Source organism: Roseovarius tibetensis (assembly GCF_050896375.1).
GTDB lineage: Bacteria > Pseudomonadota > Alphaproteobacteria > Rhodobacterales > Rhodobacteraceae > Roseovarius > Roseovarius tibetensis.
The window spans coordinates 1-56,131 of the sequence record NZ_JBPBBB010000016.1; the positions used below are offsets into that span (position 1 = coordinate 1).

55 protein-coding genes (1 of these 55 cut by a window edge) are annotated in these 56,131 nt (G+C 65.3%); 37 read left to right on the forward strand and 18 right to left on the reverse strand.

Going from position 1 to position 56,131, the window contains the following annotated elements; all coding sequences use genetic code 11:
- The coding region (gene egtD, locus ACROSR_RS11635) for an L-histidine N(alpha)-methyltransferase (RefSeq protein WP_432685203.1) at positions 1–864 on the reverse strand (864 nt) is incomplete at its 3' end.
- 135 nt (positions 865–999) lie between these two features.
- Between egtD and ACROSR_RS11640 the strand changes: the two genes are divergently transcribed.
- The 4 genes from ACROSR_RS11640 to ACROSR_RS11655 are packed head-to-tail and all read left to right on the forward strand — an operon-like array spanning position 1,000 to position 4,213.
- On the forward strand, positions 1,000–1,980 hold the full coding sequence (locus ACROSR_RS11640; RefSeq protein WP_432685205.1) for a phytanoyl-CoA dioxygenase family protein: 981 nt from the start codon (positions 1,000–1,002) through the stop codon (positions 1,978–1,980).
- Complete coding sequence (locus tag ACROSR_RS11645; protein WP_432685207.1) at positions 1,977–2,819, forward strand: class I SAM-dependent methyltransferase; 843 nt, start codon at positions 1,977–1,979, stop codon at positions 2,817–2,819. The genes ACROSR_RS11640 and ACROSR_RS11645 overlap by 4 nt, the downstream gene beginning before the upstream one ends.
- A 36-nt stretch (positions 2,820–2,855) precedes the next feature.
- Positions 2,856–3,743 (forward strand): class I SAM-dependent methyltransferase, encoded by an 888-nt coding sequence (locus ACROSR_RS11650; protein WP_432685209.1) that lies wholly within the window; start codon positions 2,856–2,858, stop codon positions 3,741–3,743.
- Positions 3,740–4,213, forward strand: a complete 474-nt coding sequence (locus ACROSR_RS11655; protein ID WP_432685211.1) for a DUF427 domain-containing protein — start codon at positions 3,740–3,742, stop codon at positions 4,211–4,213. The genes ACROSR_RS11650 and ACROSR_RS11655 overlap by 4 nt, the downstream gene beginning before the upstream one ends.
- Positions 4,214–4,252: 39 nt before the next feature.
- On the opposite strand, the gene ACROSR_RS11660 is transcribed toward ACROSR_RS11655, so the two are convergent.
- The 4 genes from ACROSR_RS11660 to ACROSR_RS11675 form a co-directional block, all read right to left on the reverse strand.
- Positions 4,253–5,371 carry a lytic murein transglycosylase gene (locus ACROSR_RS11660; protein ID WP_432685213.1) on the reverse strand — a complete coding sequence of 373 codons (1,119 nt, stop codon included), beginning with the start codon at positions 5,369–5,371 and terminating at the stop codon, positions 4,253–4,255.
- 114 nt (positions 5,372–5,485) lie between these two features.
- Positions 5,486–5,971 (reverse strand): flavodoxin family protein, encoded by a 486-nt coding sequence (locus ACROSR_RS11665; protein ID WP_432685215.1) that lies wholly within the window; start codon positions 5,969–5,971, stop codon positions 5,486–5,488.
- 97 nt (positions 5,972–6,068) lie between these two features.
- Positions 6,069–6,989: a LysR family transcriptional regulator gene (locus ACROSR_RS11670; RefSeq protein ID WP_432685217.1), complete on the reverse strand. Its 921-nt coding sequence runs from the start codon at positions 6,987–6,989 to the stop codon at positions 6,069–6,071.
- A 104-nt stretch (positions 6,990–7,093) separates the two neighbouring features.
- Positions 7,094–8,218, reverse strand: a complete 1,125-nt coding sequence (locus tag ACROSR_RS11675; protein ID WP_432685219.1) for a zinc-dependent alcohol dehydrogenase family protein — start codon at positions 8,216–8,218, stop codon at positions 7,094–7,096.
- Positions 8,219–8,421: 203 nt separating this feature from the next.
- Between ACROSR_RS11675 and ACROSR_RS11680 the strand changes: the two genes are divergently transcribed.
- From ACROSR_RS11680 to ACROSR_RS11720, 9 genes are all read left to right on the forward strand, one after another.
- The gene (locus ACROSR_RS11680; protein ID WP_432685221.1) at positions 8,422–9,384 is read left to right on the forward strand and encodes a cyclase family protein; all 963 of its coding nucleotides are present in this window, start codon (positions 8,422–8,424) and stop codon (positions 9,382–9,384) included.
- 70 nt (positions 9,385–9,454) lie between these two features.
- A complete protein-coding gene (locus ACROSR_RS11685) occupies positions 9,455–10,741 on the forward strand; it encodes an ABC transporter substrate-binding protein (protein ID WP_432685223.1) in 1,287 nt (428 codons plus the stop codon).
- A 164-nt stretch (positions 10,742–10,905) separates the two neighbouring features.
- Positions 10,906–11,811: a branched-chain amino acid ABC transporter permease gene (locus ACROSR_RS11690; protein ID WP_432685225.1), complete on the forward strand. Its 906-nt coding sequence runs from the start codon at positions 10,906–10,908 to the stop codon at positions 11,809–11,811.
- A 12-nt stretch (positions 11,812–11,823) separates the two neighbouring features.
- Positions 11,824–12,780, forward strand: coding sequence for a branched-chain amino acid ABC transporter permease (locus tag ACROSR_RS11695; RefSeq protein WP_432685227.1), 957 nt, complete (start codon positions 11,824–11,826; stop codon positions 12,778–12,780).
- Entirely contained in the window at positions 12,777–13,523 is a 747-nt protein-coding gene (locus ACROSR_RS11700; protein WP_432685229.1) for an ABC transporter ATP-binding protein, read from the forward strand. The genes ACROSR_RS11695 and ACROSR_RS11700 overlap by 4 nt, the downstream gene beginning before the upstream one ends.
- Positions 13,523–14,203 (forward strand): ABC transporter ATP-binding protein, encoded by a 681-nt coding sequence (locus ACROSR_RS11705; RefSeq protein ID WP_432685231.1) that lies wholly within the window; start codon positions 13,523–13,525, stop codon positions 14,201–14,203. Before ACROSR_RS11700 ends, ACROSR_RS11705 begins: the two co-directional genes overlap by 1 nt.
- Positions 14,203–15,657: an aldehyde dehydrogenase family protein gene (locus ACROSR_RS11710; RefSeq protein ID WP_432685233.1), complete on the forward strand. Its 1,455-nt coding sequence runs from the start codon at positions 14,203–14,205 to the stop codon at positions 15,655–15,657. The genes ACROSR_RS11705 and ACROSR_RS11710 overlap by 1 nt, the downstream gene beginning before the upstream one ends.
- Before the next feature lie 10 nt (positions 15,658–15,667).
- Complete coding sequence (locus tag ACROSR_RS11715; RefSeq protein ID WP_432685235.1) at positions 15,668–16,417, forward strand: SDR family oxidoreductase; 750 nt, start codon at positions 15,668–15,670, stop codon at positions 16,415–16,417.
- A gap of 55 nt (positions 16,418–16,472) precedes the next feature.
- Positions 16,473–17,597 carry a CaiB/BaiF CoA transferase family protein gene (locus tag ACROSR_RS11720; protein WP_432685237.1) on the forward strand — a complete coding sequence of 375 codons (1,125 nt, stop codon included), beginning with the start codon at positions 16,473–16,475 and terminating at the stop codon, positions 17,595–17,597.
- 110 nt (positions 17,598–17,707) lie between these two features.
- On the opposite strand, the gene ACROSR_RS11725 is transcribed toward ACROSR_RS11720, so the two are convergent.
- Genes ACROSR_RS11725 through ACROSR_RS11735 form a run of 3 tightly spaced genes read right to left on the reverse strand, consistent with a single transcriptional unit; the run spans position 17,708 to position 19,839 of the window.
- Positions 17,708–18,403, reverse strand: coding sequence for a fumarylacetoacetate hydrolase family protein (locus tag ACROSR_RS11725; protein ID WP_432685239.1), 696 nt, complete (start codon positions 18,401–18,403; stop codon positions 17,708–17,710).
- A 36-nt stretch (positions 18,404–18,439) separates the two neighbouring features.
- Positions 18,440–19,111 carry an RraA family protein gene (locus tag ACROSR_RS11730; protein ID WP_432685241.1) on the reverse strand — a complete coding sequence of 224 codons (672 nt, stop codon included), beginning with the start codon at positions 19,109–19,111 and terminating at the stop codon, positions 18,440–18,442.
- A 14-nt stretch (positions 19,112–19,125) separates the two neighbouring features.
- Entirely contained in the window at positions 19,126–19,839 is a 714-nt protein-coding gene (locus ACROSR_RS11735; protein WP_432685243.1) for a FadR/GntR family transcriptional regulator, read from the reverse strand.
- 170 nt (positions 19,840–20,009) lie between these two features.
- On the opposite strand from ACROSR_RS11735, the gene ACROSR_RS11740 reads away from it, so the two are divergent.
- From ACROSR_RS11740 to ACROSR_RS11760, 5 genes are all read left to right on the forward strand, one after another.
- The gene (locus ACROSR_RS11740; protein WP_432685245.1) at positions 20,010–20,972 is read left to right on the forward strand and encodes a Bug family tripartite tricarboxylate transporter substrate binding protein; all 963 of its coding nucleotides are present in this window, start codon (positions 20,010–20,012) and stop codon (positions 20,970–20,972) included.
- A gap of 71 nt (positions 20,973–21,043) precedes the next feature.
- Entirely contained in the window at positions 21,044–21,493 is a 450-nt protein-coding gene (locus ACROSR_RS11745) for a tripartite tricarboxylate transporter TctB family protein (RefSeq protein ID WP_432685247.1), read from the forward strand.
- The gene (locus tag ACROSR_RS11750) at positions 21,493–23,010 is read left to right on the forward strand and encodes a tripartite tricarboxylate transporter permease (protein WP_432685249.1); all 1,518 of its coding nucleotides are present in this window, start codon (positions 21,493–21,495) and stop codon (positions 23,008–23,010) included. Before ACROSR_RS11745 ends, ACROSR_RS11750 begins: the two co-directional genes overlap by 1 nt.
- 18 nt (positions 23,011–23,028) lie before the next feature.
- Positions 23,029–23,739: a 4-carboxy-4-hydroxy-2-oxoadipate aldolase/oxaloacetate decarboxylase gene (locus tag ACROSR_RS11755; protein WP_432685251.1), complete on the forward strand. Its 711-nt coding sequence runs from the start codon at positions 23,029–23,031 to the stop codon at positions 23,737–23,739.
- Positions 23,736–24,713, forward strand: a complete 978-nt coding sequence (locus tag ACROSR_RS11760) for a D-2-hydroxyacid dehydrogenase family protein (RefSeq protein WP_432685253.1) — start codon at positions 23,736–23,738, stop codon at positions 24,711–24,713. Before ACROSR_RS11755 ends, ACROSR_RS11760 begins: the two co-directional genes overlap by 4 nt.
- A gap of 135 nt (positions 24,714–24,848) precedes the next feature.
- Here ACROSR_RS11760 and ACROSR_RS11765 read toward each other — a convergent pair whose 3' ends face one another.
- From ACROSR_RS11765 to ACROSR_RS11775, 3 genes are all read right to left on the reverse strand, one after another.
- The gene (locus tag ACROSR_RS11765; protein ID WP_432685255.1) at positions 24,849–25,619 is read right to left on the reverse strand and encodes a MipA/OmpV family protein; all 771 of its coding nucleotides are present in this window, start codon (positions 25,617–25,619) and stop codon (positions 24,849–24,851) included.
- Positions 25,620–26,034: 415 nt separating this feature from the next.
- Positions 26,035–27,054, reverse strand: a complete 1,020-nt coding sequence (locus ACROSR_RS11770; RefSeq protein WP_432685257.1) for a uroporphyrinogen decarboxylase family protein — start codon at positions 27,052–27,054, stop codon at positions 26,035–26,037.
- A gap of 141 nt (positions 27,055–27,195) precedes the next feature.
- Positions 27,196–27,912: a GntR family transcriptional regulator gene (locus tag ACROSR_RS11775; RefSeq protein WP_432685259.1), complete on the reverse strand. Its 717-nt coding sequence runs from the start codon at positions 27,910–27,912 to the stop codon at positions 27,196–27,198.
- A 111-nt stretch (positions 27,913–28,023) separates the two neighbouring features.
- On the opposite strand from ACROSR_RS11775, the gene ACROSR_RS11780 reads away from it, so the two are divergent.
- From ACROSR_RS11780 to ACROSR_RS11800, 5 genes are all read left to right on the forward strand, one after another.
- Complete coding sequence (locus tag ACROSR_RS11780) at positions 28,024–28,806, forward strand: citryl-CoA lyase (protein ID WP_432685261.1); 783 nt, start codon at positions 28,024–28,026, stop codon at positions 28,804–28,806.
- Complete coding sequence (locus ACROSR_RS11785) at positions 28,806–30,125, forward strand: phenylacetate--CoA ligase family protein (protein ID WP_432685263.1); 1,320 nt, start codon at positions 28,806–28,808, stop codon at positions 30,123–30,125. The genes ACROSR_RS11780 and ACROSR_RS11785 overlap by 1 nt, the downstream gene beginning before the upstream one ends.
- A gap of 56 nt (positions 30,126–30,181) precedes the next feature.
- Positions 30,182–31,177: a TRAP transporter substrate-binding protein gene (locus tag ACROSR_RS11790; protein ID WP_432685265.1), complete on the forward strand. Its 996-nt coding sequence runs from the start codon at positions 30,182–30,184 to the stop codon at positions 31,175–31,177.
- Positions 31,178–31,253: 76 nt separating this feature from the next.
- Complete coding sequence (locus ACROSR_RS11795; protein ID WP_432685267.1) at positions 31,254–31,730, forward strand: TRAP transporter small permease; 477 nt, start codon at positions 31,254–31,256, stop codon at positions 31,728–31,730.
- The gene (locus ACROSR_RS11800) at positions 31,727–33,028 is read left to right on the forward strand and encodes a TRAP transporter large permease (protein WP_432685269.1); all 1,302 of its coding nucleotides are present in this window, start codon (positions 31,727–31,729) and stop codon (positions 33,026–33,028) included. Before ACROSR_RS11795 ends, ACROSR_RS11800 begins: the two co-directional genes overlap by 4 nt.
- A gap of 342 nt (positions 33,029–33,370) precedes the next feature.
- Here the strand turns inward: ACROSR_RS11800 and ACROSR_RS11805 are convergent, their stop codons facing one another.
- A complete protein-coding gene (locus ACROSR_RS11805) occupies positions 33,371–34,243 on the reverse strand; it encodes a MurR/RpiR family transcriptional regulator (protein WP_432685271.1) in 873 nt (290 codons plus the stop codon).
- A 118-nt stretch (positions 34,244–34,361) separates the two neighbouring features.
- Here ACROSR_RS11805 and ACROSR_RS11810 point away from each other — a divergent pair, with 118 nt between their 5' ends.
- The 7 genes from ACROSR_RS11810 to ACROSR_RS11840 all read left to right on the forward strand — a co-directional run bounded on the left by ACROSR_RS11810 (position 34,362) and on the right by ACROSR_RS11840 (position 42,047).
- Positions 34,362–35,138, forward strand: coding sequence for an N-formylglutamate amidohydrolase (locus ACROSR_RS11810; RefSeq protein ID WP_432685273.1), 777 nt, complete (start codon positions 34,362–34,364; stop codon positions 35,136–35,138).
- Complete coding sequence (locus ACROSR_RS11815) at positions 35,135–35,677, forward strand: TRAP transporter small permease subunit (protein ID WP_432685275.1); 543 nt, start codon at positions 35,135–35,137, stop codon at positions 35,675–35,677. Before ACROSR_RS11810 ends, ACROSR_RS11815 begins: the two co-directional genes overlap by 4 nt.
- On the forward strand, positions 35,667–36,995 hold the full coding sequence (locus ACROSR_RS11820) for a TRAP transporter large permease (RefSeq protein ID WP_432685277.1): 1,329 nt from the start codon (positions 35,667–35,669) through the stop codon (positions 36,993–36,995). Before ACROSR_RS11815 ends, ACROSR_RS11820 begins: the two co-directional genes overlap by 11 nt.
- Positions 36,996–37,053: 58 nt before the next feature.
- Positions 37,054–38,091: a TRAP transporter substrate-binding protein gene (locus tag ACROSR_RS11825; RefSeq protein WP_432685279.1), complete on the forward strand. Its 1,038-nt coding sequence runs from the start codon at positions 37,054–37,056 to the stop codon at positions 38,089–38,091.
- A gap of 64 nt (positions 38,092–38,155) precedes the next feature.
- Positions 38,156–39,520 carry a glutamine synthetase family protein gene (locus ACROSR_RS11830; RefSeq protein ID WP_432685281.1) on the forward strand — a complete coding sequence of 455 codons (1,365 nt, stop codon included), beginning with the start codon at positions 38,156–38,158 and terminating at the stop codon, positions 39,518–39,520.
- 2 nt (positions 39,521–39,522) lie between these two features.
- Positions 39,523–40,905, forward strand: coding sequence for an aldehyde dehydrogenase family protein (locus tag ACROSR_RS11835; RefSeq protein WP_432685283.1), 1,383 nt, complete (start codon positions 39,523–39,525; stop codon positions 40,903–40,905).
- Positions 40,902–42,047 (forward strand): iron-containing alcohol dehydrogenase, encoded by a 1,146-nt coding sequence (locus ACROSR_RS11840; RefSeq protein ID WP_432685285.1) that lies wholly within the window; start codon positions 40,902–40,904, stop codon positions 42,045–42,047. Before ACROSR_RS11835 ends, ACROSR_RS11840 begins: the two co-directional genes overlap by 4 nt.
- A gap of 145 nt (positions 42,048–42,192) precedes the next feature.
- Here the strand turns inward: ACROSR_RS11840 and hutC are convergent, their stop codons facing one another.
- Positions 42,193–42,894, reverse strand: coding sequence for a histidine utilization transcriptional repressor HutC (gene hutC, locus ACROSR_RS11845; protein ID WP_432685287.1), 702 nt, complete (start codon positions 42,892–42,894; stop codon positions 42,193–42,195).
- A complete protein-coding gene (locus ACROSR_RS11850) occupies positions 42,891–44,258 on the reverse strand; it encodes a formimidoylglutamate deiminase (protein ID WP_432685289.1) in 1,368 nt (455 codons plus the stop codon). The genes hutC and ACROSR_RS11850 overlap by 4 nt, the downstream gene beginning before the upstream one ends.
- Before the next feature lie 72 nt (positions 44,259–44,330).
- Here ACROSR_RS11850 and hutI point away from each other — a divergent pair, with 72 nt between their 5' ends.
- From hutI to ACROSR_RS11885, 7 genes are all read left to right on the forward strand, one after another.
- Positions 44,331–45,536 (forward strand): imidazolonepropionase, encoded by a 1,206-nt coding sequence (gene hutI, locus ACROSR_RS11855; protein WP_432685291.1) that lies wholly within the window; start codon positions 44,331–44,333, stop codon positions 45,534–45,536.
- On the forward strand, positions 45,533–47,059 hold the full coding sequence (hutH, locus tag ACROSR_RS11860) for a histidine ammonia-lyase (RefSeq protein ID WP_432685293.1): 1,527 nt from the start codon (positions 45,533–45,535) through the stop codon (positions 47,057–47,059). Before hutI ends, hutH begins: the two co-directional genes overlap by 4 nt.
- 2 nt (positions 47,060–47,061) lie before the next feature.
- Positions 47,062–47,844: an N-formylglutamate deformylase gene (gene hutG, locus ACROSR_RS11865; RefSeq protein WP_432685337.1), complete on the forward strand. Its 783-nt coding sequence runs from the start codon at positions 47,062–47,064 to the stop codon at positions 47,842–47,844.
- Positions 47,841–49,511 (forward strand): urocanate hydratase, encoded by a 1,671-nt coding sequence (hutU, locus tag ACROSR_RS11870; RefSeq protein WP_432685295.1) that lies wholly within the window; start codon positions 47,841–47,843, stop codon positions 49,509–49,511. Before hutG ends, hutU begins: the two co-directional genes overlap by 4 nt.
- A gap of 77 nt (positions 49,512–49,588) precedes the next feature.
- Positions 49,589–50,674: a TRAP transporter substrate-binding protein gene (locus ACROSR_RS11875; protein WP_432685297.1), complete on the forward strand. Its 1,086-nt coding sequence runs from the start codon at positions 49,589–49,591 to the stop codon at positions 50,672–50,674.
- Between the two features lie 54 nt (positions 50,675–50,728).
- Entirely contained in the window at positions 50,729–51,226 is a 498-nt protein-coding gene (locus tag ACROSR_RS11880) for a TRAP transporter small permease subunit (RefSeq protein ID WP_432685299.1), read from the forward strand.
- A complete protein-coding gene (locus ACROSR_RS11885; RefSeq protein ID WP_432685301.1) occupies positions 51,223–52,773 on the forward strand; it encodes a TRAP transporter large permease in 1,551 nt (516 codons plus the stop codon). Before ACROSR_RS11880 ends, ACROSR_RS11885 begins: the two co-directional genes overlap by 4 nt.
- 72 nt (positions 52,774–52,845) lie before the next feature.
- On the opposite strand, the gene ACROSR_RS11890 is transcribed toward ACROSR_RS11885, so the two are convergent.
- The 4 genes from ACROSR_RS11890 to cls form a co-directional block, all read right to left on the reverse strand.
- On the reverse strand, positions 52,846–53,208 hold the full coding sequence (locus ACROSR_RS11890; RefSeq protein WP_432685303.1) for a chaperone modulator CbpM: 363 nt from the start codon (positions 53,206–53,208) through the stop codon (positions 52,846–52,848).
- Positions 53,205–54,140, reverse strand: coding sequence for a DnaJ C-terminal domain-containing protein (locus tag ACROSR_RS11895; protein WP_432685305.1), 936 nt, complete (start codon positions 54,138–54,140; stop codon positions 53,205–53,207). Before ACROSR_RS11895 ends, ACROSR_RS11890 begins: the two co-directional genes overlap by 4 nt.
- A 179-nt stretch (positions 54,141–54,319) precedes the next feature.
- Positions 54,320–55,009, reverse strand: coding sequence for an endonuclease/exonuclease/phosphatase family protein (locus ACROSR_RS11900; RefSeq protein WP_432685307.1), 690 nt, complete (start codon positions 55,007–55,009; stop codon positions 54,320–54,322).
- Positions 55,009–56,131 carry the 3' portion of a cardiolipin synthase gene (gene cls, locus ACROSR_RS11905; RefSeq protein ID WP_432685309.1) on the reverse strand. The gene runs 281 nt beyond the window's last position, so the window shows 1,123 of its 1,404 coding nt (coding positions 282–1,404); the start codon falls outside the window, past its right edge; its stop codon occupies positions 55,009–55,011. Before cls ends, ACROSR_RS11900 begins: the two co-directional genes overlap by 1 nt.

Below are 56,131 nucleotides of genomic sequence, written 5' to 3' on the forward strand. Positions count from 1 at the left end.
CGCGGCAAGCGCCGACAGCCCATCGACCGTGTACTTGTGGCTGTTCTCGGTGTGAATCGTCTCGCCAACCGAAAACGCAACCTCCCGCTCGCCAAGGCGCACCACCTGATCCTGCAGGCTTTCAAGGTGCATCTCCACGCGGGACTCCACCGCGTTCCAGACTGCAAGATGACGGAATGTGTCGAGGTCAAACGACGCACCAGCCTCGCGGTTCAGCCGCGTCAAAAGGTTTAGGTTGAAACGCGCCGTCACACCGTCCGAATCGTCATAAGCCGCCACCAACGTACCAGCCGCCTTCACAAGATCTACTCCCAGAATCAGAACCTCGTGATCGCGCCAGTCTGCCAGCCGTGCCAGCAGAGCCCGGGCCGCACCCGGATCGAGGTTGCCGATCGTCGAGCCGGGAAAGAACCCCGCAACCGGAGCACCCCCGAGGTCCGGCAAGCGCACGGGCGTCATGAAATCCGCCACCACCGGCGTGATCCCGAGCGACGGGTAATCTTCCGCCAACTCCGCGGCCGTCGCGTGCAGGAAGTCTTCCGAAATATCGACAGGGACATAGCCCGATAGCTGCGGCAACCCGTCAAGCAGCAGCCGCGTCTTGACGCTGGCCCCGCTGCCCAGTTCGACCAGCGCCGCGCCGTCAGGCACATGCGCCGCAATCCGGGGTAACTGTGACTCGAGAATCGCACGCTCGGTACGGCCGGGATAGTATTCGGCAAGCTGCGTAATCTCTTCAAAAATTTCGCTGCCGACGGCGTCGTAGAACCATTTGGGTGACAGGCCCTTGGGCGTTTGCGACAACCCGTCGATGGCGTCAGCATAAAGTGCTCGATTGGTGATCGCCGAGGTGTTTGCGTCCATGATGTCCCTGTAACGTTGCCAAAGTTCTGAAAGAGGTAATCCGCCAGCCCAGAACATCCAGCCGGTGGCCGGTATTGCGGTTGCCGCAGTGCGCATAAGCCTTACGTACCTCGTCACCCAATGAAAGGACCCGCCATGTCAGAGACCGCGACGACCGATGCCACCGATGTCAGCCAACCTTGGGATCAGGATAATCAGGCGTGGTGGGACTGGTATGTCAGCCTCGCCGAGAACGAGGAGGCGGACGCGCCCGTCATCGCGGCGCCGCCGCTGCCGGATGTCGCGATCCCGACCGATGACGAGGTGATCGCGGAACTTGCCGCGCCCTATGTGCTGAGCGCGGATCAGATCGCGTTTTTCCGCGAGAACGGCTTCATCAAGCTGAAAGAGGTGTTCTCGCCCGGCGCGGTTCTGAAATTGCGCGCCGAGTTGGTCCGCCTGCTGAAGGCAGAGTTCGAGGTCGATCCCGACACTGGCGCGCGTGACCGGTTCCTCAGCCTCGAGATGATCTGGCCTGACAACCCGCTGTTGCGGGCCTATGTGCTGTCGCCCCGGCTGGGACAGATCTCGGCCGATCTTCTCGAGGTGGCCTCTGTTCGGCTGTACCATGACAACGTGCTGGCCAAGCAGGCCGGGTGCGGGCGCACGCCGTGGCATTTCGACGATCATCATTTCCCGCTGGACACGCATGACGTTGTGACCGCCTGGGCCCCGGCGCAGCCGATCCCGATGGAGATGGGGCCGCTGGCCTTTGCCTATCCGCTGGATGTGCACAAGCTGGTCGATGCCGTGACATTTGAGAAGACCGGCACCGGGTACGATCGCGGCGTGGCCGAGGTGTTTGCGCGGGGTGGGGTGGCCGTGGACGAGACCGAGTTCGAAATCGGCGAGGTCAGCTTTCATCACAACCTGAGCTTCCACACCGCCGCGCGCAACCGCACCGATCGCAGCCGGATCGTGCTGGCCAACACCTATTACGCCGATGGCGCGCGGATCGTGGACGCGCCGACGATGGTATCGGGCGACTGGCAGAAATTCATGCCGGGCGTCGGGCCGGGCGATGTGGCGGCCAGCGCGCTCAACCCGGTGTGCTGGCCGGTGGAGAACGACACATGAGCGGCGATATCCTGACACGCAGCACCGCCCACTGGTCCGAGGCCGGGCGCGCCGGCATGGATGCGTTCTATACGCTGGCGACCGACGATTACCGGCATCTGGCCGAGGCGCGGGATTGGGCCGGCTGGCTGGCCGGCATCCAAGGCAGGGCCGGAGACCGGTCCTCGCGCCTGCTCGACGTGGCGTGCGGCTCGGGCAAGTTTCCCAATGCGCTGGTGCGTCACGCGGGCGTGGCCGAGGCCAGGCTGCGCCCCGTGGCCACTGATCTTCTGGATCCGTCCGCGTTTTCCATCGCCGAGGCGCGCGCGGCGCTGCCCGCGCCCTTCATGCCCGCCGCCGAGCATGAGACCACCTTGCAGGATTTCGCGCCGCCCCCCGACGGCTATGACATCGTCTGGGCGACGCACGCGCTCTACGCCGTACCCGCAAAAGATCTGCCGAAAGCCGCGGCACAATTCTGCGCCGCCATCGGCCCCGGTGGGCGCGGTGTCATCGCGCACAGCGCTGCCGCCGGTCATTACGTCGAGTTTCACCGCCGCTATCTCGAAGCGTTCGGAGAGGCGGACGCGGCGCCCTATATCTCGGCCGAGGATCTTGCAGCGGCGCTGCGCGCAGCCGGTGCGACGGTGGCGAGTACCGAGGTGCGCTATGACAGCGTCGCCGGGCCGGACGCCACAGACGCGGTAGAGGGATATCTGCAACGCTGCGTCTTTGACGAAAGCGTACCCCTTGCCAAGATGCAGGCTACGGCCCCCGTTGCAGAATGGCTAGCAGGCTGCCACGGTGACTCGGGCTGGCGCTTTCCGCAAATCGTGCACCTGATGGATATCACCGTCTGAGCGGTCCGGTTCTTTCCCAAAAAAAGGAGTTTTGGCGTGAATGATCACAGCCCCCTGCGATCTGCATGGATCGACAGTCTAGAACGCGGAGAAAACCCCGATGCCGCCGCGCTGCGCGATCATTTGAGGGCGGTGCACCGCGATCATGCAGGTTTTACCGAGACCTGCGCGCGGGCCTGTCGTGATGCGGCGGGTCGCACCAGCTACGAGTGGCTGGCCGAGGTCGTTCCCGCGGGGGCTGGCGCGCATGTGCTGGATCTGGCGTGCGGATCGGGTCCGCTGCTCGATATCCTGCGGGCGCATGGCTCCGGGCTGCGGCTGACCGGCGTCGACATGTGCCCCGAGGAGCTTGACCTGGCCCGCATGCGCCTGCCGCAAGACGCCGCGACCCTCATGCTTGCCGAGGCGCAGGACATGGCGGCCCTCCCTGACGGATCGGTCGATGTGGTGCTTTGCCACTGGGCGCTGACACTGATGGACCCGGTGACGCCGGTTCTGGACGAGGTGCGCCGCGTGCTGGCGCCAGAGGGACGTTTCGCCGCCCTTGTCGACGGACCGATGGAGGCCGCTCCGGGCTACGAGGACGTGCATGACCTGATCTACGGTCATGTACAGGCGGAACTGCCCGGGTACGGCGAGGTTGATCTGGGCGATCCGCGCGTGCGCGGTGCCGATAGCCTGAGCGATCTGGTTCGCAGCGCATTCCCGGATGCGACCGTGACGGTCGAGACCGGCGTCGTCACGATGGAGGGCCCCGCGATGGAGGTTGCCGAGGCCGCCGCCGGGTTCTTCTACGCGGCGTTCATCCTGTCGCCCGCACGTCGCGTACGGATGCTGGCAGAGCTGGCCGCGCTGCTGGCCGGAGCAGGGGGCGCGCAAGGCCGCTTTGCCATGCCGATCAACCGCCTGCTGGTCACGCCATGACGGACCTGCCGCGCGAGACCGTGCAGGACTATCCCCGCCCCCCGGCGCTGGAACCCGTCGCTCAGACGCTGACCGTCCGCCTTGGCGGGGTGCTGGTCGCACAAACCGCGCGCGGGCTGAGGGTGCTCGAGACGCATCACGCGCCGACCTACTACCTGCCGCCCGAGGATGTCGCGGCAAGCCTGCGCCGCGTACGCGGTGGCAGCTTTTGCGAATGGAAGGGCGCGGCCACCTATTACGACGTGACCGCGGGCGGGATCACCGCACCGCGCGCGGCGTGGAGTTACGATGCCCCCACGGGTCGCTTCGCGGCGCTGGCGGGGTATCTGGCCTTCTATGCCGGGGCCATGGACGAGGCCTGGGTGGGTGACACCCGCGTGGTCCCGCAGCCCGGTGATTTTTACGGTGGCTGGGTGACGCCCAACCTGGATGGTCGCATCAAGGGCGCGCCGGGCACCCGGCACTGGTAGGCGATAGCGGTTTACGTGCCTGACACAAGATGCCCGGTTCTATAGCGCCTGCAAAAGGGCCGGCGACGGGGTGCCTGTCACGGCCAGACCCCGGTCGCTCTGGAAGGCTTCGATCGCGGCGGTGGTCCGGCTGCCGATCACCCCGTCCGCGCCCCCGGTGTCGAAGCCCCGGCGCATAAGGCCGCGCTGCAGTGCGATCCGGTCGTCTTTTGTCAGGCCATACCGATCCGGCGGAAACCGCGCCTGCAACGGACCGGCGCCCGCGATCCGGTCGGCGAGATGCCCTACACCGATCGCGTAGGCGTCGGAGTTGTTATAGCGCTTGATGGTCCGGAAATTGCCGGTCACCGTGAAACGCGGACCACCCGGCTGCGGCTGTAACGCGCCTGCCGGGTCCTCACGCCCCCACCGCACGCCGGTCTGCCAGCCATTGCGGGCCAGGTAATTGGCCGCACTTGCCAGCGCATCCGACGGATCGGATGACCAGATATCGCGCCGCCCGTCGCTGGTGAAATCCACGGCAAAGCCGGTGAATGTCGTCGGAATGAACTGTGTGTGTCCCATCGCGCCCGCCCAGCTACCGGTCATCCGTTCGGGGGTGATGTCGCCCGCCTGCAGGATGCGCAGCGCGTCGAGCGTCTGCGCCTCGAAAAACGCGCCGCGCCGCCCGTCAAAGGCCAGCGTCGAGGTGGCCGAGATCACCGGGATGTTGCCCTGGCGCTCGCCATACATGCTTTCAAGCCCCCAGATCGCGGTGAGTATGTGGCGATCCACGCCAAAGCGGGCCTCTATCGCGGCAAGTATCGGGCGGTGACGCGCAAGGGCGGCGCGCCCCTTGGCGATGCGCGCGTCCGAGGCGGCGATCGACAGGTAATCCTCCAGGCTGCGCGTGAACTCTGTCTGGCTGCGGTCGCGGGTGACAACGCCGGGCAGGTACCCCGCCCTGCGGAACGCGGCATCGAAGGTGGCGGACGAAATGCCCTGCGAGGTGGCGCGCCCGCGAAAGGACGCGACCCATGTGTCATAGTCGCGATTGGGCTGCGGTCTGAGATCCGCGGGCAGGGGGGCCGCGTCACCGCGCGGCGCGGATGCGCCGCCGCACCCGGCCAGCCATGTCGCGGCGAACCCCGCGATGACGAAACGTCTGTCGACAGCCATGTCTTGCCCCCATTGCCTGTTCGGGGCAACTGTAACGTGCCCTGCGCCCGGCACAATCCCGTCCGTGGCAAGCGGCGCCGGTCCGCCCGGATCAGGCCCGAGGGGCACCGGCGGTCAGAACATGCCCATGGCAAGCCCGGCAGCCAACGCCTGGCCGATCTCGCGGCACCGGGCAAGCTCGTCCTCGGGGATGGTCTTGGCGGCGAGGATCGCCTCGGATGTCTGGGCATGGGTGCACACGATCAGCGGGTCCTGCGCGGCGCGCAGCCGCCAGCCCTGCGCGATGCGCGCGGTCTGGCGCGCGGCATTCTCGCCATCTGATCCGGCGCAGATCATCTGCGCATAGGCGCGTCCCTCGATCCGGCCAAGCACGGGATAATAGCAGCGATCGAAGAAGTCCTTCATGACCCCCGACAGCGCCGCGAGGTTTTCCGGCGCGCAGAAGAGATAGCCGTCAGCTGCCAGAAGATCGTCCGGCCCGGCCTGATCGGCGGGCTTGAGCAATGTCTCGGTCTCGCTGTGCGCGGCGTCGCAGGCGGCCTGCGCCATTTGCTGGCTGCCGCCGGTCCGTGAATGGTAAACGATGAGAAGCTGCGCCATGCCGCAACGGTAACGTCTGTGCCGGTGGCTGGCCAGAGGGCGTGGGGGATGTTGGGCGCTTGCGTCACCGCGGGGGTAATGGCGCGGCCACCGGCAATCATGACACCAACGCACCCTCCCAGATTCCGCGCTGGACCAGATCGCGGGCGACGTCCAGCGTCACCTGGGCAATGGCGCGGCAGGCGCGGCTGCTTTGACGGGCGGGATTGCTGGCCAGGTAGACGGGGCGCACCATGTCCGGGTCGCATATCGGGGATTTGACAAGGTCGCCGCGCGCCGCGAAATCATGCGCGGCGGCCGGCGCAAGGATGGTATAGCCCGAACCGCGTGTCACCAGCTCCTTGATCTGGGTCATCGCGTCCATTTCGACCGTCACGTTCAGGTCGATGCCGCGCGGTCGGGCGTATCCTTCGATGGTCTTGCGCAGCCCGTGCATCGGGCTGGGCAGGATCAGGTCCAGCGCTTGCAGCGCGCGCAGCGGCACGGGCGTGCCGGGCGGGGTGTCCAGCGGCCATGCGTCGGGACCGGAAAAGAAGAACAGACGCTCGTTCAGGACATGGGTCGTGCGGAAATGCTCGGCCCCCGCCAGATCGTAGATGAACCCGATATCCACCGTGCCATCGTCGATCCACGCCTTGATGTGACCGCTCATCGCCTCGATCGCCCGCAGGCGCAGATCGGGGAATTCGATGCGCACGGTTTCGGCCAGCGGAACGGACATGACCATCGACACCGACGGCGGCATGCCGAAGCCCACCTTGCCGCGCAGCGCGCCGCCGGCCTCGCGCATGTCGGCAAGGCACGTCTCGAACGCGGCGCAGACCGTGCGCGCATGTTTCAGGAAAAGCGTGCCATCATCGGTCAGCACGGTGCCGCGCGCGCTGCGTTCGACCAGGCGCAGGCCGAGTTCCTCTTCCATGCGCACGACATTCTGCGACAGCGAAGGTTGTGCCACCCCCAGCAGGCTTGCCGCCGCCGACAGCGACGGCGACTCGGCGATCACAATGAAGTAGCGCATCTGGCGGATATCCATGGCAAGGCCTTTGCACGGGGCGGGCGGGGCGGCCGACCCGCCCGCCCCTTGGGTGTCCGGGGTGTGTCCGGCGTGAAGGCGCGCGGCGGTCAGTCGAGATCGACGATCTGGCGGATCGCTGTCCCGTCGTTCAGCCGATCCATCGCCACGTTGATCTCGTCCAGTCGCACACGGTGGCTCAGCATCCGTTCCACCGGCAGCTTGCCCTGCTGGTAGAGCGAGAACATGCGCGGCAGATCGCGCTGAGGCACGCAAGAGCCGATATAGCTGCCCTTCAGGGTGCGTTCCTCGGCCACCAGTTTCAGCGCCGGCAGCGCCATGCGCTGATCTGGGTGGGGCAGGCCCGCCGTCACCGTCAGGCCGCCGCGGCGGGTGATCTCGTAGGCGGTCTCCAGCGCCTTGACCGAGCCGGCAAGTTCGATCGCGCAATCCACGCCGCCGCCTGTCAGATCGCGTACCGTCTCGATGGTGGCGGCGTCCGCTGTCACGCAGTCGGTCGCGCCCATGCTGCGGGCGGCGTCCATCTTGGACTCGAAGGGGTCGATGGCGATGACGCGCCCCGCCCCCGCCGCCGCCGCACCAAGCACCGCCGAAAGCCCGACACCGCCCAGTCCGATCACCGCGACGGTCTGGCCGGGCTGGATGCGCGCGGTATTGAACACCGCGCCCGCGCCGGTCAGCATGGCACAGGAAAACAGCGCCGACACATGCGGCGGCAACTCATGCTCGACCTTCACGACCGAGCGCCGGTCCATCACGGAACGGGTGGCGAAGGCCGACACGCCGACATGATGGTTGACCGGCTGACCGTCGAGCGACAGGCGCCGCGTCCCGGTCATCAACTCGCCCACGCCGTGATGCTTGGCTGCGCGTTCGCACAGGGCCGGACGGCCCTCGGCGCAGGGCGTGCAGTTGCGGCATCCGGGGGCGAAGATGCATACGACATGATCGCCCGGTTTCAGATCGTCGACGCCCGCGCCGACCTCTTCGACATGGCCCGACGCCTCGTGGCCCAGGACCATAGGCAGGGGCCGGGGCCGGGTGCCGTTTATCACCGACAGGTCCGAGTGACAGACCCCGGCGGCCGCCACGCGGATAAACACCTCGCCGCGTCCCGGCGGGGCGAGGTCCACCTCGCGGACTTCCAGCGGGGCCTCCTCGGCAAAGTTCGACACTATTCCGTCGCGCATCAGCACGGCTGCGGTGATCTTCATGTGCTCTCTCCCTTGTGGCGCCCGTCGGATGATCCGGGACCGGGCCGCAAGAAATGTGCCCTGTATCGGCGCAGTGCGAAAGGGCGCGATGCGTGCAGAGGTATAGGCAGCAAACATGGCAGTGCAAGGCAGAAACTATTAGGCGCTGCGCGCAGATCGTGTGTACACTTTCGCATATCGTGACTTTGGGAGGAGGAATGATGATGCGACTTGTCCGAAATGTGGCCGGGATGGCGATAGCGGCCTGTCTTGCGACCGCCGCGACTGCCGACGACGCCACGACCCCCGACTGGGCAACGTCGCCCTGGGGCGCAGAGGACGAACTGGGCGCGGCCAACACCATGACGCCCGAGCGGATCAAGGCCGCGGCAGAGCTTGTCACCACAGGCAAGGTCTACAGCCTCGGGATGATCGTGGGCAGCGACACGCCCGCCTTCCCGCCGCGCAGCCTTTCGGTCACGGTTCTTCAGCCCAACCAGGTGTCGACCAGCGGTCTGGGGGAAAACGCCTTTACCTATAACGACGACATCTTCATGGGCTGGCTGGGCATTGGTCCGCAGATCGACGGTCTGGGTCATGCCGGGATCGATCACGTCTATTACAACGGTCACACCGACAGCGAGTTCGCCGATGCCGCCGGGCTGACCAAGCTGGGTCTCGAAAAGCTGCCGGGCCTTGTCGGGCGTGGCGTCATGCTGGACATGGCCAAGCATTTCGGCGTCGACATGGTCGAGGCCGGCACGCCCTATACCGAAGAGGACATCAAGGCCGCCGCCAAGGCGCAAGGGGTGACCCTGGGCGAGGGGGACGTGGTGCTTTTCAACTCCAACTGGATGAACCTTCTGGACGGTGAAAACCCCGACCCCGAGCGCTTTGGCGCGAGCGAGCCGGGTGTCGGTGTGAGCGGGGCGGAATACCTGGCCTCGCTGGGTGTCATGGCCGTGGGCGCGGACACATGGGGCATGGAGGTCGTGCCCGCCGAGCAGGAGGGGCAGGCGTTCCGTGCGCATCAGATCCTGCAGCCCGAGCATGGCATCTACATTCTCGAGAACATGGACACGCGCGAACTGGCGCGGGACGGTGTCCACGAATTCCTGTTCGTCCTCGGACAGGCGCGCATCAAGGGCGCGGTGCAGATGATCATCAATCCGATCGCGATCCGCTGATCGCGTATCGTGCCGCCGGGGCTACCCGGCGGCTGGCACAGTATAAAAGGCATAAAAGGGAGAGAGACCAATGAAGAAACTGTTCATGGCCACCGCGGCCTGCGTGGCGATGCCGTTCGCGGCGGTCGCGCAGGACAAGCCCGACTCGCTGCAGGTGGGCGTCACCGCCTTCCTCACCGGTCCGGCATCGGTCTTTGGCGTGCCAGCCAAGGACGCGGCCGAGATCCTGGCCGAGGACATCAACGCGGCGGGCGGCATCCAGGGCGTGCCGCTGGAACTGACCTTCATCGACGAAGGGGCCGGCACCGAAACGCTGACCACCGAATACCGCCGCCTCGTCGAGAACGGCGCCGACGCGATGCTGGCCTCCATCTCGTCGGGAAACTGCAAGACGATCGCACCGCTGGCCGAAGACCTCGAGGTCATCAACATCATGTGGGATTGCGGCACGCAGACGATCTTCGAGGAAGGTGATTACGACTACGTCTTCCGCAGCCAGGCCCATGCGGGGACGGAAATGCTGGCGACGGTCGCCTACCTTCTGAAGACCAAGCCCGACTTTCAGACCATCGCCGTCGTCAACCAGGACTACGCCTGGGGCCGGGACAGCTGGGACATCTTCAGCGCCGCGCTCAAGGCGCTGCGCCCGGATGTCGAGGTTGTCGGCGAGTTCTTCCCGAAATTCGGCTCGCCCGACTTTTCGACCGAGATTTCGCGCCTTCAGGCCATGCAGCCCGATATCATCCTGTCGACCTCGTGGGGCGGCGATCTGGACACCTTCGTGCAGCAGGCGTCGCAGCGCGGCCTGACCAATACCTCGACCTTCGTTCTGCCGCTGGCCGAAAGCTCGCTCGAGCGTCTGGGCAGCAGCCTGCCGTCGGGTCATATCGTGGGCGCGCGCGGCGATCACTACTGGAACCACCCGGAACGGCGCGACGACGAGGACTTCAAGGCGTTCATGGAAAAGTTCGAGGAGCGGACCGGCTCCAAGGCGATCTATCCGGTCTTCCACATGAGCCAGGGCCTGGCGGCGCTGCAGGCCGCGTATGACACCGCGGCCGAGGCGAATGGCGGCGACTGGCCCAGCGAAGAGCAGGTGATCGCGGCGTTCGAAGGGCTGGAATTCCAGGGTCTGGGCCGTCCCGTGCGGCTGCGCGAGGATCATCAGGGCATCGAGGCACAGCTTCTGGGCATGTCCGTTCAGGGGGGCGAACTTCCCTTCGCCACGCTCGAGAACATCATGATCTTCGACGGTGCGGAACTGACCACACCGGTCGGCGAAAACTCGGTCGAGTGGGTCGGCTCGCTGCAGCCGGGCTGGATCGACAGCCTGACCGTGGACAGCTACGAGAACTGATCGGCGACACCGCATGCATCGGGGCCTCCGCCAACCGGAGGCCCCGTTCGCATCCCGGTCGATCAATGCCCAAATGATCCGACGCCGCCGCGATCGTCCGGATCGGCCCTGACGCCGCGGCATCGCCATACTGACCCTGCCGCCATGAAACCGCGTGGACCCACATGAACCTGACCCTGTTCCTGCTCGCCCTGTTCGACGGCATCGCCTACGCGGCGCTCGTCTTCATCGTCGCCGTCGGCCTGACGCTGATCTTCGGGGTGATGCGCATCCTGAACGTCGCGCACGGCTCGCTTTATGCCATGGGGGCCTACCTGACGGCCTCGCTGACCACCTTCATCATCTCGGCAGGATTGCCGCCGATTTTCGCCTTTCCCTGCATTCTCGTCTCGGCCGTCCTGATCGGGGTGGTGCTGGGCGGCCCGCTGGAATGGCTGTTGCTGCGGCGCATCTATCACAAGCCCGAGGTGCTGCAGCTTCTCGTCACCTTCGCGATCTTCATGATCCTCGAGGACGTTCAACGGCTGATCTGGGGCACGCAGCCGATCTTCCAGTCCTCGGCGCTGCAATTGCTGGGGAACGTGCGGGTCTTTTCGGTCAATTATACCGTATACCAGTTGATCCTGTTGCCCCTTGTCGCGATCGGGCTGCTGATCGGATTGCGCTATTTCCTGCGCCGGACACTGGCGGGCAAGCTGATCCTGGCGACGACCGAGGATCGCGAGGCGGCGCAGGCCATCGGCATCGACGCCGACAAGGTGTTTCTTCTGACCTTCATCGTCGGTGCGGGTCTGGCGGGGCTTGGCGGGGCGCTGGCCTCGCCGACCACCTCGATCCTGCCGGGGATCGGTGCGGACATGATCGTGTTGTCCTTCGCCGTGGTCGCAACCGCCGGTCTGGGACAGATCGAGGGGGCGGCGTTGACCGCGCTGCTGATCGGGCTGGGGCGGTCCTTTGCGGTCTATGTCTGGCCCGAAACGCAGGTCCTTGTGCCGTACCTGATCATGGTCGCGGTGTTGCTGGTGCGCCCGGAGGGGCTGTTCGGCAGCCCCGCCGCGCGCAAGATCTGAGGGGAATTGACCATGTCCATCCGTGTCATCATCCCCGCAATCCTGCTGATCCTTCTGGCGCTGGTGCCGTTTGCCGCACCGGGGCTTCAGGTGCTGCTGACGCTGGCGCTGGCCAAGGGCATCGCCGTCATGGGGATCACCGTACTGCTGCGCAGCGGCCAGGTGTCGTTCGGGCACGCGCTGTACTTCGCGATCGCGGCCTATGGCGGCGCGTTCACCCTGATGTTGCTGCCGGGGGCCGATGTAATCGTCGTCTTCGGCCTCGGGGTCATCGCCGCGGTCCTGTCGGGGATCATCGTGGGTCTCTTCGTGGCGCGATACCGTTTCATCTTCTTCGCGATGCTCAACCTGGCGTTCTCGATGATCTTCTGGTCGATTCTGGAAAAGTTCTACCACTACACCGGGGGCGCCGACGGCATGCGCCTGCCGCGTCCCACGGTGATGTGGATGGAGCTGGAGCGCGGCCCCTACGAGATTTTCATGTTCTATCTCGCGTTTGCGCTGGCTCTCGGCCTTGGCTGGTTCTCGATGCGCTGGCTGGACTCGCCCACGGGGCAGCTGTTTCGCACGATCAAGACGAACGAGACGCGCCTTCAGTACCTTGGCATGTCGCCGCAGCGCGTGATGCTGACCGGCTATGTCCTGTCGGCGCTTCTGTGCGGGGTCGGCGGGATCATCATGGGGCTGGTTCAGGGCGTCGTGACGCCGGAATACGCGTTCTGGATCCGCTCGGGCGAGATGGTGTTCATCGCCGTTCTCGGCGGGGCGGGCTCGGTGCCGGGCGCATTGGTGGGGGCGGCGATCTACGAGATCGTGCGCACCTATGCCTCGGCCTTCGCGGGGGATATCTGGCAGATGGTGCTGGGCACGTTCCTGCTGATCATCATCCTGTTCGCACCCGGTGGCATCGCCGGTATCTACAGCAACGTGATGGACCGCATCGCCGGCAAGAAGGAGGAGGGCGAATGACCCATCTGCTTGAAACACGCGGGCTCGAGATCCGCTTCGGCGGGGTTGTCGCCGCCGACGACGTCACGCTGCAGATCGATGCGGGCAAGAACCTTGCCATCATCGGGCCGAACGGCGCGGGCAAGACGACGTTTCTCAATATCTGCACCGGCTGGCTGAAACCGGCCAAGGGCACGGTCCTTTTCGAGGGGCTGGATGTCACGCCCCTGTCCCCGCGCCAGATCACGCGGCGGGGGGTGGCGCGCGCGTTCCAGATCCCGCAGCTTTTCACCGAGCATACGGCGCTGGAAAACCTGCTGATCGCGGCCGCTGCGCGCGACCGGCTGCGCAACCCGATCCGCGCGCTGAAGGACACCCGCCAGCGGGCCGAGATGATGCATCTTCTGGACATGGTCAACTGCACCGACGTCGCCCATCAGCAGGTGGACGAGCTGTCCGAGGGGCAGCGCAAGCTGATCGACATCGCCGTCGCGCTTGCACTGCGGCCCAAGCTGCTGCTGATGGACGAGCCGACGTCGGGCGTGGCAAGTTCCGAAAAGTTCAACGTGATGGAGATCCTCGTCAAGGCCCTTGCCGAGGCCGAGGTCACGGCCGTCTTCGTCGAGCATGACATGGGCATCGTCGAGAGATATGCCGACGAGGTCGCAGTCTGGAACATGGGCAAGATCGAAATGCGCGGAACCCCGCAGGAGGTGCTGGAGCATCCCGACGTGATCCGCAACGTGATCGGCGAGGTGGCCTGATGCTGAGTTTTCACACTGCCAACGCGTCGATCGGCACGATCCCGATTCTGCGTGATCTGGATTTCACTATTCCCGCGTCCGGCACGGTCGCGTTGATCGGCCGCAACGGCGCGGGCAAGACGACGCTTCTGCGCTCTGTCATGGGGTTCACGAATGTCACCGGTGAGATCCGGTTTGACGGGCAGGACATCACCGACATGACGCCCGCCAAACGTCCCGGCCTTGGCATCGGCTATGCGCCCGAGGATCGCCGCCTTTTCGCGGCCTTCACGGTCGAGGAGAACATCCTGCTGCCCGCCCAGGTGGCCCGGCTGGACGCCGCGACGACGCGGACGCGGCTTGACCGCGTCTATCACATCCTGCCCGAACTGCGCGAGATGGCGGCCCGGCCCGCCGGCCACGTCTCGGGCGGGCAGGGCAAGATGGTGGCCCTCGGGCGCGCGCTGATGCTGGGGACCAAGCTTCTGATGCTGGACGAGCCGTTTCAGGGTCTCGCCCCGGCGCTTGCCAAACGCTATGCCGACGCGCTGCGCGACCTGCGCGACACAGACCGGAACGTGACCCTCGTGATAACGGAATCCAACCCTGCGTTGTTGCGTGGATTTGCCAGCAAGACCTTCGTGATCGAGCGTGGCGCGGTCGCGGAAGGATCGCTCGACGACACCAAGGAGCCTGCATGATGCCCGACACGACGATGACCTTGCCAAAGCCGCTGAACCTGATCGGTGGCACATGGATGCCTGCCGCCTCGGGCGAGGAGATGGACGTCCGCTCGCCCAAGGACGGTGCGGTCTTTACCACCATCGCCGCCGCGCAGCCCGCCGATGTGGATGCCGCGGTGCAGGCCGCGCGCGCGGCCTTCGAGACCGGCGCATGGGGGGCCCTGACGGCCACCGAGCGCGGGCGCCTGATGCAGAAGATGAGCGACGCGATCCTCAAGGAAGCAGAGCCGCTGGCCCGACTGGAAAGTCGCGACAACGGCAAGCCGCTGAAACAGGCGCGGGCCGACATGATCGCCTGCGCGCGCTATTTCGAGTATTACGGCGGCGCCGCCGACAAGGTGCATGGCGAGATCATCCCCTTCATGGCCGGCTACAACGTGCAGGTCGCGCGCGAACCTTACGGCGTCATCGCGTGCATCATCCCGTGGAACTACCCGTCGCAGATGTTCGGCCGGACATTGGGCCCGGCGCTGGCGATGGGCAACACGACGGTGCTGAAACCCGCCGAGGATGCATGCCTGACATGCCTGCGCCTGGCCGAACTGGCTGGCGAGGTCGGATTTCCCGATGGCGCGATCAACGTGGTCACTGGGCCGGGCGAGGTTACCGGCAAGGCCCTCAGCGAGCATCCGGGTGTCGATTTCATCGCCTTTACCGGATCGCCCGAAGTGGGGCAGATGATCCAGATCGCGGCGGCAAAGAACTATATCCCCTGCACGCTGGAACTGGGCGGAAAATCCCCCCAGATCGTGTTTGAGGATGCCGATATCGAGGCCGCGCTGCCGTTCCTCGTGGGCGGGATCATCACCAATGGCGGCCAGACATGTTCGGCCGGCAGCCGCATCCTGATCCAGGACGGCGTCTATGACAGGGTGATCGCGGGCCTCAAGGACAGGTTCGAGGCGATCGAGGCGTCGGGAAAGGCCGAGGATGCCGTGCTGGGCCCGCTGATCTCGGCCAAGCAGAAAAAGCGAGTCGAGAGCTATATCGACGGCGCGGATGCGCCGTTGATCGCCCGTGGCACGATCGCCGCGGACGCGCCCGAGGGCGGCTATTACGTGGCCCCCGCGCTGTTCGGCCCGGTCGATCCGCAATCCCAGCTGGGGCAGGAAGAGGTCTTCGGCCCCGTCCTGTGCACGATGCCCTTCAAGGACGAGGCCGACGCGATCCGCATCGCCAACGCGACCGAGTACGGCCTCATGGCGGCGATCTGGACGCGCGACGGTGCGCGCCAGCAGCGCGTCGCCAAGCGGCTGCGCGGCGGTCAGGTCTATATCAACGGGTTCGGTGCCGGCGGCGGAATCGAGTTGCCCTTTGGCGGCGTGCGCAAGTCCGGCCATGGCCGCGAAAAGGGCTTTGCCGCGCTGCTCGAATTTTCGCAGATCAAGACGATCATCAACAAGCATGACTGAGGAGACGCGTATGAGACTGACGGGCAAGACGGCGCTGGTGACAGGGGCGGCCTCCGGCTTTGGCAAGGGGATCGCCGAGCGGTTCGTGGCCGAAGGCGCGAAGGTGGCCATCGTGGACCTGAACGAAGAAGGCGCGAAAGCCGTGGCCGACAGCCTTGGCGAGGCCGCCATCGCGATCGGCTGCGACGTGTCGGATGGCGCGCAGGTGGCCGATGCGGTCGCGCGAACGACCGAGGCGTTCGGCAAGTTGGACATCGCCGTGAACAACGCCGGCTGGACCAACGTAAACAGCCCGCTGATGGAGACCGACGAGGCGACATTCCGCAAGATCTACGACATCAACGTGCTGTCGATCTTTCACATGACAAAGGCCTGCGTGCCGATGTGGCGCGATCAGGGCGGCGGTGTGATGATCAACATCGGATCGGTCGCGGGCATCCGGCCGCGCCCCGGCCTGACATGGTACAACTCGTCCAAGGGTGCTGTGAACGTGATGACCAAATCGCTGGCGGTAGAGCTTGCGCCGGACGGGATTCGCGTCAACTGCGTCGCCCCGGTGATGGGCGCGACCGGCCTGCTGGAGCGGTTCATGGGCATGCCCGACACGCCCGAGAACCGAAAGAAATTCATCGCCACGGTGCCGATGGGCCGGCTGAGCGAGGCGCGCGATATCGCCAACGCGACGCTTTACCTGGCCAGCGAGGATGCCGATTTCATCACCGGCGTGGTGCTGGAGGTGGACGGCGGCCGCACGATCTGATCGGCGCGCGGGCCGGCATCATCGAACACGGCAGACGGAACAGGCGGGGAACGGCATGGCGGATGATCTTGCAGGGTTGACGGTGGTTTCGGTGGAACAGGCCGTTGCGGCCCCCTATCTTTCGGGGCGACTGGCCGAGGCGGGCGCGCGCGTCATCAAGGTCGAACGCCCCGAGGGGGATTTCGCGCGGGGTTACGATCATCTGGTGCACGGTGAAAGCGCGTATTTCGTCTGGCTGAACCGGGGCAAGGAATCGATCTGTCTCGATCTGCGCGAGGCCGGGGATCACGCGCTGATGGGCCGGATGCTCGCACAGGCGGACGTCTTCATCCAGAACCTTGCGCCCGGTGCCATCGCGCGGCTGGGGTTCGATCAGGCCGAGCTTCGCACGCGCTATCCGCGCCTGATCACCGTCGCGATCTCCGGCTATGGCGAAGAGGGGCCGCTGAAGGATCTCAAGGCCTATGATCTGCTGGTCCAGGCCGAAAGCGGGCTGTCCCAGATCACCGGGACGACGGACAGCCCCGCCCGCGTCGGCGTGTCGGTCTGCGATATCGCGGCCGGCATGACGGCCTATCAGGCGGTGCTAGAGGCCTTGATCGGGCGCGGCGTGACGGGGCAGGGGCGGCACCTGTCGGTCTCGTTGTTCCATGCGCTGACAGACTGGATGAACGTCCCCTACCTGCAATACGCCTATGGCGGCAAGGAGCCGGTGCGCAGTGGCCTGAACCATCCGACGATCGCGCCGTACGGGGCCTATTCCTGCGCCGACGGCAAGGACGTGCTGATCGCCATCCAGAACGAGCGGGAATGGCGGGTGTTCTGCACCAATATTCTGGGCCGTCCGGATCTGGCGGATGATACGCGTTTCGACAGCAATTCGCACCGCGTGGAGCATCGCGCGGCCCTGGACGCGGTGCTGCGCCCCATCTGTGCCGCAGTACCCCGAGACGAGATGATCGCCCGGCTGGAGGGCGCCCGCATCGCCTATGGCCGCGTCAGCACGATGGAAGAGTTGGCGCGCCATCCGCAGAACCGGTATGTCGAGGTGGACAGTCCCTCGGGCCCGGTGCGCCTGCTGGCCTCGGGGGCGCTGGCCGATGGCAGGGTTCCCGTCTCGGGTGCGGTGCCGGCCCTGGGCCAGCACACCGATGCGGTCCGTGCGGAATTCACACCCTGACGCCAAAGCGTTCGCAGTTATGACGACGCGGCACACGGCACCCTCAAGCCGGGTGGCAGGTTGATCCGGGCCACGCCGTCAGAGATGTTTCCCGTACGGGCGCGGCGTGATCAGGCCACCTGCAGTTTCAGATCACCCACACCATCGACATGGCCGTGTACCGTGTCGCCGCGCACGAGGGATCCGACACCTGCGGGCGTGCCGGTCATGATCAGATCCCCCGGCCGCAGCACGAACAGCCGCGACAGCGAGGCTATGATTTCCGGCACTTTCCAGATCATCTGCTCCAGCGCGCCCTCTTGCCGACGGCTGCCATTCACGTCGAGCCAGATCGCACCGTGATCGGGATGGGCGCCCCCGGTGACGGGCACGAGATCGCCGCACGGGGCGGCCCCGTCAAAGGATTTGGCCGTGGACCACGGCCTACCCGCCTTTTTCAGCCCGGCCTGGATATCGCGGCGCGTCATGTCCAGCCCGACGGCGTAACCGAACACATGCTCCAGCGCGCGCTCTACGGGGATGTCGGTGCCGCCTTCGGACAGGGCCACGACCAGTTCGATCTCGTGATGAAAATCGGCTGTCTCGGTCGGATAGGGAATCGGGCTGCCGTCGGTGACGAGACAGGTATCGCTTTTCTGAAAGAAGAACGGCGGCTCCTTGTCGGGATCGTGCCCCATCTCGACGGCGTGGGCGGCGTAGTTGCGCCCGACGCAGTAGATACGGTGCACCGGAAACCGCGCATTGGTGCCGCGGACGGGCAGGCTGGCGCGCTCTGGCGGGGCGATCACATAGGATGTCTCGGTCATCGGGGGCTCCTTTGTCTGGTCGGGCAGGGTGTACGCTCAGGTGTCACGGGTCTGCAGCGCGTGATAGCCGTGCAGGCGCCGTGCCTCGCCAAGCGGCGTGCCGGTGCGGACGGCGTCGAGAATGGCCTTTTCCGTGAGGTCGATATCCTCGGCGACGCCTAGAACCGCCTCTGCACGGTCCAGCGGGATCACCACCACGCCGTTCGCGTCGGCGCGGATGACGTCACCGGGATCGACGCGCACCCGGTCAAGGCAGACTGGCGTGTTCACCGCGTTGAGCACGACGCGGTCCTTGCCGGTGCGCATGTGACCGCGCCGCGACCAGATCGGGTAATCGACCGCGCGGCTTTCGCGCAAGTCGCGGTTTACGCCGTCGATCACCGTGCCTTCGACGCCCTGCGCCTTGGCGACCTCGGTCATGATGTCGCCCCAGACCGTGCAGTCGGTGCGGCCGCGATTGTCGATCACCACGACGCTGCCCGGCCCGAGCTGGTCGAGGAAATCCCCCACGGTGCCGCCCTTGTGGCCTGCGGGCAGGTAGGACACCGTGAAGGCCTGTCCGGCGATATCCGCCTCTGGCAGCATCGGCGTCAGCCCCTCGACCGCCCCCGAAAGCCCCAGCTTGTCGAGTGCGTCGGACAGGGTCGAGGTGTCGATCCGTCGGAACCGGTCGAGGATTTCGGGCGCGAGGCGCGCGGCGTCGGCCATGACTGTTTCTCCATTCATGCTGATTGGTTGGATTGGTTGGGTCGGTTGCGGTCTTCGGCAGATGTGATGCCGAACAGGTACCGCTCGACAGAGGTCAGGTGCCGGTGCATGGCCGCATTGGCGGAGACCGGATCGCGTTGTTCGATCGCGTCGATGATCGCGTCGTGCTCGTGAAAGGAATGGTGATCGGGCGCGGGGCAGTCACGCTCGCGTCGCAGGCGGCCCCATACCACCGTGCGCCGGATGCCGGCCAGCATGTCGAACAGCGCCGCCGTGATCGGGTTGTTCGAGGCATCGGCAACGATCTTGTGCAGGCGGTTGTCGCAAGCCTCGTATTCGCGCCACGACCGGGCCGCCCGACTGTCGGACGCGCAGTGGCGCAAGGCCATGATATCGCTTGATGTTGCTTGGATCGCGGCCTCTGCGCAAAGCGCCGGTTCAATGACAAGCCGTGCCCGCATGACCTCTGCGGGGCTGGACACGCGGGCGATGTCGCCCAGGCTGACGACCTCGAACGGTTGGGCGCTGCCGACAAAGGTGCCTTTCCCGACATGGCGCCACAGCAGCCCCTCGGCCTCCAGCATGGACAGCGCCTTGCGTAGCTCGCCACGACTCACGCCAAGCTGTTCGGCCAGGTCTCGTTCGGGCGGCAGGCGCGTGTTCGGGGTCATGTCTGGCTGCGCGAGAAATGCGCGAAGCTGGACGAGCGCGGCGTGATGCGGGGTCATGGTAATTCATCGGCTTTGTTTCATCCGAGACATACCGCCCTTTGCCCGGCCCGACAAGATTATTCTTGACCAATAAACCCGATTGGTTAAACCAATAAGCTGTGGGCGGTTTCGAGTCGTGGAGAGCGGCGAGGGATCTGACGCCTGCAAACCGTCAAAGGGAGGATCACATGAACAAGTTCATCAGCGGCGCCATCGGCGCCGCGTTTCTGGCAACGCCGGTCGTCGCACAGGACTGGCCCAGCCAGACCGTTTCCATCATCGTGCCCTACTCGCCGGGTGGTATCGCCGACATCGCCGCGCGCACGGTGGCCGAGGCCATGTCCGAAAAATGGGGTCAGGAAGTCATTGTCGACAATCGCACCGGCGGGGCGGGCTTCATCGCGGCAACCGCCGTCGTGCAGTCCGAGCCGGACGGGCACACCCTGTTCGTCGCTGACATGGGGGTCAATGTCATCAACCCGTCGCTGTTCGACGAGGTGCCCTACGATCCGGCAGAGGATTTCATCCCGATCACGATGATCTCCGACACGCCGCTGGTGCTGGCCGCGAACGCCGACACATCGTTCCAGACCGTCGGCGATTATATCGAGGCGGCGCGCGCCGCGCCGGGTACGCTCAGCTTCGGGTCGGCAGGCATCGGATCGCTCAACCATATCGTTCCGGAATGGATCAATTACGAGATGGATATCGACACGGCGCATATCCCGTATCGTGGCGGCGCCCCCGCGGCGACGGCCGTGGCCTCTGGCGAGGTCGAGGTGGGCGTGCTGGCGCTGTCCTCGGTCGGGCCGTTCGTCGATAGCGGCGATATCCGCATCCTCGCCGTGGCCCGGACCGAGCGCGCGCCGTCCCATCCCGATGTCCCGACGCTGATCGAAAGCGGCGTGCCAAACGTCGCTGCCGGTCAGTGGGCCGGTCTGTTCGCCCCGACGGGCACGCCGGACGACGTGGTCGAAAAGATCCACGCCGATGTGACGACCTTTCTGAAATCGGACGCGGCCGCCGACACGTTCAGCGCCCGCGGCGCCATCGTGTCACCGATGGAGCGCGCGGATTTCGCTGCGATGCTCGATTCGCTGCGCGGTCAGTTCGCCACGATCATCGAGGGGGCCGGCATTTCGGCCAACTGACACGCCGCCGGGGGCGCAGCGAGACACGCGCCCCGGCATCCGGTCGCAACAAGGGGGAGGGGAGGCCCGCCATGCGCAGCTATCTTGCATCCAAGGAGGTCCTTGCCGGCGGGGTGAGTATCGCCATCGGCGCCGGTGTCGTCCTTGCCGGGATGGATTACGGTCTTGGCACGCCCCGCCGCATGGGGCCGGGATTCTTTCCCGTGGTGCTGGGAGGATTGATGGCCTTTGTCGGTCTGCTGATCCTGTTCGGCGCGATCCGTGACCGTACGCCGATGCCGTCCATCGCGTGGCGCCCGTTCATCATCATGCCGTGCGCGATCGTCGCCTTCGCGCTGCTTCTGCCGCGCATCGGGCTGGGGCCGGCCGGGATGATCACCGTCTTGATCGCCGGGACGGCGCAGGGTGGCCTGCCGTCGCGCGGTGTGGTCATGCTTGCCGTCCTGCTGGTACCGGCGGTCTGGCTGCTTTTCGCCCAGTTGCTGGGTGTGCCGGTGCCCTTTGCCGAATGGAGCCTGTGATGGGTCTGATCGAAAGTCTTCAACTGGGCCTGATGACGGCCCTGACGCTGGAAAACCTGATGTATTGCCTGATCGGCGTCTCGGTCGGCATGGTCGTCGGGGTTCTGCCGGGCATCGGCCATCTTGCGGCGATTTCCCTGCTCATGCCGCTGACATTCCACGTGCCCGCAACGGCGGCATTGGTGATGCTCGCGGGTATTTATTATGGCGCGCAATACGGGGGCTCGATCGCATCCATCCTGCTGAACCTGCCGGGCACGGCGTCCTCGGCGGTGATCTGTCTCGATGGATATCCGATGGCGCAGAAGGGACGCGCGGGTGCTGCGCTGATGATCACGACGGTCGCCTCTTTCTTTGGTTCCTGTGTCGCGATCGTGGTGCTGATCCTGATGGCGCCGCCGCTGGCGCAGGTGGCGATGAATTTCCATTCGGCCGATTATTTCTCGATGATGGTGTTGGGGCTGGTCGCGGCGGGCTCGATTAGCCAGGGCAAGCCGGTGATGGGTCTGGCCAGCATGTTGCTGGGCCTGATCCTGGGGCTGGTCGGCATCGACGTGAACTCGGGGGCGATGCGCCTGACCTTCGGCAGTCCCGAACTGATGGACGGGCTGAGCATCGTGGTCATCGCCATGGCTCTGTTCGGCGTGACCGAGGTGATAAACTCGGTCGGGGGTGGCTTTGGCGCGGGGGGCAAGGGCTCGACCGTGACGTGGAAATCATTGATGCCGACCCGCACGGAATGGGGCGAGTCGCGCTGGCCGCTGGTGCGCGGCGCGGCGGTCGGTACCGGGATCGGGCTGCTGCCGGGCACCGGCGGCGGGTCGATGGCGTCCTTCATGGCTTATGCCGTCGAAAAGCGCAGCTCGAAGACGCCCGAAAGTTTCGGGACAGGCAGGGTCGCCGGTATCGCAGCGCCAGAGAGCGCCAACAACGCCGCCGCGCAATCGGCCTTCATCCCGACACTGACGCTGGGAATTCCGGGCGACGCGATAATGGCGCTCATGCTGGGTGCGCTGCTTATTCACGGGATCGCCCCCGGCCCGCGTGTCGTCACAGAAAGCCCAGAGCTTTTCTGGGGTCTTGTCGTCAGCTTCCTGATCGGCAACCTGATGCTGCTTATCCTCAACATTCCGCTTATCAAGATATGGGTCCGCATCCTGCAGATCCCCTACCGGCTGTTGTTCCCGGCGATCATCCTGCTGATCTGTGTGGGGGTCTACAGCCTGGAGCGGTCGGTTTTCGACATCCTGATGGTCGCGGGCCTGTCGGCGGTCGGCTTTGCGATGCTGCGGCTGGGGTTCGAGGCGGCGCCGCTGCTGATGGGATTCATCCTGGGGCCGATGCTCGAAGAGAACCTGCGACGCTCGCTGCTGCTCAGCCGGGGGGACCCGGCGATCTTTCTGGAGCGGCCGGTCAGCGCGGTGTTCCTCGGGCTGGCGATACTGCTGCTGGCCTGGGTGATCTGGGGCATCGTGCGGCCCAAACGCCCCGCATCCGACACGATTTCTGAACGCTGACACGAGGGAGACGACACAATGACTGGACTCGCCATACGCGAGATACACCGCGCCGCACCGGCGATCATCGACGGCCTGCGCGACGCCGGGGTGGCCACGGTGCACGAGGCGCAGGGCCGCACCGGGGCGCTCGGGCCGGATATGCGCGCGATCGTGCCGGGCGCGCAGATCGCCGGGTCCGCCGTCACGGCGCTGTGCGCGCCGGGCGACAACTGGATGCTGCATGTCGCGATCGAGCTGATGCAGCCGGGCGATGTTCTGGTCGTGACGACCACGTCGCCCAGCACGGACGGGTTCTTTGGTGATATCCTGGCGGAATACGTGCGCCGCAGGGGCGGGGCGGGCGTGATCCTCGACACCGGGGTACGCGATGTGGCGGTGCTGCGCGAACAGCGGTTTCCGACATGGGCGCGTGCCATCTCGGCGCAGGGCACGGTCAAGGAAACCATGGGGTCGGTCAATGTGCCGGTGATCTGCAGTGGCCAGCGGATTGTGCCCGGCGACGTGGTGGTCGGCGATGATGACGGGGTCGCCGTGGTGCCGCGTGCGCGCGCCGCCGATGTTCTGGATGCCGCCCATGCCCGTGTCGCCAAGGAAGAGGCGATGCGCGCGGAGCTGGCGGATGGCGCAAAGACGCTGGATCTGCTGAACCTTCGCGAGAAACTGTCCGCGCGGGGATTGCGCTATATCGACCAGGCGGTCGAGTGGGACGGGGATGTGCCGCAATGACCGGACGCATCGCCATTCTGGACGATTACGCCGGGATCGCGACCGAGGTCGCCGACTGGGCGTCCCTGGGCGACGTCACGGTGTTTCGCGACACGCTGGCCGACCAGGACGCCGTGATCGCGCGGCTGCGCCCGTTCGAGGTGCTTTGCGTCATGCGCGAGCGGACGCCCTTGCCCGCGCGCATCCTGCGCGCGCTGCCGAACCTGCGCCTGATCGTCACCTCCGGCCTGCGCAACCAGTCCATCGACCTCGAAACCGCGCGCAGCCTCGACATCACGGTCTGTGGTACGGAAATGCGCGGCAGCACGACGCCGGAATTCGTCATGGCCAGCATGCTGGCGCTGAGCCGACGCATCGTGCCCGAGGCGGGCAACATGGCCGCCGGGGGCTGGCAGACAAGCGTGGGGCGCGATCTGCACGGGCTGACGCTCGGCCTGATCGGGCTGGGCAAGGTGGGCCAGCGCGTGGCGGCGCTGGCGCGACCCTTCGGCATGAATATCTGCGCGTGGTCGCACAACCTCACACCCGAGACGGCCTCGGACCACGGCGCCGAACGATGCGACAGCCTGCACGCCCTGATGGGCGCGTCTGATGTCGTGTCGGTCCATGTCCTGTTGTCGGACCGCACGCGCGGCTTGATCGACGCCGCCGCATTCGCCGCCATGCGGCCGGGGGCGGCGTTCCTGAACACGTCGCGGGGTCCGATCGTTGACACCGACGCGCTGCTGGACGGGCTGCGCGCCGGGCGGCCCGATGCCGCGGCACTCGACGTCTACGAAACAGAGCCGCTGCCCCCGGCGCATCCCTTGCGCGATCCCGATCTGATCGCGTCGGGGCGGCTGCTTCTCACGCCGCACCTTGCCTATGCGAGCACGCAGACCTTCTGGATGTTCTACACCCAGATGGCCGAGGCGGTCGCGGCATGGCGTGCCGGTGCCCCGATCCGGGTTCTGACAGGGGGCGGCGCGTCATGAGATCGGGCTGGACCTGCGGGGCAGGCGGGGCGACCGGACAGGACATTGTTGACGCCCGTCACCCGCCCCCGTGGCGGCGTCAGAGGTTATTCAGTGTATGCCGTGCCGTGTTTCCGGTCCCGCAGGTGATACGCGTCACCAGCGCAGGTTGAAATGCCGCGTCACGCCGATCGTCGCTGTCAGCTGATCGCGGCTGCCTTGCTGCACGATCGCGGAATCGGCGGCCTCGTCCTGCAGCCGGTCATATCGCAGCGACCCGCTGATGCCCCAGTCGTCGTTCAGGGGCTGGTAGGCGCCAATCTCGAAGCCGATGGAATATATGCCGCCGTCGGGCCTGTATGCGGCGAGGCCAGACCGCGCCGATTCCGTCGGCGTGATACCGAAATACGTCCGCAGGAAACGCGCATTCCCGAACTCGGCGCGGGGTCCTGCATTCAGCACGAAGCCGGACTTGCCGCGATAGATCGCGTTTGCACCGATCTCGCCTGCCAGCGCCTCGTGGCCGATGGCACCGTAGCGCGTCTCGGCGTAGACCTGCCAGAACTCGGCGGTGTGGTACAGCCGTATCCCCACTTCCAGCGACCCGTCGACGTCGTCGAGGCCCGCAAGCTCGTCCTTGCCATCGCGTTCGGTGATGTAGCGAAAAGAGCCACGGATGCTGGTCCCCGGCGGGAACAGCCATGGGCCATCGAGGTCGCTCAGCTCCAATCCGTCGAGCCTGAGACCGGTGAAGCCGGGTTTCCCGGTCGGTGAGACGCTGTAGGAATCAGAGCCGAAATAACTCGGCTCGACGCTGGCGCCCGCGGTCAGGGAAAACGAGAACAGGCGTTCCTGCGCCGTGGCCGACTGGCCCGACAGGGCGGCGGCGCAAGCGATCGCAGTGAGGGCGGAACGATACAGATGCATTTCAGAAATTCCTTTGAACACTCCGCAACCCGCGCCGGTCCAGAGCCCTTTGTTCCGGACAGTGGATCGCCGATAACACTCACGGCAGACTATCCGAACTCATGTCTGCCTCAAGCATCGCCGTCTGGGTCCGGGTTGTACCGGCACGATTTCCTGTGCGGCGCCAAGTTGACGTCAAAGCACCTCATATCAAAAACCAGCGGATATAAGAGGCACAAATGTGCTTGCGCGAAATTTTTTCCGGGACTGGGCACAGGGGACACACCCCGCGACAGACAAGCGCGCTCGGGCCGGTCAGTCGAACGGGATATACGGCGCGGTTGACGCGTAGTTCCGGCGTCAACCGCGTTGATCGGGATCGCGGAATTTCAGACCGGCCACGCGCAACCGCGCGGCCGCTGCCCGCCTCTTTGCGTTACAGTTCCGAGCGCACGAGGGCCGCGCCTTGTGCCATGGCCCGGATCTTTCCGCGCGCCACTTCCCGGGGCAGATACTTGAGACCGCAATCCGGTGCGACAATGATCTTGTCGGGGTCTGCGTGGGGCAGGGCCCGGCGGATGCGGCTGGCCACGGTTTCGGGCGTTTCGACGGTCATGTCCGACAGGTCCAGAACCCCCAGGATGATCGTTTTTCCGCGAAGCGTCTCCAGTACCGAGGTGTCGAGGTTCGACTGCGCGGTTTCAAGACTGATCTGATTGCACGAGCAGTTCTGCAATTGCGGCAGAAACGAGTACCCCTCGGGGCGTTCATGGATGATCGCCGCATATCCGAAACAGATATGGACCGCCGTTGTGCCAGCGGCGCCGTCGAGTGCCGCGTTGAGGGCTGCAAGCCCGTAATCTTCGGCGGCCTCGGGCCGGGCCTGCATGTAAGGTTCGTCAAGTTGAACCACGTCCGCGCCAGCCGCGAACAGATCGGCGATTTCCTCTTTCACGGCAGCGGCATAGTCCATGGCCGCCTCTGCCGGGCTGTCGTAGTGGTCGTTCTGGGCCTGTTGCGACATGGTGAAGGGACCGGGCAGCGTGATCTTCACCGGGCGATCCGTATGCGCCTTCAGGAATTTCAGCGTCTCTACCTCGACCGCGTGCTTGCGGACGATCTTGCCGGTGATGCGCGGAACTGGATTGGGATGACCCGAGCGATCGAGCGCCGTTCCCGGATTGTCGAGATCGACACCGTCCAGCGCGTTGGCAAAGCGGTTCGAATAGCTTTCCCGCCGAATTTCACCGTCGGTGATGATGTCGAGCCCGGCCTCTTCCTGTTCCCTGATCGCGACGACGGTCGCATCGTCCTGCGCCTCGCTCAGAAACGCCTCGGGGATCCGCCACAATTCCGCCGCCCGTGTGCGTGGCGGGAAACGACCGGCAAGCTTTTCGCGGTCTATGAGCCAGTCAGGCTGGCAATAACTGCCGACGAGTGAGGTGGGCAAAAGCATGGAGTATCTCCTGTTTGGCTATGGATGGATGAGTTGACACTCGGGGCGCTGTCCTTGGGCTCATGCGCGTCGTGGCAGCACCGCACGTCACGGGGCCGGGCGGGTGTTCGGATATGCGACACGACAACGGCCGATCGAGCCTCATGGGTCGATCCCGGACGGGTCGGCGTGGCCCGCCTTGAAGATCTCCGGAGGCATGGTTCGAACCATGTCGCGTGCGCGCAGCAGATGTGCGCGGCTGGCCGTGTTGGCCGCGTCGGCATCGCGATCCAGAATGGCGCGGGCGATCGCGCGATGCTCGGTCAGGGAGGTCGTTATGATGTCGACGGTCAGCGACGGCATGATTTGCGCCATGATCAGCGACAGTTGCAGCTGGTTGTTGAGCTTGTCGAGTTGCTGGTTGCCTGACGCCTCGAACGTGGCCGTGTGAAATCGCTGGTTCTCGGCGATGTAGTCTGTCGTCGAGATCCGCGGCGCGTCGCTCCAGACGAATTCGGTGTTGCTGTCGAAGCGGTGGCGTATGGCGTCGTCGCGGCACCGCTCTGCCGCCAGCCGCGCGGCAAGGCTTTCAAGCTCCATCCTTATGGTGAAAAGCTCCAGCGTCTCGCGCATCGACAGCCGCCGCACGAGAGCCCCGCGATTGGGCACGATTTCGATCAGCCCCTCGGCCGACAGCTGCCGGAAGGTTTCGCGCAACAGGTTCCGGCTGATCCCCAGTTCCGCCGTGAGATCGGCTTCGACAAGGCGCTGCCCCGGCACGTAACGCCCGCGAAAGACGCCGTTTCGCAAATGCTCCGCGACCCACTCACCACGGTCGCCGCGCGGCTTCGGGGCGGCTTTGTCGAGATATTCGGCCAATGGACGTACTCTCTCCGCATGGATTGTGACGGCAGTGTACGAAGTGAGGTTTCAATTGACAACACAGAATTGTTCACCAAGATTGTGGTACAGAATCGAGGAGGCACAAAGATGCAGATAGGCAGACCGGGGCCGCTGACCACGTCGATCAGCACGGCCGATGCGCACAGCATCACCGTTCGCGAGAAGGATCTCTGCTCGGAGGTCATGGGGCAGATGAGCTTTACCGAGTATTTCTACCTTCTTGTCACCGGCGACACGCCGACCGAGGATCAGCGGTTCTTCCTCGACCTGCTGCTCAACGCGATCGCGGAACACGGGCTTGTGCCGACCAACCAGGTTGCGCGCATGACATATGCCGCCGCTCCGGACGCGATACAGGGTGCGGTTGCCGCGGGCATTCTGGGCTGCGGGTCCGTGGTGCTTGGCACGGCGGAAGAATGCGGCAAGTTTCTGGAATATGCGCGCACGCGGCTCGACGCGACAGCCGAATCCCCCGAACAGGCAATGGCGTCTCTGCTGGAAGATCTCAAGGCCACCGGCGGCAAGGCCCCCGGCTTTGGTCACCCGCTGCACAAGCCGGTCGATCCCAGGGCGAGACGCATACTGGAACTGGCCGAAACCCGTGGTGTCGCGGGTCTGCATTGTGCCATGGCAAAGGCCGCAGAGGCGCGTGTGCCAGAGGTATGGGGCAAACCCCTGCCGATGAACGTCTCCATGGCGATCGCCGCGGTCCTGCTCGATCTCGGGTTTCCCAAGGCGATGCTGAAAGCGATCCCGATCCTTGCGCGGACCGGCAGCTTGCTGGCGCATCTCAACGAGGAAAGCACGACGCCGATCGGGTTCACGATGGCCGCGAAAGCGGAAAGTGCGGTCAGCTACGAGGCGAAATGATGGATAGTCTTCCAAACCGGGCCGAGGTGGCCGACGGCGTGTTTCGCGCCGCAGGGGACGACGACCTGTACCGCAAGCAGATCGCGTATCTCTTCGAATCCTCGCAATTCTATCGGGAAAAACTGACGGATGCCGGGATGGCGACGGCCGCGCGCGTGGGCGGGCTGGCGGACATTGCGTCATTGCCCTTCACCGAGAAGGACGAATTGCGTGCGTCGCGGACCGACACGAATCCGGTCGGGGCGCATTTCGCGGTTCCCATGACGGACGTGGTGCGGGTGTTTTCAACATCGGGAACGACGGGGACGCCCAGCTACATACCCCTGACCCAGTCGGATCTGGAGAACTGGATCACCATCTCGGGGCGATCCTACGGCGCCTCTGGGGTCAGCCGGGGGGATGCCATCGTCTCGACCTACAACGCGGGGCCGTTCGTCGCGGGGGCGGCGCTCGATGCGTTCGCGCGGCTCGGGCTGTGCCATATTCCCGTCGGACTGGCCAACACCGAGCGGTTGATGTCGGCCGTGCAGCTTCTCAAGCCGAGTGCGCTGGCGCTGACGCCGTCCTACGCGCTGCACCTGAGCGAGTGGGCGGCAAGCCGGAATATCGACATCCGCAATTCCGCCGTGCAACGGATTCTCGTCGCCGGAGAGCCGGGCGGGGGCGAACCGGCGTTGAGGCAGAAAATCGAGGAGGCCTGGGGCGCGAAAGTGACCGAGGCGATGGGCATCGGCGACATCTCGGTCTCCCTCTGGGGGGAATGCGAGGAACAGCGCGGCATGCATTTCTCGGGCGCGGGCATCGTCCATTTCGAGCTTGTCGATCCCGACACGGGCAGACCCGTCCCGATCGAGGAGGGCGCAGAGGGAGAGCTGGTGTACACGCATCTTGATCACCGCGCCGCGCCGCTCTTGCGGTTTCGCAGCCGGGATCACGTCAGGGTCTCGACGCAACCCTGTGCCTGCGGCCGGACCACACCCCGGTTGCGCTGCATCGGGCGGACCGATGACATGCTGATCGTGCGCGGCGTCAACGTGTTCCCGTCCGCGGTGCGCGAGGTCGTCAACCAGTTCGTGCCACAGGTCACGGGCCTGATGGCGATCCGGCCGTCGGTCCGGTCCACGAAACAGTCGCCCCCGCTTCCGGTCACGGTCGAACTGGCCGAGGGTGTCGCGCCGAGTGACGCCCTGGCTGACAGCATTCGTACCCGCATCCGCGAGACGCTGATCGTGGCGACCGATATCACTCTTGTTCCGGCGGGCAGCCTGCCACGCACGGACTACAAGTCGAAGCTTCTGGATTGGACGGAGGCCACCTGACGCTTTGACGCGAACCACTTGACCAAACCAAGGGAGGAAGAACCATGAAAAGGTGGATGACAACAGGGGCCGCCGTGGCGGCCATTGCCGGATCGACGGGCATCGCCGGCGCGGCCGAGTACGAGCTGAAGATGTCGTCGATGTTTCCCTCGACGCATTTCGTCCAGACACTTGCGCTGGAGCCGTGGGCGGAAAAGATCGAGGAACGCTCGGACGGTCGGATAAACGTGACATTCTTTTCCGCCGGATCGTCGTTCGGGGACGCCACCCGGCAGTTCGATCAGGTTCGGACCGGGGTCGTCGATTTCAGCGTCGGCATTCCGGCGATCCCGCGGGGCCGTCACCAGCGGATCGTGCTGGTCGAATTGCCATTCACCGTTCCGGATGCCGAGGTTGGCACGTGTGCGCTGATGAAGATGAAGGACAGGTTCCAACCCGACTTTCCGGGGGCCCATATTTTGTCGCTGACGGTGACCGAGCCGAGCGCGGCACACACGGTCGACGAGATCGAGACACTCGACGATCTGGCGGGCATGCGCATGCGCACGCCGACCCCGGCGATCACGGCCATGCTGGAAGAGATCGGCGCGACGCCGGTGGGCATGCCGCCGACCGAGATCTATGAAAGCGTCGAGCGTGGTGTCGTGGACGGCAACATCATGCCCTGGGGGCCTGTGGGCGCGTTCAAGCTGCACGAGGTGCTCAACTACCATCTCGACGCCAAGATCAACCCGGTGAGCATGTATATCCTGATGAACCAGGACCGCTACGACGCGATGCCCGAAGACCTTCAGGCGATCATCGACGAAACGAGCGACGAGGTGTTCGCCAACTGGGGCAAATGGTGGGCCGAGACCGATCAGCAGGCCATCGACGCAGCCAAGGAGGCCGGAAACACGATCATCCCCATGTCTGACGAGGACCGTGCGGCCTGGCGCGACCGTTTGCAGCCCGTCATCAACACGTATCTCGAAGAGACGTCCGGGTTGCCGGGTGAGGATGCAAAAGCGCTGTACAGCGACATCCGTGAGACGGTGAAGACCTGCGATTGATATCACGCGTCACCATGACCGGGGCCGGCACGATTCCGGCCCTCGTCATGGTCTCGCGAGGACGGCGGAGGACGAGGTGAGACGTTTCGCGAAAATCATGGCCTTGATCGGAACGGTGCCGCTGTTGCTCGCCGTGGGTCTTACCGTGCTCGATATCGTCTTGCGGTCGGTCAGTTCGATGACCGTGCACGGGCTGACCGACATCGTGACGCTTTGCACGATGTTCGGCGCCATCTTCGCGATCCCCTACGGTTTCGCGATGGATCAGCACGTGGTCATCGACGTGTTCACGTCAAGACTGCCGGACCGGGTGGAAAGGTTGCTGATGATGCTGGCGGCATTCCTCAGTTTGGTGTTTCTGGGTGGGGTCTGCTGGTTCTCGTCGCAGCAGATGATCACCGAATACGGCTACGGGGATCGAAGCCAATCGATCGGCATTCCCATGATCTGGTACTGGCTGCCGCTGATCGCGGGGATCGGCGTCTCGGCGCTCGTGAACCTGTGGGTGATCTGGCGGCTGGCGACCGGACGCAATGACAAGGACTATTCATGACGCCTCCTGTCATCGGTGTGATCGGGCTGGTTGCCCTGCTTTTGCTGATCGCAATTCGTATCCCGGTCGCGATTGCCATGGGGGTCGTCGGCTGTGTCGGCGGCTTCATCCTGAACGGATGGTTCAGCCTGGGGTTCGTTCTGGGGTCGCAGCCCTTCGTGACCACCTCGTCGTATTCTCTTTCGGTGATCCCGCTTTTCGTGATGATGGGCGCGTTCGCGTCCCGCGCGGGGCTGTCGGGCGATCTGTACAAGGCCCTGCAAAGTCTGATCGGACACTGGCGTGGGGGCTTGGCGTCGGCGACGATCGGTGCCTGCGCGATCTTCGGGTCGGTCTGCGGGTCGAGCCTTGCGACCGCCGCGACGATGTCGCGCGTCGCGATCCCCGAAATGACCGAGATCGGATATGATCGTCGTCTCACCTCGGGCGCGTTGGCGGCCGGCGGAACGCTGGGCATCCTGATCCCGCCATCGATCATCATGGTGATCTACGCATTGCTGACCGAGCAGTCCATCGGCCAGATGTTTCTGGCCGGTCTGATCCCCGGCCTGCTTGCGGCCGCGCTTTACATGCTGGCCTGCTACACGGTCGTGCGGCTGCGCCCGTCACTGGCGCCGAACGTGCCCCGCGCCGACCTGTCCGAGATGCGCAAGGCGGTGTCGCTCATGTCGCCGATCCTTTTGCTTTTCGGCGTGGTGATGGGCGGCATCTACATAGGCTTCTTTTCCCCCACCGAGGCCGCGGGCGTCGGTGCCTTCGGCGCGATCGTCCTGGCGGCCGTGCGCGGCAAGCTTGACTGGAACGTCGCCCGCGAGGCCCTGCTTGAGACCGCATCGACAACCGGCATGCTGTTCATGATCCTCGTCGGGACATCGGTGCTTCAGTATTTCATCGAGACCTCCATGCTGCCGCGTGTCATCGTCGAATGGATCACCGCACTCGGGCTTCCGTCGGTCGGCGTGCTGGTCCTGATCCTTGCTGTATATCTTCTGCTGGGGTGCTTTCTGGACAGCCTGTCGATGATGTTGATCACGCTGCCAATCGTTTTCCCGCTGGTCACATCCCTCGGCATCGACCCGATCTGGTTCGGTATCCTTGTGGTGTCGGTGGTTGAAATCGGACTCATCACCCCGCCGCTCGGGATGAATCTCTTCGTGATCTCATCCAGTGTGAAAGGGTTGCGCTTCGAGACGGTCGCGGTCGGTGTGGTCCCCTTTCTGATCGCCGACCTTCTGCGCCTCGCGCTGCTCATTTCGATACCCGCGCTCACGCTCGGGCTGCCGAAGCTCTTGATGTGACGCTTTTCCAGGCCCCCATCACGGGGTCGGTTTGACACCGTTTTCAAAACGACCGTGACGGTGGATATACCCTGCATCGGCAGATCCCGCCTTGCGTTTTCGCACTCGGCAGACTGGCCGCGCGGCCTTCAAAATCCGCGCGGCCACAGTCATGGCAGATACCTTCGCCACCCACGAGATCCTGCCCGATGCGCCGCCTTCAGCCCGGTGCGCGCGGCCTGCTGGACGGCACGTCCCGCGCCAGGCGTGGATCCGGTCGCCCGTGCGCGCCGAGGACATGCTGACGAGCCTTACGTCTTTTGCCCGTCCGGCGCCGGTCAGGGGCGTGGACGGGGCGGGGGGTCAGCCGTCATTGCCGCGAAAGATGTTCGATTCGCCGATCATTTTCTCGAGGGCGGAAATGCGCTCGGCGCTGGATTCCGACCGGCGGCTCTGAACCTCGGCGATCAGGGCTTCGACGAGGAAGTTGATCGCGAGCGTCGAGTCCCAACTCGATGGGACCTCGACCGCCGCACGCAGGCAGACCGTCGCGTGCCGTTCGATCGGAGACCCCCAGACATCCGTGAACAGCAGGATGTCCACGCCTTGCTGCTTCGCGAGTTTAGCCAGTTTCTCAAGCTCTTTCTCGTAGCGGCGAATGTCGAAGACGACCAGCGTGGACCGTTCGCCCATGTCGAGCATCGCCTGCGGCCAGACACTGGGCGAACTGTCGAGCAGAAAGACCCGCGGCCGGATGATCTGCAGGTGATTGTAGAAGTAATGGGCGTTCGACCGGGTGATCCGGCCCCCCAGAAAGAAAAGTTCGCGTGCGGGATCCGACAGGATTTCCGCCGCGCGGTCGAAATCCTCGGGCTCCAGTTGGTCCAGCGTGCGATTGATGTTGCCGGTGATGGACGCGGCGAAGCGAGAGACGATATGATCGACCGGCGCGTCATGCTGGCCGGGTTCGAGTTTGGCCAGGGGTTGCTTGATCCGTGCCGCGATCTCTTCGCGGATCGCATCCTGAAGGGCGCCATATCCGTCGAATCCCAGCTTGCGCGCAAGCCGGATGACCGTCGGGGTCGAGACATCGGCGCTTTCGGCCAGCTTCGTGATGGACTGTAATCCTGCCATCATCGAGTCTTTCATCAGGACCGCGGCCAGCTTGCGTTCGGCGCTGGTCAGTTCAGCCTGCTTTTCCTTGAAGAGGTCGCGGACCAGTGGCTGTCTGCCCATTTGGCGTTCCTTTCCGTACATGGCGCCAAAGCCTGAAGGAAAGATTACAGAAAAAATCTTGACAGACCAGAAATTTCTGTAGTGATAATTACAGAACATCGGACAGGAGCAAGCAGACATGACAGACGAGGACTGGAGCGCGGTGCGTGTCACCGGAGCCGAAAGGCCCGCACCCGTCGTCGTCGTATGCGAACATGCGGCCTGTCATATCCCGGCAGACCTGCATGACCTTGGCCTTGACGATGCTGTGCGACGCTCGCATGTGGCGTGGGATATCGGTGCCGCCGACATGGCGCACAGCCTGGCGCGCGCGCTGGATGCGCCGCTGGTCGAGGGCACGCTGTCAAGGCTGGTCTACGATTGCAACCGTCCGCTTGCATCGCCCGACTGCATCCCGGAACGAAGCGAGGTCTTCGATATTCCCGGCAATCGCGGACTGGACGCGCAGGCCCGCCAGGGCCGTTTCCTGCGTGTGCACGAGCCGTTCCACGCCGCTGTCGGGCAGACCTGCCGCGCACAGACGCAACGCACGGGACAGCCTGTCGCCCTGGTCACCGCGCACAGCTTCACGCCGGTCTATCGTGGCACGCCGCGGTCGGTCGAGATCGGCTTTCTGCACCATGAGGATGCCAGCCTTGCATGGGCCGCCCTGCAGGCCGAGCGCGACAAGGGCGTCTACGAGGTCGCGCTGAACGCGCCTTATTCCGCGACCGACGGCGTGACATACACGCTGGCCCGCCACGGTGACGGCGAACACCGGCCCGCGCTGATGATCGAGGTGCGCAACGACCTTCTGCCCGACGCGGCCGCCGCCGAACGCATGGGGCGGCATCTTGCCGACACGGTCGGGCGTGCGCTTGGCGCGGCGCAGACAACCCGAAAGGCCGGCGAATGAGGTTTCTTCGGGCCTATGTCGCGCTGATCGACCCGATCAACCGTGCGCTTGGGCGGGTGGTCATGTTCGGTATCTTCGCCCTCATGGGCATCCTGCTGTGGTCGTCCATTTCCAAGACCTTCTTCACGCCGTCGCTCTGGACGCTCGAGATGGCACAGTTCGTGATGGTCGGCTATTTCATCCTTGGCGGACCCTACGCGATGCAGATGGGCTCGAACGTGCGGATGGACCTGATTTACGGCGGGCTCAGCCCACGGCGCAAGGCGATGACCGACTGTGTCACCGTGCTGTTTCTCATTGTCTATCTGGGCGTGCTGTTGTGGGGCGGGATCGACAGCACGACCTATTCGTTCAAATACGGGGGCGAGCGCAGCTCGTCCGCGTGGCGGCCGTATCTCTGGCCGATAAAGGTCACGATCTGCGTGGGTGTCTTGCTGATGCTGTTGCAGGCCCTGAGCGAGTTGGCCAAGGACATCCTGTATCTGCGCACGGGCACGCCCCGGCGCCACGAGGACGAGGGGCCCGCCGATGCCCTATGAGCTGATCGCCATACTCATGTTCTCGACCATGATGCTCATGCTGTTCACCGGGCAGAGGGTGTTCGGCGCCATCGGTTTCGTCGCTGTCATCGCCGCAATCCTGTTATGGGGCGACCGCGGCGGGTACGATCTGGGGTTCTCGGCAATCATCAAGGTGATGCGCTGGTATCCGCTGCTGACACTGCCGATGTTCATCTTCATGGGGTACGTGCTGTCGGAATCGAAGATTGCCGACGATCTCTATCGCATGTTCCATGTCTGGACGGGCGGCATGCCCGGCGGGCTGGCGATGGGCACCATCGGGCTGATGGTGCTGATCTCGGCGATGAACGGGCTGTCGGTCGCCGGCATGGCCATCGGCGCCACGATCGCGCTGCCCGAACTGCTCAAGCGCAATTATGACAAGCTGATGGTGACAGGTGTTATCCAGGCGGGGTCTTCGCTTGGCATCCTGGTGCCGCCCTCGGTGGTGCTGGTGCTCTACGCGATGATCGCCCGTCAGCCGGTGGGACAGCTTTGGCTGGCCGGCGCCGTGCCGGGGCTGATGATGGCCACCCTGTTCGTCCTCTATATCTGGATACGCTGCCGGCTGAACCCCGCGCTGGGCCCCACCCTGACGGCGGATGAGCGCGCCGATATCAGCCGGGCCGAGAAATTGCGCCTGCTGCGCTCGGGGCTTTTGCCGCTGGTGATTTTCGCCGTGATGATGGTGCCGTTCGTCAACGGCTGGACCAGCCTCGTGGAAAGCTCGGCCATCGGTGCCATCGCGGCGTTTATCGCGGCCGTGCTCAAGCGCCGCATGACCTGGGCGGTGTTCGAGACCAGCGTCCGCAAGACGCTGGGCATCACCTGCATGTTCATGTGGATCATCACCGCGGCGCTGGCCTTCGGTGCGGTGTTCGACGGGCTGGGGGCCGTGAAGGCGATCGAGGATCTTTTCACTGCCAAATGGGGTCTGAACCCGTGGGTGATCCTGATCCTGATGCAGCTGAGCTTCCTGCTCATGGGGACGTTTCTGGACGATACCGCGATGCTGGTGATCGTCGCGCCCCTTTACGTGCCGTTGGTGGGTGCGCTGGGTTTTGATCTGGTGTGGTACGGGATTCTGTACACCATCACCTGCCAGATCGCCTACATGACCCCGCCCTTCGGCTATAACCTGTTCCTGATGCGCGCCATGGCCCCGCCAGAGATCGGCTTGCGCGACATCTACCGCTCCATCGTGCCATTCGTGTTCGTGATGATCCTCGCGCTGGCGCTGGTGATGATCTTTCCGCAGATCGCGCTGTGGCTGCCACAGACCGTGTACGGCTTATGACCAAAACCCCGAGAGCCGGGTACAACCGGCCCACACACCCCGACCAGGAGAGAAGACCATGACGACGACAAGACGGAAATTTCTGAAGGGCGCGGCCGTCGCCGCGCCGGCCTCGCTTGCGGCCCCCTCGATCGCCCGCGCCCAAGAGCCGATCCGCTGGCGCTTTCAGACCTATGCGGGTGCTGCGCTGGGCGAACAGGTGACCAAGCCGATCATCGACTACATCAACGCCGCCTCGAACGGCGAGATGGAGATCGAGCTGTTCTATGCCGACCAGATCGTGCCCACCGGAGAGCTGTTCCAGGCGTTGCAGCGCGGGACCCTCGACGGGGTGCATTCCGACGACGACTCGATGGCCTCGCCGACGCCGCTGCGGGTTTTCGGCGGCTATTTCCCCTTTGCGACCAAGCACATCCTCGATGTGCCGGTGCTGTTCAACCAGTACGGCCTCGCCGAGATCTGGGAAGAGGAATACGCCAAGGTCGGCGTGCAATGGCTGTCGGCGGCGGGGCAGGACCCGTGCAACTTCAACACAACGCGCGAGATCACCAGCGTCGACGATCTGGACGGGCTGCGGCTTTATACCTTCCCGACGGCGGGCCGCTTTCTGTCGCGCTTCGGTGTCGTGCCGGTCAACATCCCCTACGAGGATGCCGAGGTCGCCGTGCAGACCGGCGAGCTGGACGGCATGGCCTGGTCCGGCATCACCGAGGATTATACGGTGGGCTGGGCGGACGTCACCGACTATTTCCTGACCAACAATATCTCGGGGGCATGGATCGGGTCGTTCTTCGTCAACCAGGAACGCTGGGCCGAACTGCCCGACCACCTCAAGCAACTTGTGAGGGCGGCGATCGAGGCCGGCCATACCTACCGCAACCAATGGTATTGGGGGGGCGAGGCGCGGCTGCGCGCCAATGGCGAAAAGCTGGCGCTGCGCACGGTCCCGGCCGAGGAATGGGCCGAGGTCGAGACCGCCGCCAAGGAGTTCTGGAACGAGATCGCCGAGGAAGGCGAGGTGCATCAGCGGATCGTGTCGATCTTCCGCGAGTATAACGACACCATCAACCAGGCCGGCCCGCCCTACACGTTCTGAGCCGACCAAAACCAACCGGGACGGCCCCTCGGGGGCCGTCCCTGCCTCATGAATGGAGCCCGCAATGCCCGCCACCCTTACGATGGATACGCTTAGACAAAAGGCCGAAACAGGCGAGATCGATACCGTGCTGGCCGCCATGGTCGACATGCAGGGCCGTCTCATGGGCAAGCGGTTTCACGTGTCCAACTTCCTCGATCACGCACATCACGAGACGCATTGCTGCAACTACCTGCTGGCGACGGATCTGGTGATGTCCACGCCGGATGGCTACGCCGCGACCAGCTGGGAAAAGGGCTATGGCGATTACGTCCTGCGGCCCGATCCCGAGACGCTGCGCGTGCTGCCGTGGCTGGAGGGCACGGCACTGGTGCTGGGCGATGTGCTGGACCATCACACGCACGCCCCCGTGCCCCACGCCCCGCGCGAGATGCTGCGCGCGCAGGTCGAACGCCTCGCGGCGGCGGGCTATGATGCCATGATGGCGACCGAGCTGGAATTCTTCCTGTTCGAGGGCGATTACCGCAGCCTGCAAAAGGACGGCTACCGCAATCTCGTGCCGTTCAACGGCCACAACGAGGATTACAACCTCTTCCAGACCACCAAGGAAGAGGGCGTGATGCGCCCGCTGCGCAATCATCTTGTCGCTGCGGGCATCCCGGTCGAGAATACCAAGGGCGAGGCCGAACTAGGTCAGCAGGAGCTCAACATCCGGTTCGGTTCCGCGCTCGATTGTGCCGATCACCACACGATCGCCAAGCACGCCGTCAAGGAAATCGCCTGGCAGACCGGCTGCTCGGCCACCTTCCTGCCCAAATGGGCGGCTGACAAGGTGGGCGCGTCCAGTCATGTGCACCTGTCGCTGTGGCAGGACGGACACCCCGCCTTTTTCGATCCCGACGCCGATCTGGGCATGTCGACGGTGATGCGTCAGTTCGTGGCGGGCCTTCTGGCGTATGCGCGCGACTACACGTTTTTCCTTGCACCGTATGTGAACAGCTACAAACGCTTCACGCCCGGCACCTTCGCACCCACCAAGGCGGTCTGGTCGGTGGACAACCGCACCGCGGGCTTTCGCCTTTGCGGCGAAGGCACCAAGGGCGTGCGCTTCGAATGCCGTATCGGCGGATCGGACATGAACCCGTATCTGGCGCAGGCCGCGATGATCGCCGCCGGGCTGAAGGGGATCGAGGACGGGCTGGAACTGGCGCCGCCCTACAAGGGGGACGTATACGACAGCGATGATGTCGCCGAGATCCCGCACACGCTGCGCGAGGCCATCGAAACGCTGCGCGGATCGGCCATGCTGCGCGCCGCGTTCGGCGATGCGGTGGTGGATCACTACGTGCGCTGCGGGGAATGGGAGCAGGAGGAATACGACCGCGCCGTCACCGATTGGGAAATCGAGCGTGGATTCGAAAGGGCCTGAGCATGACCGAAACACTGAAATGCATCTCGCCGATCGACGGGTCGGTCTTTGCCGAGCGTCCGTCACTGTCGCGTGCGGGCGCGCGCGCCTCCGCCGACCGCGCCCGCACGGCGCAGGCTGATTGGGCCGCGCGACCGATCCGCGAACGCGCGGATCTGGTGTTGAGGGGGATCGCCGCCGTCGGCGCGATGAACGACGAAATCGTGCCCGAGCTGGCCCGCATGATGGGCCGCCCCGTCCGCTATGGCGGCGAGTTCGGCGGCTTCGAGGAACGCGGCGCCCACATGGCCGCGATTGCCGAACATGCGCTGGCCGACATCGAGGTGGGCGATGACGCGCAATTCCGCCGCTACATCCGCAGGCTGCCCTGGGGCGTGGTCTTCGTCGTGGCCCCGTGGAACTACCCGTGGATGACCGCCATCAACACGGTCGCGCCCGCGCTCATCGCGGGCAACGCGGTGATACTCAAACATGCGACGCAAACGCTGCTGGTGGGCGAGCGCATGGCGCGCGCCTTTCATTCGGCCGGCATTCCCGAGGATGTTTTCCAGAACGTGTTTCTGGATCACGACACGACCGACGCGCTGATCTCGGACCGGGCCTTTGATTTCGTCAATTTCACCGGTTCGGTCGGCGGTGGACAGGCGATGGAACGCGCGGCGGCGGGCACGTTCGTGCCGGTCGCGACGGAACTTGGCGGCAAGGACCCCGGCTATGTCATGGACGACGCCGATCTGGACGCCGCGGTGAACGGGCTGATGGACGGGGCCATGTTCAACGCGGGCCAGTGCTGTTGCGGGATCGAGCGGATCTACGTGCATGAAAGCCTGTTCGACGCGTTTGTCGAAAAGGCCGTCACCTGGGCGAAGACACTGAAGCTGGGCAACCCGCTCGACCCCGACACGTCGCTGGGTCCGATGGCGCATGTGCGGTTCGCCCGGACCGTGCGCGACCAGATCGACGCGGCGGTGGCGGCGGGGGCCGTGGCGCACCTGCCCACGGACCCGGCGGATGACGGCGGCGCCTATCTGACACCGCAGGTTCTGACGGGTGTTACCCACGACATGGCCGTGATGCGCGAGGAAAGTTTCGGGCCGGTTGTCGGCATCATGCCGGTCAGCGACGATCACGAGGCCGTGCGGCTGATGAACGACAGCCGCTTCGGCCTGACCGCCAGCCTCTGGACCTCCGACCCGGACCGCGCCGCGCGCGTGGGCGACCGGATCGAGACCGGCACGGTGTTCATGAACCGGGCCGATTACCTGGACCCGGCGCTGTGCTGGACCGGCTGCAAGGATACCGGCCGCGGCGCGGGCCTGTCCGAACTGGGCTACCACGCGCTGACGCATCCCAAATCCTACCATCTGAAGAAAGGCACGACATGAAACTTTCCGGCACCTGGTCCTATCCTACCGCGATCCGTTTCGGGGCGGGGCGCATTGCAGAGGTGTCCGAGGCATGCCGCGACGCCGGCATCGCGCGCCCCCTACTGGTCACCGACAAGGGGCTGGCCGGGCTAGACGTGACGGCCCGCGTGCTGGACCTGCTCGACGCTGCGGGACTGGGCCGCGCCATGTTCGCCGAGGTCGATCCCAACCCCAACGAACGCAATCTTGCCGAAGGCGTGAGGGCCTTCAGGGCCGGCGGACATGACGGCGTCATCGCCTTTGGCGGCGGGTCGGGCCTCGATCTGGGCAAGATGGTCGCCTTCATGGCGGGCCAGACCCGTCCGGTCTGGGATTTTGAGGATATCGGCGATTGGTGGACACGCGCCGACGCGGACGCCATCGCGCCGATCGTCGCCATACCCACCACGGCGGGCACCGGGTCAGAGGTGGGCCGCGCCAGTGTCATCACCAATTCCGAGACCCATGTGAAGAAGATCATCTTCCACCCCAAGGTTCTGCCACAGGTGGTCATTGCCGATCCCGAACTGACCGTGGGCATGCCCAAAGCGATTACCGCGGGCACCGGTCTTGATGCGTTCGCCCATTGTGTCGAGGCATTTTCGAGCCCGCATTACCATCCGATGAGCCAGGGCATCGCGCTGGAGGGCATGCGGCTGGTGATCGAGAACCTGCCGCGCGCCTTCGACACGCCCGACGATATAGAGGCGCGCGCGAACATGATGGCTGCCGCCGCCATGGGAGCGACGGCGTTCCAGAAGGGTCTGGGCGCGATCCACGCGATGAGCCATCCGGTTGGTGCGGTGTTCGGGACGCATCACGGCACGACGAACGCGGTCTGCATGCCGGCGGTGCTGGATCTGAACGCGCCCGAGATCCGGTCCCGGTTTGACCGGGCCACGCCGTACCTTGGAATAGAGGGGGGCTATGACGGGTTCCGGGACTTCGTGCAGCAGTTCAACGACCGGTTCGGCATCCCCCGCAAACTGGGCGACATGGGCGTCTCGGGCGATCGCATGGACGCGCTTGTGAGCATGGCGCTGGAGGATCCGTCTTGCGGCGGGAACCCGGTGCCGCTGACCAAGGAGAACCTGCGCGCGCTTTTTGAAACCGTGATCTGACATCCGGGGGGGCGGACCGCCCGCATGCCTGCCCGTGTGACAGCATCCGCAAGCATGGCCGCGGCTGGCGCGTCGGGTGTGCATCGATGGTGCGGCGGTCGCAAACTGCCGGATGGCACGACAGGCCGGGCCGCCCGGCACCTGATCAACTCTGCGCCCGAAGCTGATATCCGGGTGCGGCCACGGCTTGCACGGTCGTGATCGGGGCCCGGCCGATCCATGTCGTGCGTTCGATGACGAACAATGCGCTGCCGATGGTCGTGGCAAGCAGCCGCGCGGTTTCCTCTCCGGCGTTCATGGCCGAGAACCGGACATCGACGCGGCTGTAGGGCTTGTTGCGCACCAGCCATTCATTGGCGCTGTCGCGGGTCAGGTCGACGTTCAGGATATCGGGCGTGGACCGGGGGTCGATCCAGCGGTCTTCGAGGATATACGGACGCCCATCCGCCAGATGCAACGCCCTGACACGCAACATGTCTACGGGCTGGTCCAGTTCGAACCGCGCCATGACCGACGGCGGGGCCGTCTCGATCGCGCGGCTGATCAATCGGTGATCGTATGCGCTGCCGCGCTGTTCGATCTCGCGCCGGGTGATCGGGATGTCGAACGTGGCGCGCGTGACCGGATCGCTCAGGACATGGGTGCCCCCCTTGCGCTTGCGTTCGACCAGCCCGATCTGCGACAGGTCCTGCATCGCGCGGTGCACGGTGGCGCGGGCGCAGCCAAGGTCGCGGGCAATGTCTTCGTCGCGCGGCAGCCTGTCACCGGGCATGTATGTCCGGTTCAGGATGCGGGCGCGGATTTCGTCACGCACATCGGTCCAAGAAAGGCGCGCGGGCTCGTTCAAATGTCGGTCTCCAGCCGGCTCATCCGGCGCATGAAATCCGCGATGATCGCGTCGCGCCGGATATGGCGACCCTGCCGGACGACATGACGCCCGGCGCTCCAGACATCGCGGAGGCTGGCCGGGCCGCCGCCCGCGAAAATCAGGCTGTCGAGCACCGCGTCGCCCCGGCGATTGCAAAGCTGCGGGGTGTCGCCGTCAAACGCCACCATGTCGGCCCACGCGCCCGCCTCGATCCGACCGCTGTCGCGCCCGCCCGCCTGTGCACCGCCGCGGGAGGCGGCGTCAAACAGAACCCGCCCGGTCGAACGGTCCTGCGTCGCAAGCGCTGCGCGTGACAGATCGCGCAGGCGTTGGGAATATTCCAGCGCCTTGAGCTCCTCGAAGAGCGAGATCTGGACGTTCGAATCCGAGCCGAACCCGATGACACCGCCTTGTTCCAGATATCGCGCGCCATTGAAGATCCCGTCGCCGAGGTTTGCTTCGGTCAGCGGGCACAGACCTGCGACCGCACCGGATGCGGCGAGCGCATCGGTCTCGGCCTCGGTCATCTGGGTGCAATGGATCAGGCACCACCGGTCATCGACCGCGTGATTGGCCAGCAGCCATTCGGCCGGGCGCGCATCCAGATGCGCGCGCACTTCGTCCACCTCGGCAACCTGCTCGGCGAGATGCATGTGCACCGGACCCGTGGTTGCCTGCCCGAGAAGGGTATCAAGCCCGGCGGGATCGACGGCGCGCAGCGAATGCGGGGCGATGCCGATGTCAAAGTCCGGCGCGGCCGCGCGCACCGCCGCTGATGCGTCCGCGTGCAGGGCAAGGAACCGGTCGGGATCGTTGCCAAAGCGTCGCTGCCCGCCGGCCAGCGGGCGCCGGTCGCAGCCGCCATGCTGATACTGGACCGGCAAGAGCGTCAACCCGATCCCCGCCCCGGTGGCGGCGGCCACGATCCGCTGCGACATTTCCGACAGGCTGTCATAGGGGACCCCGCCGACATCGTGATGCAGGTAATGAAATTCCGCGACCGCGCCATAGCCGGCCTCGAGCATCTCCATGAAAACCAGCGCCGCGATCGCCTCGACATCGTCCGGCGACAACTGGTTGAGGAATTTGTACATCAACTTTCGCCACGTCCAGAAACTGTCGCGCGGGTCCGGACCGCGCGCCTCTGTCAGCCCGGCCATGGCGCGCTGAAACGCGTGGCTGTGCAGGTTGAGCGGTGCGGGCAAGAGCAGGTCCACGGCCTCGGTCGGCGGGCCCGCCTGAGGCCCGACCGAGGCGATTCGACCACTATCGTCGATCGCGACAGCCAGATCGCTTGTCCAGCCCTCGGGCGTAAGGCCCTGTTTCGCGTGGATGATCTGCACGGCAAAAACTCCGTTGACATTAATATGTACAAACATATTAATCTGAAGCGGGATTTGAAACAAGGACTCCGAATGACTGCCTCTCATGTCATCAGGGGCGTGACCCTTGCCAGCATGGCACCCGATGCCGGTGATGCGTACGGTCTCGTGCGGGACGGGGCCATCGTCATCACGGGGCCACGGATCGACTGGGTTGGCCCGGCGGCAAACCTGCCACCGGCGTATGCCGGACTTGAACATACGGTGTATGATGGTCGCCTCGTCACGCCGGCGCTTGTCGATTGTCACACGCATGTCGTGCATGGCGGCACCCGCGCACGCGAGTTCGAAATGCGCCTGACCGGGGCCAGCTATGAGGAGATCGCGCGCGCCGGGGGCGGGATCGTATCGACCGTCACCGCGACGCGCGCCGCGACCGAGACCGAGTTGCTGGAAAGCGCGCTTGGCCGTGTCGATGCGCTGATCGCGCAGGGGGTCGGCACGATCGAGGTGAAATCGGGCTACGGGCTGGACGTCGAGACAGAGCTCAAGATGCTGCGCGTGGCCCGCGCCCTGGCCCGGCACCGCCCCGTCCGCGTGATCACCACCTTCCTGGGCGCGCATGCGGTGCCGTCCGGGGCCGATGCCGACGCCTATATCGACGAGGTCTGCATCCCTGCGCTGAAGGCCGCGCATGCCGAGGGGCTGGTCGATGCGGTGGACGGGTTCTGCGAGGGGATCGCGTTCGACACCCCCCAGATCGCCCGTGTCTTCGATGCCGCCAAGGCCCTCGGGCTGCCGGTCAAAATGCATGCCGAACAGCTCAGCCATCGTGGCGGCACTGCGCTGGCGGCAAGATACGGTGCCCTGTCCGCCGATCATGTCGAATACGCCACCGATGCGGATGCCGCAGCCCTTGCCGCAGCGGGCAGCGTGGCCGTGTTGTTGCCGGGCGCGTTCTACACCATCCACGAGACGCAAGTCCCCCCGGTGCAGGCCTTCCGCGACCGCGGCGTGCCAATGGCCGTGGGCACCGACTGGAACCCCGGATCGTCGCCGCTGGGATCGGTGCTGCTGGCGATGAACATGGCCTGTACGCTGTTTCGCATGACCCCGGCCGAGGCGTTGGCCGGGACCACGCGCAACGCGGCCAAGGCCCTTGGCCTGAGCGATTGCGGCGCCATCGCGCCCGGCATGCGCGCCGATCTTGCGATCTGGGATGTCATCGAGCCGGCGGAACTGTCCTACGGCATCGGTATCACCCCGCTCCATGCCCGCATCTTCGCAGGTGAAACATGACCCATGGTCTGACCCCCGGCACCACCACGCTGGACATGCTGGAGGCGATCTGGCGCGGCGACGGGCCGGTGACACTGGCGCCATCAGCGCGCGCCGGGATCGACGCCTCGGCGGCCATCGTCGCCAAGGCCGCGCAAGGCGACATGCCGGTCTACGGTGTGAACACCGGCTTTGGCAAGCTCGCCTCGGTGCGGATCGCGCCCGAGGACACCGAGACGCTGCAGCGCAACCTGATCCTGTCGCATTGCTGCGGCGTCGGCGAGCCGCTGGAGCCGGCGACGGTGCGGTTGATGCTGGCGCTGAAGCTGCTGTCGCTGGGGCGCGGCGCGTCCGGGGTCCGTTGGGACATCTGCGCGCAGATCGAGGCGATGCTGGCCGCAGGCGTGCTGCCGGTTATCCCGGTACAGGGATCGGTGGGCGCGTCCGGTGATCTGGCGCCGCTGGCGCACATGGCCGCGGTGATGATCGGCGAGGGCGAGGCCATGTATCGGGGCCGGCGGATGCCGGGCGGGCAGGCCTTGGCGAAGGCCGGTCTGCGGCCGGTGGTGCTGGGCCCCAAGGAAGGGCTTGCGCTGATCAACGGCACGCAGTTCTCGACCGCCTGCGCGCTGGTGGCGCTGTTCGATGCGCAGCGCGCGGCGCAGGCGGCTGTCGTGACCGCGGCAATGTCCACCGACGCGATCATGGGCTCGACCGCGCCGCTGCACCCGGCGATGCACGCCCTGCGCGGCCATCGCGGCCAGATCGACGTGGCTGCGGCGATGGCCGGATTGCTTGAGGGCAGCCAGATCCGTGAAAGCCACCGCGAGGGCGATTCCCGCGTGCAGGACCCGTATTGCATCCGCTGCCAGCCGCAGGTGACCGGCGCCGCGATCGACCTTCTGCGCGGGGCCGGTCGCACGCTAGAAGTCGAGGCGAACGCCGTCACCGACAACCCGCTTGTGATTGCCGAGACCGGCGAGATCCTGTCGGGCGGCAATTTCCACGCCGAGCCAGTGGCCTTTGCCGCCGACCAGATCGCACTGGCCTTGGCCGAGATCGGCGCGATCGCGCAGCGGCGCGTGGCGCTGATGGTCGATCCCACGCTGTCGCACGATCTGCCCCCCTTCCTGACGCCAGAGCCGGGGCTGAATTCCGGCCTGATGATCGCCGAAGTCACCACCGCCGCGCTGATGAGTGAGAACAAGCACCTGGCCAATCCCTGCTCGACTGACAGCACGCCGACCTCGGCCAACCAGGAAGATCACGTCAGCATGGCCGCGCACGGGGCGCGCCGGCTGGGGCGGATGACCGCGAACCTGTCGGTGATCCTCGGGATCGAGGCGATCTGCGCCGCGCAAGGGATAGAAGAGCGCGCGCCGCTGAGTACCTCGGCGCCCTTGCAGGCAGCATTGGCGCATCTGCGCGGGGTGGTGCCGCGGCTGGTGCAGGATCGCTACCTCGCCCCCGATCTTGACGCCGCGGCGGGATGCATCACCAGTGGCAGCCTTGCCGACGCCGCCGGGGTCGAGGTGTCGGTATGAGCCTGATCGATGTCAGCCAGGGCGACGGCCCGCTGGTGCTGGGCCTGCCACATGCCGGCACGGATGTTCCGCCAGAGTACCTTTCCCGCCTCAACGAGACCGGGCGCGGCCTTGCCGATACCGACTGGCACATCGACCGGCTTTACGCCGGGCTGGTCGCGGACGTGACGACCGTGCGCATGCCCGTGCATCGCTATGTGATCGACGTCAACCGCGATCCGTCGGGGACAAGCCTTTACCCTGGGCAGAACACCACCGGGTTGTGCCCGCTGACCGACTTCGACGGCCGGGCGATCTATCTGCCGGGGGCCGAGCCGGACGAGGATGAGATCGAAGTGCGCCGCGCCGCGTATCACGCGCCCTACCACGCCGCGCTTTCGGCGGAACTGGAGCGGGTCCGCGCACGGCACGGTTTCGCGGTGCTGTACGATTGCCATTCGATCCGGTCGCGCATTCCGTTTCTTTTTGACGGGACGCTGCCGGATTTCAACATCGGCACCAATCGCGGCGCCACCTGCGCGCCGGGGATCGAGGCGGCCACCCTGCGCCTCTGCGAGGCTGCGCCCGGATACACCACGGTTCTCAACGGGCGGTTCAAGGGCGGCTGGACGACGCGGCAATACGGCCGCCCCGATGCGGGCGTACATGCGATCCAGATGGAACTGGCGCAGTCCACCTACATGACCGAGGCGCCGCCATGGGACTACGACCCGGCGCGCGCCGAGAAGCTTCGCACGCATCTGCAAGACATCCTCGAGACCCTCAGCGACTGGAGACCCGAATGAGCGACCCGCGCAAGAACACCCGCGACATCTACCCGCCGACCGGCCCGGACCTGACCGCGAAAAGCTGGCAGACCGAGGCGCCGCTGCGGATGCTGATGAACAATCTGCACCCGGACGTGGCCGAGAACCCGCATGAATTGGTGGTCTATGGCGGCATCGGTCGCGCGGCGCGGACATGGGCGGATTTCGACAGCATCGTCGCCAGCATCAAGGATCTGGAGGCCGATGAGACGCTGGTCGTGCAATCGGGAAAACCCATCGCCATCGTGAAGACGCACGCGGATGCGCCGCGCGTGCTGATCGCCAATTCCAACCTCGTGCCGCATTGGGCGACGTGGGATCATTTCAACGAGCTGGATAAAAAGGGACTGGCCATGTATGGCCAGATGACCGCCGGGTCGTGGATCTATATCGGCAGCCAGGGCATCGTGCAGGGCACCTACGAGACCTTTGCCGAGGCGGGCCGGCAACATTACGATGGCGACCTGACCGGCCGCTGGATCCTGACCGGCGGTCTTGGCGGCATGGGCGGCGCACAGCCGCTGGCGGCGGTGATGGCGGGCGCCTGTTGTCTGGCGGTGGAGTGCAATCCCGACAGCATCGATTTCCGCCTGCGCACGCGGTACGTGGACGAGAAGACCGACAGTCTCGACGAGGCGCTGGCGATGATCGAGCGCTGGACGGCGGCGGGCGAGGCAAAATCGGTGGCCCTGCTGGGCAATGCCGCCGATGTCTTTCCCGAACTTTTCCGCCGCGGCGTGCGCCCCGACATGGTGACCGACCAGACCAGCGCGCATGACCCGACCAACGGCTACCTGCCGCAGGGCTGGGGCATGGCCGAGTGGCGTGACCGCCGCGAGACCGATCCCAAGACCGTGGAAAAGGCAGCCCGCGCCAGCATGAAGGTGCATGTCGCGGCGATGGTGGATTTCTGGAATGCCGGCGTGCCGACACTGGATTACGGCAACAACATCCGGCAGGTCGCCAAGGAAGAGGGGCTGGAGAATGCCTTTGCGTTCCCCGGCTTCGTTCCGGCCTATATCCGGCCGCTGTTCTGTCGGGGTGTGGGGCCGTTTCGCTGGTGCGCGCTGTCGGGAGACCCCGAGGATATCTACCGCACCGACGCCAAGCTCAAGGAACTGTTCCCCGACGACGCGCATCTGCACAATTGGCTGGACATGGCACGCGACCGGATCTCGTTCCAGGGGCTGCCCGCGCGGATCTGCTGGCTGGGGCTGGGGGATCGTCACCGCGCCGGCCTTGCCTTCAACGAGATGGTGGCCAGCGGCGAACTAAGCGCGCCGGTGGTGATCGGCCGCGATCACCTCGACAGCGGTTCGGTCGCCTCGCCCAACCGCGAGACGGAGGCGATGCGCGACGGCTCTGACGCGGTCAGCGACTGGCCGCTTCTCAACGCGCTGGTGAACACCGCAAGCGGCGCGACATGGGTCAGCATCCATCACGGCGGCGGCGTCGGGATGGGGTTCTCGCAGCATGCCGGCGTGGTGATCTGCGCCGATGGCACGCCCGAGGCCGCGCGCCGGATCGAGCGTGTGCTGTGGAACGATCCCGCCAGCGGCGTGTGGCGCCATGCCGATGCCGGTTACGAGGATGCGATCGCCTGCGCGCGCGAACATGGCCTGCGGCTGCCGCGCATCCTGGGCTGAGACCCCGTCGACAAAGGCCGCGCAAGACGGTCGATACCACACCCCATAACCCTGACCATTCAACAAGGAGACGACCGATGCAAAGACGCGATTTTCTGACGACCGGTGCCATCGGCACCGCCGCCACCGCCCTTGCCGCCCCCGCCCTCGCCCAAGAGCGGCGCGAGTGGTCGCTGGTCTCGGCCTGGCCCAAGAACCTGCCCGGGCCGGGCGTCGCGGCACAGACGCTGGCGGACCGCATCACCACCCTGTCGGGCGGGCGCATCACCGTCACGCTGTACGCCGCGGGCGAGATCGTGCCCAGCAACGGGGTCTTCGATGCGGTTTCCGAAGGCACGGCCGAACTTTACCATGCGGTGCCGGCCTATTGGGGGTCGAAATCCAAGGGTATCCTGCTGTTCGGCTCGCAGCCCTTCGGTCTGCGCGCCGACGAGCAATTCGGCTGGATGACCCATGGCGGGGGTCAGGCGCTTTATGACGAGATGTATGGCCGCTTTGGCATCAAGCCCTTCCTGTGCGGCAACTCGGGCCCACAATGGGCCGGCTGGTTCCGCAACGAGATCACCTCGGTCGAGGATCTCAAGGGCCTGAAATTCCGGACCACCGGCATCGCCTCGCAGATGGCGACAAAGCTGGGCATGGCCGCACAGGCGATGAGTGGTCCGGCGATGTTCCAGGCATTGCAGACCGGCGCGTTGGACGCAGGCGAGTTCATCGGCCCGTGGACCGACTCGGCGCTTGGCTATTATCAGGTTGCGCCGCATTACTACTGGCCCGGCGTCGGCGAGCCGTCCTCGGCCGAGGAATGCGGGGTCAATGCGGATGCCTACGCGGCGCTGCCGGACGACCTCAAGGAGGTGGTCACCCAAGCCTGCCATGGTCTTTATAATCCGGTCTGGACCGAGTACACGACCAAGCACGCGCAATCGCTGAAAACGCTGGTCGACGAGCATGACGTGCAGGTGCACAAGCTGCCCGACGACGTGATCGCGGCCATGGGTGACGCGGCAAAAGAGGTCATGCAGGAATATCTTGCCGACGATGACGAGCTGGTACGCCGCATTACTGAAAGCTTCATCGCCTACCGCGACCTTGTCGGCGGCTACATGACCTATGCCGATAACGGCCAGATGAACGCCCGCGCGGACGTCTTCGGGTACTGAGCCGCGAGTGGTGCGCGGGGCAGGCCGCGCACCACGTTCGATGAGGGACCGGGGATGCTGGGACTGGCGACTTCGATCGACCGGATGAACCGCGCGGTGGCCAGCGGCGTGCGCTGGCTGGCGCTGCTGATGGTGCTGGTGCAATTCTGCATCGTGATCGGGCGATACGTCTTTGGCGTCAACTCGATCGCGGCGCAGGAAAGCGTCCTTTACATGCATGCGACGCTGTTCATGCTGAGCGCGGGGTTCACGCTTCTGGTGGATGACCATGTCCGCGTCGATGTCTTTTACGCCAAGGCAAGCCGGGCCATCCGGCGGCGCATCGACATCTTCGGTCATCTGTTCCTGTTGATGCCGTCGATGAGCGCGCTGCTCTACTGGTCGTGGCCCTCGGTGCGGAATTCGTGGAAGATCCTCGAAGGCCCGATCTCGGTTGGCGGGATCGAGGCGGTGTTCCTGCTGAAATCCCTGATCCCGGCCTTTTGCGTGCTGATCCTGCTGCAATCGGTGTCGCTTGTGATCCGCCTTGTCGTTTCAGAGGTCGATGAATGACCGATTATCTCGACCTGATCATGTTCGCGGCATTGATGATGGCGATCCTGTCCGGCTTTCCGGTGTCGTTCAGCATTGCCGGTGTCGCCGTGGCCTTCGCCTATCTGGGCTGGATGCTGGGCGAGATGAACGTGACGCTTCTCGGGGCGCTCGGGCAGCGGGTGTTCGGGCTGATCGGCAACACGGTTCTGATCGCCATCCCGGTCTTCGTCCTCATGGGCGCCATCCTGGAAAAGAGCAAGATCGCCGAGGATCTGCTCGACACGATGGGGCGCAGCTTTGGGGGGCTGCGCGGCGGGCTTGGCATTTCGGTGGTTCTGGTGGGCGCGCTGCTGGCGGCCTCCACGGGTATCGTCGGGGCGACCGTCGTCGCCATGGGCATGATCGCGCTGCCCACGATGCTGCGCGCAGGCTACAACCCGGCGGTGGCCTCGGGCATCGTGTGCACGGCCGGTACGCTGGGGCAGATCATCCCCCCCTCGACGCTGCTGATCATCCTTGCGGACGTGATGTCGAACGCCTACCAGCAGGCGCAATACGAACAGGGGAAGTTTTCGGTCGAGACGCTTTCCGTCGGCCAGTTCTTTGCGGCGGCGATCCTGCCGGGACTGTTGTTGGTGACGCTGTATCTTGCGTATATCCTGATCCGGGGTGCGCTGCGCCCCGCGGACATGCCACCCGCCGAGACCGGGCTTGGAAAACCCGACCTGCGCGAGGTTCTGGCGGCGATCCTGCCGCCCGTTCTGCTGATCTTCGCGGTGCTGGGTGCAATTCTTTTCGGCATCGCCACACCCACCGAGGCGGCCTCGGTCGGGGCCATCGGCGCGCTGCTGATGGCCGGGCGCAAGATCGGCATCAATCCGCGGCTGATCGTGCTCGGGGCGGCGGCCCTGATCGTGCTGGGCCTGTTGGCCGGGGCCTTTCCGGTGCGGCTGCAACGCAGCGACACCGGTGTCGCGGACTGGGCGCTTGGCGGTCTGTATGCGGGGCTGGCGATCGTGGGGCTTGCGGCTGTCGGCCTTGCGCTGCGCGCCGCGATCCGGGAAAGGATCATTCACGATGCGCTGAATTCCACGCTGACCATGACCGCGATGATTTTCGCGACGATCCTTGCGGCCGGATTCTTTTCACTGGTGTTTGTCGGACTTGGCGGCGAAGAGCGCGTGGCGCATCTGCTGGACAACCTGCCCGGTGGTCCAGGTGGCGCGTTGCTGTTCGTGATGGTCTTCGTGTTCATCCTCGGGTTCTTCCTCGACTTCGTCGAGATATCGGTGATCGTGCTTCCGCTCGTGGCGCCGTCGCTTATCCTGATGGGACATGACCCGATCTGGCTGGGCGTGCTGCTGGCCATCAACCTGCAAACCAGTTTCCTGACACCGCCATTCGGGTTCTCGCTGTTCTATCTGCGCGCCGCCGCGCCCAAGGAAATCGAGACCCAACAGATCTATCGCGGCGTCGTGCCGTTCATCGGCGTGCAGGCGATCGGGATCTTGCTGGTCTGGGCACTGCCGGTCCTGGCAACCTGGCTGCCGGCGCTATTGTTCTAGCAACTGCGGCCGCGGCTTTCAGACGTTGTGCGCCGGGCAGGCGGGCCCGACATGCGCCCGGTCAGGCCCGGATCATTCCCTGCCGTCCCGATCCGCGCCGGTCGCGTTGGCGCGGATGGTCGAGACACTGGAAATGATGGCGTGCCGCACATCTTCGGGCTGCTCGTCAAGCGCACGTGCGAGTGCGCCAAGTTCACGACGTGTCTGGTGCAGCCGGTCTATCAGGTTGAGGACGACCGGCAGCGCATCGTTTGGCAGCGACATCTCCTTGCGCAGATCGCATAAAAGCCGGATACGGGCGACGTCCAGTTCGTCGAAGATCGGACCGTCCGGGCTGTCGGCCGGACGCACCCAGCCTTGCTGCACCCAGAGGCGAAGCTCTTGCAGGTTCACGCGCTCGATCCGCGCGACAACCGACTGTTCATCGAGTCTCATGTCTTCCTCCGCAGGTCTTTTCGCGGATCAAATCGGGCCTGATCCCGCCACTGCCGTGCGAGATCCTCCATCTGCCCATCGATCTTGTCCGGCAGCACGATCCTGAGCCGGACGATCTGATCTCCGGCAGGCCCGTTTCTCGGCTTGATCCCCTTGCCCTTGAGTCGCAGACGGTGCCCCGAGGACACGCCCCTTGGAATCGTCATGGAGACCGGGCCAGAGATCGTCGGCACGTCCACCTTCGCGCCAAGCACCGCTTCGTCGAAGGTGATGGGCAGCTCGACCTCTATGGTGTCGCCGTCCCGCATGAACACGGTGTGCGGCCGTACACCAATCGTCACGAAGGCGTCGCCGGCGGGTCCCTGTCCGACGCCCGGCCCGCCCTTGCCGCGCAGGCGAAGGGTCTGACCGTCCTTCAGGCCGGGTGGGACGGTAATCTCGATCGTCTTGCCGTCGGGCATCGTCACGCTGCGTTTGCTGCCCCGCGCCGCGTCTAGAAAATCCACATCCAGATGATACCGAAGATCGGGTCCGGGGGCATGGAACTCTTGCCGGTAGTGCCCGCCGCCGCGCTGCCAGTGACGACCGAACAGGTCCGAGAACAGGTCCGATTCGTCCCCGAAACCGCCGCTGCCGGCGCCGGGGTCATAGCGTCGCCCCGCGTCCTGCCCGGCATATTGGTGATAATACTGGCGCTCGGGGCGTTCGTGCCCGCTGGCGTCGATCTCTCCGGCATCGAAGCGCCGGCGCTTTTCGGGATCGCCCAACAGGTCGTTGGCGGCCGCGACCGCCTGAAACTCCGCCACCTTGGCGGCATCGCCCGGATGCAGGTCCGGATGCAGCTTCTTGGCAAGCTTGCGGTAGGCAGCCTTGATCTCGTCCTGGGTGGCGGTCTTCTTGACGCCCAGAACGTCGTACGGGTCCGTGCTCATGTGTCAGGCCCCATTGAAAGGTCACAGGATTTCTTGACCGCGAAGACAAACATGATACCAAACGCTCCCACCGTATGTCGTAGATCCGGACCTTGTGATCCGTACCAGATTGAGATCGGTTACCCCTTGCGCTGGATCAAGACGGGCGCAGCAAAAAGCGCACCCGGTTCGAGGCGGCGTCAAGGCGATCCGACCAGTTCCGCATCCATCCAGACGGGCAGGTGGTCCGATGCGCGCCGCGCCTCGCCCCGAAGGACGACGCCCGATCCGCGGCACTCCACGCCCGCGCCGACGGCGAAGCGGTCCAGCGGGGCCATCAACCGGCTGGCATGAAAGCTAGGGCCGGGTGTGATCATGCTGAACAGGTCATGGATCAGGTCGAAGCCGACACGCGGCGACCATTCATTCATGTCGCCTGCGATGATCGTCCGCGGGGCGCGACCGGCGATCGCCTCGCGCAGATGGGCAAGCTGCAACTGGCGGCACCCGCGACGCAGCCCCAGATGTGTGCCAACCACCGTAAGGTCGCCTTCAGGTCCCGTCAGATCGGCGATAACGGCGCCGCGCGGCTCGATCCCCGGAAGGGTCAGGCGCGCGGTGTCCAGAACGTCCCAGCCATCGCGCACCAACAGCGCGTTGCCGTGCCACCCGGAACTCGGTCCGTCGGTCATGGTCAGGATCCGCAAGCCGGTATGGGTGTAAAGCAAGTCCCCCGGCAAAACCGCCGGTCGCACCCCAAGGCGCCTGTCGGCCTCTTGCAGCGCGACCACATCGGCGTCGAGGTTGGCCAGAACGCGGATGATCCGAAACGGGTCGCGCCGCCAGTCCAGCCCGACCGCCTTGCGGATATTGTAACTCACGATCCGCATCACAGGACCGGTGCCATGAGACGCGCCACCCGCGCGGCCATCCGGGTCATCAGCGGTCGGTCCTCAAGGTCGACATCAACCCGGATGGCAAGGTCCAGATCCGTGCGCAGCATGTCCTCGACATCGGCGGCGGCGCTGGTGCCTTCCATCACCACGGTGATTTCGAAGTTCAGCAACCCCGACCGGATGTCCAGGTTGATCGACCCGACCGAGGCCAGATCGTCATCCACAAGCGCGACCTTCTGATGGGCGAAGGCGGGCTGGTACGTCCAGATCTCACCGCCCACCGAACGCAGATCGTCGAAATAGGCCATGCCGGCGAAATAGGGCAGATAATGATCCACGTGGCACGGCACCAGCACCTTGAGATCGACGCCGCGCAGGGCGGCAAATCGCAAGGCCGTCAGGACATCCCGGTCCGGGGCAAAATACGGTGTCGCGATCCAGAGACGCGTTTGCGCCGCATGGGCGAGCGCGATGAAGTACAGGTTGCCCCCCGCGATCTCTTCTGCCGGGGACGGGGCGAGCGCCACCGCATTCAACGGACCCGGCGGTGTCGTGGTCGCGACCTCGGGCTGATCGAGATCCTCCTGCGTGGCCCACCGCCAGTCCGAGATGAAATGCAGCGCCAGTTGTGTCACGACGGGTCCGCGAAACCGCGCAAACGTGTCGCGCCACGCCCCGAGCGCGGACTGTCCGATATACGCCCGCGACAGGTTTATTCCCCCGGTGAAGGCCACGGTATCGTCAACCACGACCAACTTGCGATGATTGCGAAAGTTTAGCTGGAACGGGCCAAGCAGTCGTTTTGGCCCCCTTGTCCGCGAGATACGCACCCCCGCATCGCGCAATGACCGTTTGAATGCGGATGGCAGCCCGAAGAACGGCAGCTCGTCGTGCAACAGGAACACCTCGACCCCGGCAGTGGCGCGTTCGATCAGAATGTCCCGAAAGGCCTGCCCTACCGTGTCGTCCTCTATCGTGTAGAACTGGACCATGATCCGCGAGGTTGCCCCGCGAATCGCGGCATGAAGGGCATCGAAGGTCGCATGACCGTCGATCAACAGCGTCATGTCGTTGCCTTCGGTGACCGGCAATCGCGCGATCCGCGAAAACGCTGCC

Coding starts and splice junctions, on each gene's coding strand:
- ACROSR_RS11750 (WP_432685249.1), top strand. CDS start 21,493: ATGGGTCTGATCGAAAGTCTTCAACTGGGCCTGATGACGGCCCTGACG.
- ACROSR_RS11655 (WP_432685211.1), top strand. CDS start 3,740: ATGACGGACCTGCCGCGCGAGACCGTGCAGGACTATCCCCGCCCCCCG.
- ACROSR_RS11660 (WP_432685213.1), bottom strand. CDS start 5,371: ATGGCTGTCGACAGACGTTTCGTCATCGCGGGGTTCGCCGCGACATGG.
- ACROSR_RS11640 (WP_432685205.1), top strand. CDS start 1,000: ATGTCAGAGACCGCGACGACCGATGCCACCGATGTCAGCCAACCTTGG.
- ACROSR_RS11735 (WP_432685243.1), bottom strand. CDS start 19,839: ATGACCCCGCATCACGCCGCGCTCGTCCAGCTTCGCGCATTTCTCGCG.
- ACROSR_RS11875 (WP_432685297.1), top strand. CDS start 49,589: ATGCAAAGACGCGATTTTCTGACGACCGGTGCCATCGGCACCGCCGCC.
- ACROSR_RS11835 (WP_432685283.1), top strand. CDS start 39,523: ATGACCGAAACACTGAAATGCATCTCGCCGATCGACGGGTCGGTCTTT.
- ACROSR_RS11715 (WP_432685235.1), top strand. CDS start 15,668: ATGAGACTGACGGGCAAGACGGCGCTGGTGACAGGGGCGGCCTCCGGC.
- ACROSR_RS11760 (WP_432685253.1), top strand. CDS start 23,736: ATGACCGGACGCATCGCCATTCTGGACGATTACGCCGGGATCGCGACC.
- ACROSR_RS11725 (WP_432685239.1), bottom strand. CDS start 18,403: ATGACCGAGACATCCTATGTGATCGCCCCGCCAGAGCGCGCCAGCCTG.
- ACROSR_RS11675 (WP_432685219.1), bottom strand. CDS start 8,218: ATGAAGATCACCGCAGCCGTGCTGATGCGCGACGGAATAGTGTCGAAC.
- ACROSR_RS11690 (WP_432685225.1), top strand. CDS start 10,906: ATGAACCTGACCCTGTTCCTGCTCGCCCTGTTCGACGGCATCGCCTAC.
- ACROSR_RS11790 (WP_432685265.1), top strand. CDS start 30,182: ATGACAACAGGGGCCGCCGTGGCGGCCATTGCCGGATCGACGGGCATC.
- ACROSR_RS11830 (WP_432685281.1), top strand. CDS start 38,156: ATGCCCGCCACCCTTACGATGGATACGCTTAGACAAAAGGCCGAAACA.
- ACROSR_RS11665 (WP_432685215.1), bottom strand. CDS start 5,971: ATGGCGCAGCTTCTCATCGTTTACCATTCACGGACCGGCGGCAGCCAG.
- ACROSR_RS11720 (WP_432685237.1), top strand. CDS start 16,473: ATGGCGGATGATCTTGCAGGGTTGACGGTGGTTTCGGTGGAACAGGCC.
- ACROSR_RS11810 (WP_432685273.1), top strand. CDS start 34,362: ATGACAGACGAGGACTGGAGCGCGGTGCGTGTCACCGGAGCCGAAAGG.
- ACROSR_RS11785 (WP_432685263.1), top strand. CDS start 28,806: ATGGATAGTCTTCCAAACCGGGCCGAGGTGGCCGACGGCGTGTTTCGC.
- ACROSR_RS11730 (WP_432685241.1), bottom strand. CDS start 19,111: ATGGCCGACGCCGCGCGCCTCGCGCCCGAAATCCTCGACCGGTTCCGA.
- ACROSR_RS11680 (WP_432685221.1), top strand. CDS start 8,422: ATGCGACTTGTCCGAAATGTGGCCGGGATGGCGATAGCGGCCTGTCTT.
- hutH (WP_432685293.1), top strand. CDS start 45,533: ATGACCCATGGTCTGACCCCCGGCACCACCACGCTGGACATGCTGGAG.
- ACROSR_RS11805 (WP_432685271.1), bottom strand. CDS start 34,243: ATGGGCAGACAGCCACTGGTCCGCGACCTCTTCAAGGAAAAGCAGGCT.
- ACROSR_RS11745 (WP_432685247.1), top strand. CDS start 21,044: ATGCGCAGCTATCTTGCATCCAAGGAGGTCCTTGCCGGCGGGGTGAGT.
- ACROSR_RS11895 (WP_432685305.1), bottom strand. CDS start 54,140: ATGAGCACGGACCCGTACGACGTTCTGGGCGTCAAGAAGACCGCCACC.
- ACROSR_RS11645 (WP_432685207.1), top strand. CDS start 1,977: ATGAGCGGCGATATCCTGACACGCAGCACCGCCCACTGGTCCGAGGCC.
- ACROSR_RS11700 (WP_432685229.1), top strand. CDS start 12,777: ATGACCCATCTGCTTGAAACACGCGGGCTCGAGATCCGCTTCGGCGGG.
- ACROSR_RS11880 (WP_432685299.1), top strand. CDS start 50,729: ATGCTGGGACTGGCGACTTCGATCGACCGGATGAACCGCGCGGTGGCC.
- ACROSR_RS11740 (WP_432685245.1), top strand. CDS start 20,010: ATGAACAAGTTCATCAGCGGCGCCATCGGCGCCGCGTTTCTGGCAACG.
- hutI (WP_432685291.1), top strand. CDS start 44,331: ATGACTGCCTCTCATGTCATCAGGGGCGTGACCCTTGCCAGCATGGCA.
- ACROSR_RS11755 (WP_432685251.1), top strand. CDS start 23,029: ATGACTGGACTCGCCATACGCGAGATACACCGCGCCGCACCGGCGATC.
- ACROSR_RS11670 (WP_432685217.1), bottom strand. CDS start 6,989: ATGCGCTACTTCATTGTGATCGCCGAGTCGCCGTCGCTGTCGGCGGCG.
- ACROSR_RS11800 (WP_432685269.1), top strand. CDS start 31,727: ATGACGCCTCCTGTCATCGGTGTGATCGGGCTGGTTGCCCTGCTTTTG.
- ACROSR_RS11685 (WP_432685223.1), top strand. CDS start 9,455: ATGAAGAAACTGTTCATGGCCACCGCGGCCTGCGTGGCGATGCCGTTC.
- ACROSR_RS11780 (WP_432685261.1), top strand. CDS start 28,024: ATGCAGATAGGCAGACCGGGGCCGCTGACCACGTCGATCAGCACGGCC.
- ACROSR_RS11710 (WP_432685233.1), top strand. CDS start 14,203: ATGCCCGACACGACGATGACCTTGCCAAAGCCGCTGAACCTGATCGGT.
- ACROSR_RS11815 (WP_432685275.1), top strand. CDS start 35,135: ATGAGGTTTCTTCGGGCCTATGTCGCGCTGATCGACCCGATCAACCGT.
- ACROSR_RS11705 (WP_432685231.1), top strand. CDS start 13,523: ATGCTGAGTTTTCACACTGCCAACGCGTCGATCGGCACGATCCCGATT.
- ACROSR_RS11900 (WP_432685307.1), bottom strand. CDS start 55,009: ATGCGGATCGTGAGTTACAATATCCGCAAGGCGGTCGGGCTGGACTGG.
- hutU (WP_432685295.1), top strand. CDS start 47,841: ATGAGCGACCCGCGCAAGAACACCCGCGACATCTACCCGCCGACCGGC.
- ACROSR_RS11695 (WP_432685227.1), top strand. CDS start 11,824: ATGTCCATCCGTGTCATCATCCCCGCAATCCTGCTGATCCTTCTGGCG.
- ACROSR_RS11820 (WP_432685277.1), top strand. CDS start 35,667: ATGCCCTATGAGCTGATCGCCATACTCATGTTCTCGACCATGATGCTC.
- ACROSR_RS11890 (WP_432685303.1), bottom strand. CDS start 53,208: ATGAGACTCGATGAACAGTCGGTTGTCGCGCGGATCGAGCGCGTGAAC.
- ACROSR_RS11770 (WP_432685257.1), bottom strand. CDS start 27,054: ATGCTTTTGCCCACCTCACTCGTCGGCAGTTATTGCCAGCCTGACTGG.
- ACROSR_RS11825 (WP_432685279.1), top strand. CDS start 37,054: ATGACGACGACAAGACGGAAATTTCTGAAGGGCGCGGCCGTCGCCGCG.
- ACROSR_RS11885 (WP_432685301.1), top strand. CDS start 51,223: ATGACCGATTATCTCGACCTGATCATGTTCGCGGCATTGATGATGGCG.
- ACROSR_RS11840 (WP_432685285.1), top strand. CDS start 40,902: ATGAAACTTTCCGGCACCTGGTCCTATCCTACCGCGATCCGTTTCGGG.
- ACROSR_RS11765 (WP_432685255.1), bottom strand. CDS start 25,619: ATGCATCTGTATCGTTCCGCCCTCACTGCGATCGCTTGCGCCGCCGCC.